This is a genomic window from Streptomyces sp. NPDC001514 (genome assembly GCF_053597075.1).
In genome coordinates this window covers 1-56,362 of the sequence record NZ_JBSFHO010000043.1, presented here as the reverse complement: position 1 = coordinate 56,362, position 56,362 = coordinate 1, and the positions used below count along the sequence as shown (strand labels likewise).

Below are 56,362 nucleotides of genomic sequence, written 5' to 3'. Positions count from 1 at the left end.
CGGAGGCGCACCAGCTCCCCGAAGAGGTACGCAACCCCGAGGGCTGGCACGTGGTCCATGTCCCCGCCGCCGCCAGGGGGCGCGCGGGCGTCGCGGTCTACTCGCGGCGCGAGCCGGATGCCGTGCGGACCGGATTCGGCAGCGAGGAGTTCGACGGCAGCGGGCGTTACGTCGAGGTCGACCTGCCCGGTGTCACGGTGGCCAGCCTGTATCTGCCCTCGGGTGAGGTGGGCACCGAGCGGCAGGACGAGAAGTTCCGCTTCATGGACGAGTTCCTGCCGTATCTCAGGGGGCTGAAGGAGCGGGCGGCGGCCGGGGGGCGTGACGTGCTGGTGTGCGGCGACTGGAACATCGCGCACCAGGAGGCCGACCTCAGGAACTGGAAGGGCAACAGGAAGAACTCCGGCTTCCTGCCGGAGGAGCGGGAGTGGCTCGGCCGGGTGTACGCCGACGGCGACGGCGACGGCGACGGTGAGAGTGAGGGCGGGGCGGGGTACGTGGACGTCGTGCGGGCGATGCACCCCGAGATGGAGGGGCCGTACTCGTGGTGGTCGTACCGAGGGCGCGCCTTCGACAACGACACCGGGTGGCGTATCGACCTGCTGGTGGGGACGCCGCGGCTGGCCGGGAAATGCGTGAAGGCGTATGTGGAGCGGGCGGCGAGTCACGGGGAACGGTGGAGCGACCATGCGCCGGTGACGGCGGTCTTCGAGGTCTAGGGCGGGCGGTCCGGTTCGCCCGGTTCGGCTCGGGCGTGCGTGGGCGCCTGCGGCGGGCCTTTCCCCTACCCGCCCCTTCCCGAACTGGGGCTGCGCCCCGGACCCCGTTCGGGTTTCGCCCCGGTCCCGGTACCGCGCGGTGGGCCCGGGAGTCCGTCCTCAAACGCCGGACGGGCTCGAACGTCCTTGATCGCCGGACGGGCTGGGTCCAGGGCGGAGGCGGCGGTCGAGGGCCATCGAGAGCTCCGCGTCCACCACGCTCTTCGCGAGGGGGCGGAGGCGTTCGATGTCGTCGTCGGCGGCGTAGGTGCGCAGGAGTTCGGTGAAGAGGGAGGCCAGGGCGTCCGCGTGTGCGCGGACCTCGCGGCCGGCGGTCAGGACGGCGGCGAGCGGGACACCTTCCTTCACCAGGGCCGCGGAGACGTCGAGCAGACGGCGGCTGATGTGGACGATTTCGTCGCCGTCGGTGGCGAGGTAGCCGAGGTCGAGCGCGGCGGCGAGGTTCTCGGGGGTGACCTCGCCCTCGAAGTAGTCGGCGAGCTCCTCGGGGGTCAAGCGGACCGGGGTCTCCTCGGTCGGTTCGCCGAGCCCGAGGACCTCGCCGACGTCGCGGCCGCTCTCGAAGGCGGCGGCGAGGTCGGCGATGCCGCTGAGGGTGTGGCCGCGCTCCAGCAGGGCGGCGATGGTGCGCAGGCGGGCCAGGTGGTGGTCGTCGTACCAGGCGATACGGCCCTCGCGGCGGGGCGGCTGGATCAGTCCGCGTTCGCGGTAGAAGCGCAGGGTGCGCACCGTGATGCCGGCCTCCTCGGCCAGTTCCTCCATGCGGTACTCGCGTACTTCTGCCACAGGCGAAGCCTATGTTGTCCGCCGGTACCCGTGGCCGGAGGCCGCTGATGCGAACAGCTTCGGTCCGCCCCCTACCGCTCGGTAGGGCGAGGCTCTACCCTCCCAACCATGCCAGTGATCGCTGGCAAGGTTCGGTCGTTCAGCGGGAGCCTGCGGGAGGCGGCGGCATGGGCAAGGGCCAGCACGAACATGTACGCGTGGCGGTGATCGGATCCGGATTCGGTGGCCTTGGCGCGGCCGTCCGACTGCGCCGGGAGGGGATCACCGACTTCGTCGTCCTCGAGCGGGCGGACTCGGTCGGCGGGACCTGGCGGGACAACCGCTATCCCGGGTGCGCCTGCGACGTGCCGTCCCACCTCTACTCGTTCTCGTTCGCGCCCAACCCCGACTGGCCGCGCACCTTCTCCGGCCAGGAGCACATCCGGGCGTACCTGGAACACGTCACCGACACCTTCCGGCTCCGCCCGCACATCCGCTTCCACCACGAAGTGACGATGATGCGCTGGGACGGCGACGAGCTGCGCTGGGTGATCGAGACCTCCGCCGGGACCCTGACCGCGGACGTCGTGGTGTCGGCGACCGGGCCGCTCTCCGACCCGAAGATGCCCGAAATCCCGGGCCTGGCCGAATTCCCCGGCAAGGTCTTCCACTCGGCCCGCTGGGACCACGACTACGACCTGCGCGGGAAGCGCGTCGCGATGATCGGGACCGGCGCGTCCGCGATCCAGATCGTGCCGTCGATCCAGCCCGAGGTCGGGAAGCTGACCCTGTTCCAGCGCACTCCGCCGTGGGTGATGCCGCGCATGGACCGGCGGGTCAGCGGGGTCGAGCGCTGGCTGCACCGGCAGCTGCCGTTCACCGGGACCGCGCGCCGCGGACTGCTCTGGGGCATCAGGGAGTTGCAGGTCAGCGCGTTCACCAAGAGGCCGAACCAGCTCGGCCTGATCGAGTCCCTCGCCAAGGCCAACATGGCCAAGGCCGTCAAGGACCCGGCGCTGCGGGCGAAGCTGACGCCCTCGTACCGCATCGGCTGCAAGCGGATCCTGCTGTCCAGCGACTACTACCCGGCGCTCGCCCAGCCCAATGTGGACGTGGTCGCCTCGGGGCTGACGGAGGTACGGGGCTCGACGGTCGTGGCCGCCGACGGTACGGAGACCGAGGTCGATGCGATCATCTTCGGCACCGGCTTCCATGTCACCGACTTGCCGATCGCCGAGCGGGTCGTGGGCGCCGACGGGATCACGCTCGCGGAGGCGTGGAAGGGCGGCATGGAGTCGCTGCGCGGCGCGACCGCCGCGGGATTCCCCAACTGGATGACGATCATCGGGCCCAACACCGGTCTCGGGAACAGCTCGATGATCCTGATGATCGAGTCCCAGCTGAACTACATGGCCGACTACATGCGGCAGTTGGGCGTGCTCGGGGGCCGGGTCGCGCTCGGCGCACGGCGCTCCGCCGTCGGCGCGTGGAACCGGCGCGTGCAGGAACGGATGAAGCGCACCGTGTGGAACACGGGCGGCTGCACCAGTTGGTACCTGGACGCGAGCGGCCGCAACACCACCATCTGGCCGGGCACGACAGGGGAGTTCCGGCGCGAGACGCGCGAGGTGGACCTCGCCGAGTACGAGGTGATCCGCCCGCCGCGTCCACGGAGAGCCACCGGGCCCGCCGAGGCAACTGAGACCATCGAGGCCACTGAGACCATCGAGGCCACCGAAACCGTCGCCGCGACGGTGGGGGAGGAGAGCGCATGAGCCGGCTCATGAAGCGGACCGCGGGAGCAGCCCCCGCCCCGCCCGTCGCCACCCGTGAACTGACCGCCGTCTCCGCCGACGGCTCCCGTATCCACGTGGAACTGCACGGCCCCGAGGACGCGCCCGCCGTCGTGCTCTCCCACGGCTGGACCTGCTCCACCCATTTCTGGGCGGCGCAGATACGGGACCTTGCCGCCGACCACCGCGTGATCGCGTACGACCAGCGGGGACACGGCCGTACACCCGCCGTCGCGAAGGGCGCACACAGCACCCGCGCACTCGCCGACGATCTCGAGGCCGTGCTCGCCACCGCGCTCGAACCGGGCACGAAGGCGGTGCTGGCCGGGCACTCCATGGGCGGGATGACGCTCATGGCGGCCGCCGGGCGGCCCAAGTTCGCGGAGCACGCCGCCGCCGTGCTGCTGTGCAGCACCGGCAGCTCCCAGCTGGTCGCCGAGTCGCTCGTGCTGCCGATGCGGCAGGGGCGGACCCGCACCCGGATGACCCGCGCGATCCTCGGCGCGCGCGCCCCGCTCGGCCCGGTCACTCCGCTCTCCAAGCGGATCCTGCGGTACGGGACGATGGGGCCCGGAGCGGCGCCGGAGAAGGTCGCCGAGTGCGCCCGCATCGTGCACGCCTGCCCGCGCTCGACCCGGGTGGCCTGGGCGCACGTACTCGCCGGGCTCGATCTCGACGCGGGCGTACGGGAGTTGACCGTGCCCACGGCTGTCGTCGCGGGCACCGCCGACCGCCTCACCCCGATCGTGCACGCCCGCGCGCTGGTGGCCTCGCTGCCCGAGTGTGTGGGCCTCGTCGAGCTCGCCGGCATGGGACACATGACGCCGGTGGAGGCCCCGGAGGCGGTCACCGCCCAGATCCGCACGCTGGTGGACGCATACGTGACGAAGGAAGTCGCGAACGAGAAGGGATCGGTATGAGCAGGGTCAGCCTCGAGGGACAGGTCGCCGTCGTCACGGGTGCGGCGCGCGGTATCGGTGAGCTGCTGGCGCGCAAGCTGTCCGCGCGGGGGGCGAAGGTCGCGCTCGTGGGCCTGGAGCCGGACGAGCTGAAGGCGGTCGCAGGGCGGCTGCACACCGACTGCGACCACTGGCATGCCGATGTCACCGACCACGAGGCGATGGCCCGGGTCGCGCAGGAGGTCAAGGAGCGCTTCGGCAAGGTCGACATCGTCGTCGCCAACGCCGGAGTGGCGGCGGGCGGGCCCCTCGCGGACTCCGATCCGCAGGCATGGCGGCGCGTCATCGAGGTCAACCTCGTCGGCGGCGCGGTCACCGCCCGCGCCTTCCTGCCCGTACTGATGGAGAGCCGGGGCTACTTCCTGCAGATCGCCTCGCTCGCCGCGATCACCCCCGCCCCGATGATGACGGCGTACTGCGCGTCCAAGTCGGGTGCGGAGGCCTTCGCGCACGCCCTGCGGGCCGAAGTCGCGTACAAGGGCGTCAAGGTGGGCGTCGGCTATCTGTCCTGGACCGACACGGACATGGTCCGCGGCGCCGACCAGGACCAGGTGATGCGGGAGTTGCGGCAGCGGCTGCCGTGGCCCGCGAACCGTACGTATCCGCTCGGGCCGGCCGTGGACCGCATCGTCGCCGGGATCGAGCGCCGCTCGGCCCATGTGTACGCGCAGTGGTGGCTGCGCGGGATGCAGTCGGTGCGCGGGTATCTGCCAGGGCTCGTCGCGACCGTAGGACAGCGCGAGATGCGGCGCTTCGAGCCGCGGCTGGCGGGGGTGAGCAAGGGGCTGGTGGGCGCCGGCGGCGCGGCTGACGAGCAGGAACGGGACGGGCATACGCAGCGTCATTGATCGAAATGCGCGCTATGTTCCTGCGTGCCAGGCTGGTCGAGGCCCGGGGGGCCTGCACAGGCCCCCCACCGATCACACCCTTCCAGGAGTGAACCAGATGGGTATCCAGGACCAGTTCAAGGACAAGGCTCAGCAGCTGGCGGAGCAGGGGAAGCAGAAGACGGGCAACCCGAAGGACGAAGGGTCGCAGCGCTCCCCGCAGCAGCGCGCCCAGAAGCAGCACGCGCAGCAGGGGCGGACCCCGCAGCGGTCGCCGCAGCCGCAGCGCTCCCAGCCGCAGGGTTCGAAGCAGCGCGAGATGAACGACGAGTCGCGCCGGCTCCAGCAGGAGGCCGAGGACCGCTTCGACCAGGACTACGACGCCTGACGTCCGAGGCTGAGTGAAGGGGCGCACCCTGTGCACGGGGTGCGCCCCTTCCGCGTGCCTGCAGCCAACTCACGTACAGCCCTCACGTCGTACAGTCGGCCAACTCACGTACGCGGCGGGAGCTTCGGGCGGCGGCGGTCCGGGACCTTGTCGTAGCCGGGAGGGATCGCCGCCGGGTGCTGCTCGAGTCGGTCGAGGGCGACCTGAACCGCGGTCTCCAGGTCCGTGCGCTTGCCCTCGGCCCAGTGCAGCGGAGGGCGCTCCGCGAAGATGTCCGGGTCCACGCCGTGGTTCTCGACGGACCAGCCGTACGCGTCGAACCACGCCGCGTTCATCGGCACCGTGATCACCGTGCCGTCCCCGAGCCGGTGCCGCCCGGTCATCCCGACGACCCCGCCCCAGGTGCGCTGGCCGACCACGGGACCCAGGCCCAGCAGCCGGAACGCCGCCGTGATCATGTCGCCGTCCGACGAGGTCGCCTCGTCGGCGAGCGCGACGATGGGGCCGCGCGGTGCGTTCGAGGTGTAGGAGACGGGCTGGGCGTTGCGCGTCAGGTCCCAGCCCAGGATCTTGCGGGTCAGCGCCTCGATGACCAGCTCGCTGATGTGGCCGCCCGCGTTGCCGCGTACGTCGACGATCAGCGCCGGCCGGGACATCTCCTTGCGCAGATCGCGGTTGAACTGTGCCCAGCCCGAGCCGCCCATGTCCGGGATGTGCAGATACCCGCACTTGCCGCCGCTGATCTCCCGTACGACCTCACGGCGCTTCGCGACCCAGTCCTGGTAGCGCAGCGGACGCTCGTCGACCAGCGGCACGATCGCGACCCGGCGAGGCGGCCCCTCGCTCTCGGCCGACAGGAAGGTCAGCTCCACGGTCGTGCCGCCCGCCGCCGACAGCAGCGGATACGGCCCGGCGACCGGATCCACGGGCCGCCCGTCCACATGCGTCAGTACGGCACCGTCGCGGATGCCCGTACCGGCCAGCGGGGAACGTGCCTTGGAGTCGGACGAGTCACCCGGCAGGATCCGCCTGACGACCCAACCCTCCTCCCGGTGCACCAGGTTGGCGCCCAGCAGCCCCATCGCCCGCTGGTAGTGCGGCGGTCCTTCGTTGCGGCGTGCGGGGGTGACGTACGCGTGCGACGTGCCCAGTTCGCCCAGCACTTCGCGCAGCAGGTCCGCGAACTCGTCGGGGGATGCGACCCGTTCGACCAGCGGACGGTACTGCTCCAGCACCCCGTCCCAGTCGATGCCGGACATGTCCGGGTCCCAGAAGTACGCGCGGATGAGGCGCCCCGCCTCCTCGTACGCACCCCGCCACTCCGCGGACGGATCCACCTCGTGCAGGATCCGGCGCAGGTCGATGTAGACGGTGGAGTCGCTGTCGCCCGACTCGGTCGTGGGCACCGCCCGCAGGTCGCCGTCGTCGACGACCACCAGCCGCGTACCGTCGCCGCTCACCGCGAACCAGTCGAGATGCTGGACGAGTTCGGTCTTGCGGGCCTTCGTGATGTCGAAGTACTCGAGGGTCGGCCGGGTCGAGGGATCGGCGGGGTTGGCAAACGTCTCGCCGAGCGCGCCCGAGATCGGCCAGCGCAGCCAGACCAGACCGCCGCCGTGGACCGGGTACAGCGCCGAGTACTTGGACGCGGACACGGGGAAGGGCGTGACCCGGTTCTCCAGGCCCTCCACCTCCACCATGGCTGCGCCCTCCGCGATCTCGGCCTCCACCGGATCCAGGCCGCCGGCCGCGGGACGCCCGTCGGGCAACAGCGCGAAGGGCGACGGTGTCGCGGACGACAGCGGCACCAGATAGGGGCGGCAGCCCAGCGGGAACGACAGGTCCCCGGTGTGCACGTCGTACACCGGGTCGAAGCCGCGCCACGACAGGAAGGCCAGGTAGCGGCCGTCGCGGGTGAAGACGGGGTTCTCGTCCTCGAAGCGGCCGTTGGTGACATCGACGATCGTGCGGGGGCCCGTCCCGTCGAGCCGCGCCATCTTGATCTTCCGCAGGGAGCGCCCGATACCGGGGTGCGACCAGGTCAGCCAGTTTCCCAGGGGGGAGAAGGCGAGGTCGCGCACCGGCCCGTTGTCGGACCGGATCAGCTCCGTCACCTCGCCGTCGGACTCCTCCGTCCCCTCCGTCCCCTCCGTCCCCTCCGTCCCCTCCGTCCCTGCGGCGGCTGCCGCCTCGTCGGACACGGTGATGAGCAGCAGCCGCCCGTCGTGCGAGGCGATCGCGAGGCGCTCGCCCGCCGGGTCGGACTTCAGCTCCAGCACCCGGCCGAGCTTCCCGGAGGCCAGCCGCCGCGGTTCCCGGTCGCCGCTCGCCCGCGGCAGATACGCGATCTCGATCGCGTCCTCGCCCTCGGCGTCGGTTACGTATGCGACCTGGCCGCCGCTGCCCAGCATCTCGGGGAGCCGCACCCGCACGCCCGGGGTGTCGGTTATCGTCCGGGCCGGGCCGTCGCGGTGGGTGAGCCAGTACAGGCTGCCGCGTACGGAGATGGCGCTGGCCCGGCCCGTCGTGTCGACGGACAGCCCGTCGACGTGGTTGGCGGCCGGGACCTGGTACCGCCGCCGGCCCGCGCGGGGACCCCCGAGCCGTACGTCCAGCTTCCGCGGCTCCGCAGCCGGCCCCAGGTCCTCGACGATCCACAGCTCGCCGGCGCACTGGTAGACGACCCGGCGCCCGTCGCTCGACGCGTGCCGGGCGTAGAAGGCGTCGTGGTCGGTGTGGCGGCGCAGGTCAGTGCCGTCGGGGAGGCAGGAGTAGAGGTTGCCGACGCCCTCGTGGTCGGAGAGGAAGGCGATGCGGCCGTCCACGAACATCGGGCAGTCCAGATGGCCGCAGATGTCCGGCAGCAGTCGTTCCCCGTGCAGATAGAGCCGCCCGGTCGCCCCGCCCCGGTAGCGCTTCCACGCCGCCGGCTCGTGCGGCGGCTTGCCGGTGAGCAGGAGGGTGCGGTGCACGCCGTCGTCGTCGTGGACCGCGATGTCCGCGACCGGGCCCCAGGGGAGCCGCTTGCCGGGGTCGCCGTCCGTGGACACCTTGTAGGCCCAGGAGAAGTACGAGAACGGCTGGCCGTGCGAGGAGACGGCCAGGATGTTGCCGTCGGGGTCCCAGCCGCACACCCGGGTGTCGGTCGAGCCCCAGTGGCTGAGCCGCCGCGCCGGGCCGCCGTCGACCGGCGCCAGATGGATCTCGGGGTCGAGGCTGCGCCAGGTCGTGTAGGCGATGTGGCGGCCGTCCGGCGAGAAGCGGGGGTGGCCGACCCGGGTCCGGTCGACGGTGACCCGCCAGGCGCGGCCCGGGGTCTGGCCCTCGGGGACGAGGGGCGCGATCCAGAGATCGTCCTCGGCCGCGAAGCACAGCAAGTCGTCGTGCAGATGCGGGAAGCGGAGATACGCGAGGTCTTCTCTCACCCCCCAATGCTTTCCGCGCAAGCAGGGCGCGGCAACTTGTGGGCGGGGTATTTGTGAGCCGGGACACGTACGAAACGGTTTCGTTTCGCTGTGCCTCGAGGGTGCAGCCGTAGTGTGCGAAACCGTTTCGTTCGGGAGCTGACCTGTCCCGGCCGCTCTCCGTGGACGTGGTGGCCGTGACCGTCACGACCTGGTGGCGGGCGCGGCCACCTCTGCGTACGTCTTGCGCAGGAAGCGCACGAGGGGGCCGGAGTCGAACTGGACCACCGCGACCCCCTCCGGCGAATGGAATTCGACGACCACCTGGGCGCGTCCGCACGGCCAGATGTTCACATCGCCGCGGCGGGCGGGGGAGCGCAGACCGGTCTCCAGCAGTTCGCGCGGGAACGTCCACTCGATGCCGCTGGGGAAGACGAAGCGGACGGCGGCGGGATCACGCCCGGGGTCGTAGCGGAGGGCCACCGGTATCCGACGGTAATGAGGGGCGTCGTTGACGATCCGGGCCTTGGCAAGCTCTTCGACAGAGGGGGGCTCGAACGCGTGTGACATCGGTCGGCTCCTCACCTTGGTGCTGTTTGTAATCCAATGTCGCATATTTTCCGCTTTAAGTCCTGGGCGAGGCGCTCGTACTTGTATGTGAGACGCTCTTGCAAGTCGTTCGCAACAGCGGGCATCATCGGACGGTTGACCAGCCCTGTCCGAAAGCGGAGACCGCACATGCATGTCCCTGACGGATTCATCGATCTGCCCGTCTCCGCCACGGCCGGGGTCGTCGCCGCCGGTGCCGTCGCCGTCAGCCTGCGCGGCGCCCGCCGTGAACTCGACGAACGGACCGCGCCGTTGGCCGGTCTCGTCGCCGCCTTCATCTTCGCCGTCCAGATGCTCAACTTCCCGGTCGCGGCCGGTACGAGCGGACATCTGCTCGGCGGCGCGCTGGCGGCGATCCTCGTCGGGCCCTTCACCGGCGTGTTGTGCATCTCCGTCGTCCTGCTGCTCCAGGGCGTCCTCTTCGCGGACGGCGGCCTCACCGCTCTCGGCGTGAACATCACCGTCATGGGCGTGGTCACGGTCGCCGTCGCGTACGGGCTCTTCCGCGCGCTGGTCAAGGTGCTGTCCCGCGGCCGGCGCTCGTTGGCCGTCGCATCCTTCGTCGCCGCGCTGGTCTCGGTCCCGGCCGCGGCCGCCGCGTTCACGCTCCTCTACGCGATCGGCGGCACGACCGACGTCCCGATCGGCACGGTGCTGAGCGCGATGGTCGGCGTGCATGTCCTGATCGGCGTCGGCGAGGCCGTGATCACGATGCTGACGGTCGGTGCCGTCGTCGCCGTACGCCCGGATCTCGTGTACGGAGCGCGCGGGCTGTCCGCCCCGCTCAAGCTGCGCGTCGGCGGCGAGCTGGTCGACGCCGAGCCCACGTCCGCCGCCGCGCCCGTGTCCACGGGCTCCACGCGCCCCGTCTGGATCGCGGGCCTCGCCGCCTCCCTCGTCCTGGCCGGTGTCGTCTCCTTCTACGCCTCCGCCAGCCCCGACGGACTGGAGAAGGTCGCCGCCGACAAGGGCATCGACAGGAAGGCCGAGGAGCACGCCGCCGCCGACTCGCCGCTGGCCGACTACGGCGTCAAGGACGTCGAGAACGGCAGGCTCTCCGGCGGGCTCGCGGGGGTGATCGGCGTCGGCGCCACGGCCGCGGCCGGCACCGGTGTGTTCTGGGTGGTACGCCGTCGCCGTACCGCCGAAACCCGCACGGTGGCGTCCTGAGATGGGTGTCGGCCACGCGCACAAGCTGTACCGGCACGGGCACTCGCCGGTCCACGAGCTGCCTCCGCACTGCAAGATCGCCGCGGCCCTCTGCTTCGTGATCGTGGTGGCCGCCACGCCGCGCGAGGCGGTCTGGGCCTTCGGTCTCTACGCGGTGCTGCTGGGCGTGGTCGCCGCCGCGGCCCGTGTCCCGGCGGCCTTCCTGCTGAAGCGGCTGCTGATCGAGATCCCCTTCGTCGCCTTCGCGCTGCTCATGCCCTTCGTGGTGCCGGGCGCGCGGACCGAGCTGCTCGGGATCTCCCTCTCCGTCCCCGGACTGTGGGGCGCCTGGAACATCCTCGCCAAGGGGACACTGGGCGTCGCCGCCTCCGTCCTGCTCGCGTCCACCACCGAGCTCCGCTCCCTGCTGCTGGGACTGCAGCGGCTCAAACTGCCGCCGCTGATGGTGCAGATCGCCTCCTTCATGATCCGCTACGGCGATGTGATCACCGACGAGATGCGGCGCATGTCCATCGCCCGCCGCTCGCGCGGCTTCGAGGCGCGCGGCGTGCGGCACTGGGGCGTGCTCGCCAAGTCCGCGGGCGCGCTCTTCATCCGCTCGTACGAGCGCGGCGAGCGGGTGCACCTGGCCATGGTCAGCCGTGGGTACACGGGCACGATGCCCATGATCGACGAAGTGACCGCGGGTCGCGCCGACTGGACGCGGGCCGCCGCCCTCCCGCTCACCGCTCTCGCGGTCTGTCTGCTTGGCTGGACGCTATGACGATGTCGCTGGAGGTCAAGGGCCTCGCATACGCCTACCCCGACGGCCACCAGGCCCTCTTCGGTGTCGACCTGAGCATCGCGCGCGGCGAGCGGGTCGCGCTGCTCGGCCCGAACGGCGCCGGCAAGACGACGCTCGTCCTCCACCTGAACGGCATCCACACCGGCGGCGCCGGCACCGTCACCGTCGCCGGACTGCCGGTCGGCAAGCAGCACATGGCCGAGATCCGCCGGAAGGTCGGCATCGTCTTCCAGGACCCCGACGACCAGCTCTTCATGCCGACGGTCAGGGAGGACGTCGCCTTCGGACCGGCGGCGGCCGGGTTGCGCGGTGCGGAGCTGGAGGAGCGGGTGACCACCGCGCTGCGGCGGGTCGGGATGGCGGAGTACGCGGAGCGTCCCCCGCACCATCTCTCCTTCGGCCAGCGCCGTCGGGTCGCCGTCGCGACCGTGCTCGCGATGGAGCCGGAGATCCTCGTCCTCGACGAGCCCTCGTCCAATCTCGACCCGGCGTCGCGCCGTGAACTCGCCGACATCCTGCGGTCGTTGGACGTCACCGTGCTGATGGTCACGCACGATCTGCCGTACGCCCTGGAGCTGTGCCCGCGCTCGGTGATCCTCAGCGAGGGCGTGATCGTGGCCGACGGGCGTACGCAGGACCTGCTCGGCGACGCCGCGCTGATGGGTGCGCACCGGCTGGAGCTGCCGTTCGGCTTCGACCCGCAGGCTGTGACAATGGGCGCGTGAACGAGGAACCTGCCGCCCCAGGTCCCGCGGCGTCGCTGCTGCTGGACGACCAGCTGTGCTTCGCGCTGTACGCGGCCCAGCGCGCGGTGACGGCGGCGTACCGTCCGCTCCTCGACGAGCTCGGCCTGACCTACCCGCAGTATCTGGCGCTGCTGGTGCTCTGGGAGCGGGGCGAGATCCCGGTGAAGGAGCTCGGGAGCGCCCTGCGCCTGGACTACGGCACGGTCTCGCCACTGCTGAAGCGGCTGGAGGCGGCGGGTCTGGTGCGGCGGGAGCGGTCGGCTGCCGACGAGCGTTCGGTGCGGGTGGTGCTCACCGAGCGCGGCGAGGCGCTGCGGGCGGCCGCGGCGCGCGTGCCGGAGTCGCTGCTGATGAGCACCGGCATGGGCGCGGAGGACATCGCACGGCTGCGGGCCGAGCTGCACGCACTCGCGGCGCGCGCGTCCGCGTCGGCCTCCGGCTGCGCGTCGGCCTCCGGCTCGGTGTCCTCCTTGGGTCCGGCGTCGGCCTCGGGACGTGCCTGACCGCCTGCTCGGCTACCCCTGGGTAATAAGGCGCTCGGCGACTTCGATACATTGCGCGCGATGTACTTGTGCACATGTCATGCATGCGGGGACGGAGGACGATGACCGACCAGGACACCCGGCCGACGAAGATCATGTACGTTGCGGAGGCCACCGCACACGGCGGCCGCGCCGGCTATGTCACCAGCCACGACGGCCGGATCGACCTGCGCCTCGCGATGCCTCCCGCGCTCGGCGGCGACGGTGCGGGCACCAACCCTGAGCAGCTCTTCGCGGCCGGATACAGCTCCTGCTTCCACAACGCGCTGGTCCTCGTCGGCCGCAGGGAGGGCTACGACCTCAGCCGCTCCACGGTCGCCGCGAAGGTCGGCATCGGTCCCAACAAGTCAAGCGGCTACGGACTCGCGGTCTCGCTCGCCGTCTCGCTGCCGCTCCTCGACCAGGAGCTGGCCTCGAAGCTCGTGGCCGCGGCCCACGAGGTCTGCCCGTACTCGAACGCGACGCGCGGCAACATCGACGTCTCCATCGTCCTGAGCTGAGTCCGTGACCGACCCGGAATCCGGACCCGCGCGCCCACGTTGCACCATGGGGCTGGGGGCAACCGATCGGGAAAGGGAGCGTGGGACGTGGACGTCCAGGGCACGGTGGCGGAAGGCTTCGAGCCGGTCCGGGACGCCTTCGTACGCAACTTCGAGCAGCGCGGGGAGCGCGGCGCGGCCGTCGCCGTCTACCGGGACGGCGTGAAGGTCGTCGACCTGTGGGCCGGGACGCGGGACGTCGACGGGACCGCTCCGTGGGCCGTGGACACCGCGCAGGTCGTCCGCTCGGCGACGAAGGGTGTCGCCGCCGCCGTACCGCTGCTGCTGCATCAGCGCGGGCAGCTGGACCTGGACGCGCCGGTGGGGACGTACTGGCCGGAGTTCAAGGCGGCGGGCAAGGAGCGGGTGCTCGTACGGCATCTGCTGGCGCACCGGGCCGGCGTGCCCGCGCTCGACCGCCCCCTCACCGTGGCGGAGGCCACCGACGGCTCGTCCGGGGCGCGGGCCGTGGCCGCGCAGGCCCCGGCCTGGGAGCCCGGCACCGACCACGGCTATCACGCGCAGACGTACAGCTGGCTGCTGTCGGAACTCGTCCGCCGGGTCACCGGCCGCACCATCGGCCGCTGGACGGCCGAGGAGATAGCCCGCCCGCTCGGCCTGGACTTCTGGGTCGGGCTGCCCGCCGAGGAAGCGCACCGCGTCGGCCGGCTGGGCCCGGTCGACGAGCCGCCCACGGCCGCCGGCGGCGGGCTGAAGCTGCGCCCCAAGCGGTCCGTCTCGGAGGCCTACCGCGATCCGGAGTCCCTGACCCGCCGCGCCTTCGGCGCGATCGACCCGCTGCCGGACGAGAACGACCCGCACTACCGCGCCGCCGAACTCCCCGCGTCCAACGGCATCTCCACGGCCCGCGCGCTGGCCCGCTTCTACGCGGCCACGATCGGCGAGGTCGACGGCCACCGCCTCTTCGCCCCGGCCACCGTCACCCTCGCCCGCACCGAGGAGTCGGCGGGCCCGGACCGCGTCCTCGTCGTCGGCACCCGCTTCGGCCTCGGCTACATGCTCCACGGGCCCGCCTCCCCGCTGCTCGGCCCCGGCTCCTTCGGCCACCCGGGCCGCGGCGGCTCGCTGGGCTTCGCCGACCCCGAGTCGGGCATCGCGCTCGGGTACGTCACGAACGGCATGCGCAAGGGGGTCACGGCGGATCCGCGTGCGCAGGCTCTGGTGCGGGCGATCCGCTCGGCGGCATGATCGGCGCATGCAGCGTTTCGAGGGCTACGGCGTACTGATCACCGGAGCAGGCCGCGGCATCGGCGAGGCGATCGCCCGCAGACTGGCGTCCGAAGGCGCCCGCGTCCTCGTCACCGACCTCGACGGCGAGCGTGCCGCGGCGACCGCACGGACGATCCCGCATGCCGCCTCGTTCCCCTGTGACGTCGCCGACCGCGACGCCGTCGAGGCGGCGGTCGCGTACGCCGTCGAGGAGTTCGGCACCCTCGACGTCCTCGTCAACAACGCCTTCACCTGCGCCCTCGACACCCCGCTCTTCGAGGACCAGCCCGACGACACCTGGCAGCAGGACCTCGACATCGTCCTCACCGGAGCCTTCCGGTGCGCCCGCGCCGCCCTGCCGCACCTCGCGAAGGCGGGCGGCCGCGGCGCCATCGTCAACATCGGCTCCGTCAACGCCGAACAGGACTTCGGCAACCACGCCTACAGCGCCGCCAAGGCCGGCCTCGCCTCGCTCACCCGTACCCTCGCGGGCGACGCCGCCCGCCGCGGCGTCCGCGTCAACCAGGTGAACCCCGGCACCGTCCGCACGGCCGCCTGGGACGGCCGCGAGCGCCAACTCGACGCCCTCGCCGGCGTCTACCCGCTGGGCCGCGTCGGCACCCCGGAGGACATCGCGGCCGCGGTCGCCTTCCTGGCCTCCTCCGACGCCTCCTGGATCACGGGCACGACGCTGCGCGTGGACGGCGGCCTCCTCGCGGTGAACACCGCTTTCGCGCAGGTCCTTTCGGCCGACTGAACGGAAAGTCCCGATTATGGACGCCCGTTGACACTCTCCGTGTGCGGACGCTAACTTCGCGGCGTCGTCGCCACACCAGGAGCACGAGGCTCCGATGGGACTAGCGACGCGAAGGACGCTTTCAGGTTGACCACTGCAACCGTCTTCGAGAGCCATTCACTCGTTCCGCCCGCGACCGAGGCGGACCTCTTCAGAATCCAGCCCTACACCCCGCACTGCCAGGTGATCCACGAGGCGGGCGACCATGCCGTGATCGGCGTCTCGCCGGGCAACAGCTACTTCTCGGCCCAGCGCGTCAACGATCTCGCCCGCTGGGGCCTCGCGCACTTCGACCAGGTCGACTTCGTCTATACCGACCTGCACGTGGCCGAGATGTACGAGGCCTCCGGCTACGACGCCGACGACGCCCGGCGCAAGGCCGTCAAGAACCTGCGCGGCGTGCGGGCCAAGGTGACCAACGCGGTCGAAGCCGTCGACCCCGGCGGCGGACGACTCCAGGCCCACGCCATGTCGGATCTCACGAGCAATCCGGCCTACCGAGGCATCCACGAGCATCTCCAGGAACTCCTTTGGACGGACCAGGAGTTCCGCTCCACCTGCGACCAGCTCGTGGACGCGTTCCTCTCCTCCAAGGTCCTCAACGGGAAGACCCCCACCGAGCGGCAGCGCGAGGTGTGCCTGCAGTACGTCTGCGCGGAGGCCCCGCTGTTCCTGGACACCCCCGCGATCCTCGGGGTTCCGTCCTCCCTCAACTGCTACCACCAGCTCCTGCCGATGGCAGAACTCCTCTACTCACGGGGCGCCGGACTGCGTGCCTCCCGCAACCAGGGCCATGCCGTCGTCACGCCCGCCGAAGGAGACCCCGATGTCCGTTGAGACGCTGCCGGCCAAGCCCGAGGAGAAGCTTCTCGACTTCCCGTTCTCCTGGTGCGGCGACCAACTCCCCGAAGAAATAGCCGACTTGCGTGCCGAGCCGGTCAAGCGGGTCCGCACCATCGCCGGCGACGAGGCGTGGCTCGTGTCCTCCCACAAGCTGTGCAAGCAGGTCCTGGAGGACCGCCGGTTCAGCCTGAAGGACACCTCGGCGCCCGGTGTGCCCCGGCAGTACGCGCTGACGATCCCGCCCGAGGTCGTCAACAACATGGGCAACATCACGGGGGCCGGTCTGCGCAAGGCGGTGCTCAAGGCACTGAACCCGAAGAGCGAGGGACTGGCCGACTGGATGCGCTCGTACGCGGCCGAGCTGGTCGACGGCTTCATGGCCGAGGGGGCGCCGGCGGATCTGCGCGGGCAGTTCGCCGACCCGTACTCGGCGGCCATGCACTGCCACATCCTCGGCATCCCGAAGGCCGACGCGCCCCGGCTGATGCGGAGCCTGGACATCGCGTTCATGAACTCCGCCTGCCCCGTCACGGGGGCGAAGCTCAACTGGGACCGCGACATCGCCCATATGACCGAACGGCTCGACGATCCCCTGACCACCGGGCTGATGGCGGAGCTCGCGGACCTGCGCAAGGATCCGGACTACGCCCATCTCACGGACGAGATGCTGGCCACGGTCGGCGTGACGATGTTCGGCGCGGGAGTCATCTCGACCTCGGGCTTCCTGACGATGGCCATGGTCTCCCTCATCCAGCACCCGGAGCTCAAGGCCGAACTGCTCGACGACCCGACGAGGATCCCCGCGGCGGTCGACGAGCTGCTGCGCATCAACCTGTCGATCGGCGACGGGCTGCCGCGCCTCGCCCTGGAGGACGTCACGCTCGGAGATGTGGAGGTGAAGAAGGGCGAGCTGGTCCTGGTCCTCGTGGAGGGCGCCAACTTCGACCCCGAGGTGTTCGCCGATCCGCACCGCGTGGATCTCGACCGCGAGAACAACACCGCCCATCTGTCGTTCGGCGGCGGACAGCACTACTGCCCCGCCACCGCGCTGGGCAAGAAGCACGCGGAGATCGCGCTGGAGGTGCTGCTCGACCGGATGCCGGGGCTGCAGCTCGCGGTCCCCGTCGAACAGCTCGTCTGGCGGACCGGGTTCATGAAGCGGATCCCCGAGAGGCTCCCGGTCATGTGGTAGCCGTCTGATGCTGTCCGGCCGGGCGGGGCGCCCGTGCCTGCCCGCGTGCGCGCCTCGCCCGGTCAGCCCGTCCGCAGCATCAGCCCGATGCCCACCACCATCAGCCCCGCCGCCGCGATGCGCGGTCCGCCGAACCGTTCCTTGAAGAAGAGGGCGCCTATGGCCGCGCCGACGATGATGCTCGATTCGCGCAGGGCGGCGATCGGGGCCAGCGGTGCGCGGGTCTGGGCCCACAGGACCAGGCCGTACGCCGTCATGGCGAGCACCGCGCCGAGCAGCCCGCGCGCCGCGTGCGGGCGCAGGGCCGGGAGCAGGGCGCCGCGGTAACGGTGGTAGGTGTAGGCCGGGACCAGGACGCCTTCCAGGAGCATCAGCCAGGCGATGTAGCTGATCGCCGAGCCGGAGGCGCGCACGCCGATGCCGTCGACGACCGTGTACGCGGCGATGGAGAGCCCCGTCGCGAGCGCGGCCAGCAGGGCGGGCCAGTGGGGGCGCGAGGCCCGGATGCCCCACAGGGCCACGCCGACCAGCCCCGACGAGGCGACCGCGACACCCGTCAACTGCCAGGCGCCCAGGGCCTCGTCGACGAGGACGGCGGCCAGGACGGTCACCACCAGCGGCGCCGTGCCACGCGCGATGGGGTACACCTGGCCGAAGTCGCCCAGGGTGAACGACCGCATCAGCAGCGCGTGGTAGCCGATGTGCAACAGCGCCGAGACGATCAGATACGGCCAGGCGGCAGCGTCGGGCAGTGGCGTGAAACAGGCGATCACCGCTCCGATCACCGCCGCGCCGCCCATGATCAGTGTGAACGCGATGAGCTTGTCGTCGATGTCGTGCGCGATCGCGTTCCAGCTCGCGTGGGTGACGGCGGCCACGAGCACCGCCACCGCGACGAGAAGGCTCACGCCGTGCGCTCGCGCACGTCCACCAGCGTGGCACCGGCGTGGGCGACCAGGGACTTCGGGTCCAGCGGGAACACCGTGTGCGGGGTGCCCGCGGCCGCCCACACCACGGCGTGCTCGAGCACGCCCCGGTCGGCCAGCACCCGGGTCCTCGTACGGTGCCCGAAGGGCGGCACACCACCGATCGCGTACCCGGTCGTCTCCCGGACCAGGTCCGCGTCCGCCCGCCTGACGGCCGACGCGTCCAGCTCGCGCCGTACGAGCTCCACGTCCACCCGCGACGCACCGTCCATCAGGACCAGCACCGGTTCCCCGTCCGCCTCGAAGATCAGCGACTTGACGATCTCGCTCACCTCGCAGCCGATGGCGGCGGCCGCCTGGGCGGCCGTGCGCGTGGCGTCGGGGAAGCGGCGTACCTCGACCTGGAGGCCCAGCTCGCGCAGGGCCTCGGAGAATCGGGGGTGGGCGTGGGTCTCAGGAGTCGTCATGGCCCGCACGCTAGTGGTAGCTGTACGGACCATGCGACCCCGTTCCGGTCGTCGCTCAGCGCGCGTTGAGCACCGCCGCGACGAGCGGTCCCGCCGCGTCGCCCCCGTGACCGCCGGAGTCGACGACCGCCGCCGCGGCGAGGTCGTCGGCGAATCCGGTGAACCAGCTGTTGGACGTGGCGTTTCCGTCGACCTCCGCCGAGCCGGTCTTCGCGCCCTTGTCGCCGCCGACCGGGGCCATCGCGTTCGCGCCGGTGCCCATCGTCGCCGTACGCCGCATCATGTTGCGCAGCTGCTGGGCGACGGAGGCGGGCAGGCTGCGAGCGGCGGTGGCGCGCTCACGGCCGTCGAGGTCGAGCGGGACGATGATGGGCTGCTTGAAGCTGCCGCTCTTGGCGGTGGCGGTGATGGACGCCATGTTGAGGGCGTTCATCTGGACGGTGCCCTGCCCGATGTACTGCGCGGCCGCCTCGCCGCCGGTCTCCTCAGGGATGCTGCCGTCCACGGACGGGATGCCGGTCTGCCATTCGAGGCCGATGCCGAAGACGTCCCGCGCCTCCTTGGGCAGCGCGGCGTCGTCCTTGGTGTCGTCGATCAGCTTGACGAACGCGGTGTTGCAGGACTGGGCGAAGCTGTCCTTGAAGGGTCGGCCGTTGAGCTTGAACTTCTTCAGGTTGTGGAAGGTCCGGCCCTGGTACATGGCGTACTCGGGGCACTCGGCCGTCCGGTCGGCCGCCACGAGACCCTTCTCCAGCAGCAGCGCCGCGGTCACGATCTTCATCGTGGAGCCGGGCGCCTGCTTGCCCAGGAAGGCGGCGTTCCAGTAGCCCTTGCGATTGTTGGCGACGGCCCGCACCTCGCCGGTGCTCGGCTTGATCGCGACGACCGACGACTCGCCGTACCGCTTCACCGCCTTCTCGGCGGCCGCCTGGACGCCCGCGTCCAACGTGGTCTGCAGCTTGCCCGGCTCGCCCTTGGCGAGCGTGAGCAGGGTCCGCGAGGGCACGTCGGCGCCCGCGCCCGCGATGGCCAGCTCGATCCCCGGCTTGCCGCCCGACTTGTCGCCGTACCGCTTGCGCAGCTCGTCCAGGATGGGCCCGAGCGAGGGGTACTTCTCCTTCGTCAGCTCCTTCCCGCTGCGGTCGACGGCCTTGATGGGCGGCGCGGAAGCGGGACCCGTGCTCAGCGTCTCGCCCTTGCGCAGCTCGGGGTGGACGACCGCCGGCTGCCAGTCGACGAGCGGCTTGCCGGTGGTCAGCCCGCGTACGACGGTGAGTTCGGAGCTGTACGTCAGGGGCTTGCTCTGCCCCTCGTACGAGACCACGGCGCTGACCGTGAACGGCACCTTCGCACCGACCGCCTGGCCCGGCGTCAGCTTCACCTCGCCGATGTGTGCTTCGGTCCCGTACGAGGCGAGCACGGGCTCCGCATCGGCCGCGTTGTTGGTCAGATCCGCTGCCGCCTGGGACTCGCCCCCCGCCCACGCCGTGAGGAAGTCCTTCGCGGTCGCCCGGATCTCCTCGGCGCTCGGCGGCCCGGTCCTCTTGGGCGCGGACAGCGACGTGGGGTCCGTTCCGCTGCCGCCCTCCCCGCTGGTCAGTACGTGGTACGCGCCGTAGGTCGCACCCCCGGCGAAGACGATGAATACGCCGCCGATGACGGCGACCTTTGCTCCACTGCGCATTGCTGCGGCCCCCTCCCCAGGAGTCCCCTTGGACTTGAACGCGTTCAAGGAGCTGACTCCAGGCACTTTACGGGCTTCGAGTGACAGGGGTGACGGTCGTTATAGGACTGTGCCGTCGACCGGGTACAGCAGGCGGCATGAACAGCACCCGGATCAACGAGACGTGGACGGCCGACGCCTCACCCTGCCGCATCTGGTACACGTCGTACGGATCCAACACGCGCCTGGACCGCCTGGCGTGCTACATCGAGGGCGGGCACCCGCCGGGAGCCTCCAGGGCCCACCCGGGCTGCCGGGACCGCCGTACGCCAACGGCCTCCGTCGCCCTGGAGCTGCGGGGCGCCGTGTACTTCGCCACACAGTCGCCGCTCTGGCTCGGCGGCAGGGCGTTCTACGACCCGCATGCACAGGGCCGGGTCCTCGCCCGCGCGTATCTGGTGACCGTCGGGCGACCAGGATCCGGTGCACCCTCGAGGCGGGCAGTCCGAGGATCGGCCCGATGCGGGCCGGACCGAGCTTGCGAGCCTGTCGCAGCTCGCAGGAGAGGCGGCGTCGTCTTATCGAGCGCCCGCACGAGGACCATTGCCCACGTCGCAGCCGAGATGGGGATCTCCCGGGCGTGCGCATCGAAGTGGGTCAACCGATGCCGGCCCCCGCTTCTCGGTGAGGGAGCAGCGGGGGACTGTTGGTGACGAGTTGGACAAGGTGTTCGGCGAGGCCGGTGTCGAGGGGGGAGCCGGTCATGAGTCGTCGGTAGAGGATGGTGCCGGCCCATATGTCCTGGACGAGGTCGGTGTCGAGGTCGTCGGGCAGGTCGCCGCGTTGGATTCCGCGGTGCAGCGCGGCGGCGATGTTCTCGCGCTTGCGGTGAAGAAATGCCTCCCGGAACCGGGTCATGAGTTCGGGGTGGGGGAGGAGGCCGCCGGCGAGTGCGGGCAGCGAGGTGGCCATGTCCTCGTTGGCGTAGTTGTCGATGGTCATGTCGACGGCGTGACGCAGTTCGGCGTGGGTGTCGCCCAGATCGGGGATCTCCTCGGCGCGGAAGATCTCGGCGAGCGCGTCGGCAACGAGTGCCTCCTTGCTGGGCCACCAGCGGTAGATGGTCGACTTGCCGACCCCCGCGGCCGCTGCGACGGCTTCGATGGTCAGCGCCGCGTATCCCTGTCCTGACAGGACATCCCGTGCCGCGTCAAGGATCTTTGAAGCAGAACGCGGCCCACCGGCCACCGAACCTGAGGAGAAGACGAGTGCCATGACTAGAACGATACGGATCGTTTCACTCGTGGGTCAAGGCGTGCTACTGTCGCGTTGCTGCGATTGAAACGCTACGTATCGTTTCGCTCTGGTCTCTTTCCGAAGGAGTTCGTGTCATGAAGGGTTACACCGTCCCTCTGTCTCCCCGCGGCATCGCGAACCTGGCGCCCGCTCCGCCGTGGCACTACGCCGGCACCGTGGTGGGTGTGGAGTTCTTCACCGACCCGGCCGCTGCCACGGCGACGCTGCCAGAGGGCCTGACGCCCGACCCGGACTCCGCCGGCCGCGGCGTCGCGATGTTCATCGACTGGCAGTACTCCTCCACCGGGCTGGAGTACCTGGACCCCGCACGCTCGCAGTACCGGGAGTTCTTGATCACCCTGGACGCCCACTACAACGGCACCCCGGTGGCCTGGTGCCCCTACATCTACGTCGACAACGACTCGCCATGGCCCGTGGCTGGATCCAGGGCTTCCCCAAGAAGCTCGGCGCCGTCCACCAGACCCGCGCCTACTCCGTCGGCGGCCCCGGCACCCCGGTCCTCGGCGAGGGCGGACAGTTCGCCGCCACCGCCTCCGCCGCCGGACAGCGCATCGCCGAAGCCAAGATCACCCTGGAACAGCCGGTTCCTGACCCCACCGCGCTGATGAACCGACCCGTGGTCAACCTTCGCCACTTCCCGCGCCTGGCTGCCGGACAACACGACAGGCCCGCCGTCCACGAACTGGTCATGTCCGTCCTGGACGACACCGCCATCAGTGACGCCTGGGTCGGCACCGCCGACCTCGCCTTCCTCCCTGCCCGCGGCGAAGAACTCGCCGACCTGCCCATCCAGCGCACCGGCAAGGGATTCCACTTCGACCTCGCCTACACCGTCACCGACCTCAAGACCCTCACCGGCCCCAGCAACTAACCACCCCACACACCACGAGGGCCCGCCACCAGCCCTCACCCCGCGGGGTTCCTCCTCCACCACGAACCATCCCCAACGCAGCCGTGCCCCCGATGCCTTGGGGGGCACGCCCACAGCTCTCACGTCTCAGGAGTCGACGTGCCCATCTACACCTGCACCACCGCCCAGGGAACGCTGCGGGCCGGCGCCAAGGGCGACCTGGCCGCCGAGATCACCCGGATCCACGCGGAGATCAATCACGTTCCGCCCGCCTACGTCAACGTGGTCTTCTCCGAGCTGCCCCAGGACAGCGTCTACGTCGGTGGAGAACCCGGGGCGCCGCTCCTGATCAGCGGCTGGGCGCGCCGCGGCCACCCGCAGGAGGAGACGACCCGCTTGGCACTCGAGCTATCGGCGGCCGCTTCCCGCATTGCTGGGATACCCGAGCACCGTGTCCTGGTGGTGATCCAGGACAGTCCCGCGCGTTCCGCTGTCGAAGCCGGCCAGGTCCTGCCCGACCCGGGTCAGGAGAAGGAATGGCTGAGGCAGCACGAGGCGTAAAGCGCTGCCGATCGCCGGTGACGGCATGGGCGGCGGGCTCTTCGCCGACCTGTGCAAGCCCGGAGAGCACCACGACGCAGGGGCGACCACCCTGTTCGACCAGCTGGAGGCCTGGTCGATGGCCATGAAGACGCTGCGCAGCGGAAGCCGGCCCGTGAGGTTTCCGGCCCGAAGGCGCGGCCTCGGTCAAGGACGGCCTTGGTCAATTGTCTTGGGCGGGGCACTGGCTCCAGCAGCCGCCCACCAAGCGGGAGCGCATGCCACGGCGGCGTCGACCAGGTTGTCCTTGGTGATGGACGGATCACTGAGCCAGGCCTTGATCGCTCCGGCGAAGCCGTGGCCGAGGAACTGGGCGATCACCTGATGGTCGGCGTCGGGGATGCCGGCGCCGGTGGCGCGGGCGAGGAAGGTGAGGGCGTAGTCGTTGAAGTGGCGGACCAGCGCGTCATAGACGCCGCGGTCCGCCGGGTCGTCGAGGGCGTGCCGGTAGACGCCCGCGAACCGGTCGACGTGGTCGGCCACCTCCGCAACGGCCAGCCGCAGCAGTTCCTGGCCCGGGTACCCCTCGGCGCGACGCCGGTCCTCCAGCCGGTGGCCGGTCTCCAGGTCTGCGTAGAGCGCCTCGACGAGTGGATCGAGGGGGGTGCTGTAGCGGTTGTAGAAGGTCGCCCGGGTGACCCCGGCGCGCCCGGCCAGCTCGGCGACGGTGATCCGGGAGACGGGTCGCTGCGAGGCGAGCTCCACGGCGGCCCGCTGCAGGGCGGTGATCGTCCGTGTAACGCGGGGATCGGTCCTCTCGCTCGCAGTACTCACAGAGCTGCCCTCCAGTCCATACCGCCCGGTTGCGGCCGCCCGCGACCAGTGCTCTTATACACATGTCAAATAGTTTGTATGACGGGAGTCGATATGTCCTCCCACGCTGCGCTCTCACCCCAGGAAGCCGCCGACCGGCCGGCCATCCGCGAGCTGATCGACGCCTACGCGCACTGCGGGGACCGTGGGGACGCCAAGGGTCAGATGGCCCGTCAGTTCGTCAAGCAGGGCGGCGACTGGTTCTTCGCCGAGCGCCGACTGCTCGTCGACTGGACCGAGACCCGCCCCTGCGCCCCCTGAGTACCTGGGAGGCGGACCTGTCGTGACCGCCGAGCCGACGTTCTGGGGGCGGCTGCGGCGTCAGCTGAGGAAGGCGCCCGGGCCTTCACGGAGCAGCCCCCACGGGCAGTGCCGGTGACCCGGCGCCCAGTTCCAGCACGAAAGTCGGTAGTAACCATGACTGAGGAATCCACCGTCCGTAGCGTGACCTACGACCTGCTGCGGACCCTGAAACTCACCACGGTCTTCGGTAATCCTGGCTCCACCGAACAGCCCTTCCTGCAGGAATTCCCCGAGGACTTCACCTACGTCCTGGCGCTGCAGGAGGCGTCCGTCATCGCGATGGCCGACACGTTTGCCCAAGTGACCGGCCGCCCCGCACTGGTCAACGTGCACTCCTCGGCGGGGCTGGGCAACGCGGTGGGCAACCTGGTGGCGGCCTACCACGGAAGCACGCCTCTGATCATCACCTCGGGACAGCAGCATCGGGACCTGTTGATCGGGGAGCCGTATCTCGGCAACCGCGAGGCCATCACACTGCCGAAGCCGTGGGTGAAGTGGTCCTATGAGCCGGCCCGCGCCGAAGACGTCCCGGAAGCCTTCATGCGGGCCTACGCGGAGGCGTTGCAGCCGCCGACGGGGCCGGTCTACCTGTCGATTCCCATGGGCGACTGGAAGGAGCCCCTGTCCGGTTTCGCCCGGGTGCGGACGGTGAGCGACCGCGTCGCCCCGGACACGGAGCGGCTGCGCGGATTCGCCGATCGCATCTCCGCCAGCCGTCGTCCCGCACTGGTCTTCGGGCCGGAGGTGGACCGCGCCGGCGGCTGGGACGGGGCCGTCGCCCTGGCGGAGAAGCTGCGCGCGGCCGTCTACGGCGCCCCACTGCTGGACCGCGCCTCCTTCCCGGAGGACCACCCCCTCTTCGGCGGCCCGCTCGGCATGTCGGTGAAGACCATCAGCGACCGGCTGACCGGGCACGACCTGGTGGTCGTGATCGGCGCGGAGGTGTTCCGGTACTACCCCTACGTGCCCGGCGACTACCTTCCCGACGGCACGGAGCTCCTGCAGATCACCGGCAATCCCGGGGTTGCCGCGGCGGCGCGTATGGGCGACAGCCTCCTGGGCGATCCCGCGATGGCGATCGAGCTGCTCCTGGACATGGTCGCTGAGGGATCGACGCGAACCCCTCCGGAGCCGATGGCGCGGTCCCGCGAGCTGCCGCAGGTGCCGAACAGTCCGCTCACCCCGCCGGAGGTCTATGCCACCCTGAGCAAGGTTCGGCCACCCGACGCGGTCATCGTCAACGAATCGACGTCCACGATGGCCCAGCAGGTCGAGTGGCTTCCCACGGTCAGGACCGGATCGTTCTTCGCCACGGCCAGCGGCGGGATCGGCTGGGGTACCCCGGCTGCGGTGGGCGTCGCGCTCGGCGACCGGGACAGGGGCGTCGAACGTCCGGTCGTCGGCCTGATCGGCGACGGCTCCTTCCAGTACTCCGTGCAGGCCATCTGGACGGCGGCCCAGCACAACCTCCCGATCGTGTACGTGGTCATGCACAACCACGAGTACTCCATCCTCAAGTCGTTCGCGGTGCTGGAGGAGACTCCCGGCGTTCCGGGACTCGACCTGCCAGGGCTCGACATCGCCTCCGTGGCCCATGGCTTCGGATGCCGCGCGGTCGACGTAGAGACCACTCAGGACCTGGAGCGGGAGTTCAAGGCGGCCCTGGCCGCCGGCACCACCACTGTCATCGTGGTGCCCACGCAACCCCAGAAGGCGATGTTGTAGGCCTTGCGGCCCGCAGGAACGGAGAGGGGACAGCAGTCATGGACCTCGGCCTGAAGGACCCGGTCTACATCGTCACCGGTGGCACCCGCGGGCTGGGCAGGGCCGCCGCGCGCGAGCTGGTGGCGGACGGTGCGAGGGTGGTCGTCAGCGGCCGCAGCGAGGAGTCGGTGGCTGCGGCCGAGGAGGAACTCGGCGGCGCGGGGCGGGTAGTCGGTGTCGTGGCCGACAACGCCGACACCGGGACTCCGGCCCGGCTGATCGCTGCGGCCCGCGATGCCTTCAAGCGGCTGGACGGGGTGCTCATCAGCGTCGGCGGACCGCCGACAGGTACGTCGGACACCATCGACGACGACCAGTGGCGCGCCGCCTTCGAGTCGGTCTTCCTCGGTGCGGTGCGGCTGTCCCGCGCCGTCGCGGCGGAGCTGGGCGAGGGAAGTGTCATCGGCTTCGTCCTTTCCACCTCCGTGTACGAGCCGATTCCTGACCTTGCGATCTCCAATGCCTTGCGGCCGGGCCTGGCCGGCTACGCGAAGAATCTCGCGAACGAGCTGGGCCCAAGGGGCATCCGTGTCGTCGGCCTCGTGCCCGCCCACATCGAAACCGACCGGGTACGCGAACTCTACGAACGGGGTGGAGACGCCGACGCCGCCCGCGAGAGTGCGACCGCCGACGTCCCCCTGCGCCGCTACGGAACGCCGGACGAGTTCGGCCGGAGCGCCGCCTTCCTGCTGTCGCCCGCCGCGTCGTATCTGACAGGAGTGATGCTGTCGATCGACGGGGGCGTGCGCAGAGGCTTCTAGTGCCTTGTCTCCTCGATCACGAAGCCCTGTCGGCAGGAGAAGAGCCCTGCAACGACCAACAACGCCTGTGAGGGCGCGGCCGGCCGCCGCGCACTCAGAGGCGTTCGTGCAGCTACACCCAGGTGTCCAGCCACATCCTGTTGCGCCAGTCGTCCAGCGGGATCGCCTGCCCCGTGTAGATCGGCCAGAAGTAGATGAAGTTCCAGATGATCAGCAGCACCAGCACCCCGGCAGCCACGGCGCCGATCGTCCTGCGCCGTTCGTCCGACCCGGGCGGGCCCACGATCGCGCCGATCATCATCGCGACCGCGAGACACAGGAACGGCACGAAGACGACGGCGTAGAAGAGGAAGATCGTGCGTTCCTGGTAGAAGAACCACGGCACCCACCCCGCCGCAACGCCGCAGGCGATCGCGCCGGCCCGCCAGTCGCGGCGGAAGAGCCAGCGCCACAGGACGTACGCGAGGGCGAAGCACGCGGCCCACCACAGCAGCGGGGTGCCGATCGCCAGGACCTCGCGGGCGCACTTGCCCGCCGTCGTCACGGGGCAGCCGTCCCGGCCGGCGGCCGGGTCCTCGTAGAAGTAGGAGACGGGGCGGCCCAGGACGATCCAGCTCCACGGGTTGGACTGGTACGTGTGGCCCGAGGTGAGGTTGACGTGGAAGTTGTAGACCTCGGTCTCGTAGTGCCAGAGGCTGCGCAGCCAGTCGGGCAGCCAGGACCAGGTCCCGCCCGGCGACTCCTTCTCGGCCCAGTCCCGGAAGTACCCCTTGTCGGTGACGATCCAGCCCGTCCAGGAGACGACGTACGTGACGATCGCCACCGGCACGGTCGAGACGAACGCCGGGACGAGGTCGCGCCGCAGGACCGCCGTGTACGGATGCACCGCGCCCGCCGTGCGCCGGGTACCGACGTCCCACAGCACCGTCATCAGGCCGAAGGCGGCCAGGATGTAGAGGCCGTTCCACTTGGTCGCGAAGGCCAGGCCCAGCATCAGCCCGGCCGCGATCCGCCACGGCCGCAGGCCCAGCCGCAGGTTCTCGGCGACCTCCGTGTCGGGCCGCAGCACGCCCTCCTCGTCCACCGGCAGTGCGGCGGCCAGCCGTCCGCGTGACCGGTCGCGGTCGACGAGCAGGCAGCCGAAGGCCGCGAGCACGAAGAACATCAGCACCTGGTCGAGCAGCGCCGTGCGGCTCATCACGAAGTGCAGCCCGTCCACGGCGAGCAGCGCGCCCGCCAGACAGCCCAGGAATGTCGAGCGGAACAGCCGCCGCCCGATCCGGCAGAGCATGAGCACGGACAGCGTGCCGAGCACGGCCACCATGAAGCGCCAGCCGAAGGGCGTGAAGCCGAAGAGCTGCTCGCCGAGCCCGATGACCCATTTCCCGACCGGGGGGTGGACGACATAGCCGGGGTCCGCGGGCACGGGGACCGCGTCCGGATTCGCCAGGATCGACTTGTCGACATCCTTCGGCCAGGAGCCCTCGTAGCCCTGGTTGATCAGCGCCCAGGCGTCCTTCGCGTAGTACGTCTCGTCGAATATCACCGCCTTGGGGCTGCCCAGATGCCAGAACCGCAGCACCCCGGCCACCAGCGCCACCAGCAGCGGCCCGCCCCACGCCACCGCCCGCTCGGCCGTGCGGTGCGCCGACGGCGGCACGCCGAGCAGCGACCACAGCCGGGCGGACGGCCGCGTGTAAGGAGGCACGAGCCGGTCGCGCAGCCCGATCCCGGGCCGCGGCGCATGGCCGAATCTGCGCAGGCGCTGCTGCCAGGAGAGTGGCTGTTCCACGGTGTCCGTCCCGTGCAGGGCCTGGGGGGCAGTACTGGTCACCGCGCCATCGTAGGGAACGCGTCTGTGCGATTGGTGTGTCCCGCCCTGCGAGGATGGCTCTGTGACTGGATCGGTGACTGGAACGCTCGTACTCGCAGGGACGCCCATCGGCGATGTGGCGGACGCGCCGCCGCGGCTGGCGGCGGAGCTGGAGACCGCAGATGTGGTCGCCGCGGAGGACACCCGGCGGCTGCGCCGGCTCACCCAGGCGCTCGGCGTGCAGACCCGCGGCCGGGTCGTGTCCTACTTCGAGGGCAACGAGTCCGCCCGTACGCCCGAACTGGTCGAGGCGCTGGAGGGCGGGGCCCGGGTGCTGCTCGTGACCGACGCCGGGATGCCGTCCGTCTCCGACCCCGGCTACCGGCTGGTCGCCGCGGCCGTCGAGAAGGACATCAAGGTCACGGCCGTGCCGGGCCCCTCCGCCGTGCTCACCGCGCTCGCACTGTCCGGACTCCCCGTCGACCGCTTCTGCTTCGAGGGCTTCCTGCCCCGCAAGGCGGGCGAGCGGCTCGGCCGGCTGCGCGAGGTCGCCGACGAGCGCCGCACCCTTGTCTACTTCGAGGCCCCGCACCGCCTCGACGACACCCTGGCCGCCATGGCCGAGGTCTTCGGCGCCGACCGCAGGGCAGCCGTCTGCCGCGAGCTGACCAAGACGTACGAGGAAGTGAAGCGCGGCGGCCTCGGCGAGCTGGCGGCGTGGGCGGCCGAGGGCGTACGCGGCGAGATCACGGTCGTCGTGGAGGGTGCCCCGGCAGCCGGGCCCGCCGAGCTGGACGCGGACGAGCTGGTGCGCCGGGTGCGCGTGCGCGAGGAGGCGGGGGAGCGACGCAAGGAGGCGATCGCCGCCGTCGCCGCGGAGGCGGGGCTACCCAAACGCGAGGTGTTCGATGCCGTGGTGGCGGCAAAGAACGCGGATCGAAACGTTCCGGCCAACGGTAAAGGGCTAACCTGAAAGGCAAAGCACAGACCGTGTGGCGAGCCTTTCGGGCATGGGAAGGCCCAAGTCCCTTCCATTAATCGACAGGCGCTGATGCGCTCCCGCCGGAAAAGGCGTCCACTGGATCAGTGGAGAGGAGCTCACATGAGCGAGATCGCAGGTATTCGCGTCGCCCACGAGGCCTATGCCTTCGCCTGCATGCGATGCGGATACGGCTGGGAGCAGGCGTACGAGATAGAGCACCACACGGACGCCGCCGGACACGACTTCATCATCTACAAGGCGGACGGAATACACGTTCCGTCGCCGCTGTCCCGGCCGACGTGCCTGAACTGCGGCGAGCACAAGGTGCGGATCATGAGGGCCGGCCAGGTCTCCTCGGTGCGTAACAGGCTCGACGCGCATTACCACTACCCGGTCGCACCTGGCATCGCCGGACCCGTCCCGGCGACTCACTCACCCGCCAAGAAGGCACCGGCTGCGACGGAAGCGCCGGCTGCGACGGAAGAAGCAGCCGGATCCGCGGCGGCGAAGCCCGCGGACGCCCCCGACGACGCCTCCGCGCCGGCACGCCGCAGGCGTCTGTCCGACCTGTTCCGCTCCTCCCACCACAAGCGGTAGCCGTACGGAAGCGACACGGCCGGGGCTCGTAGGATCGCGTTCATGAGCCCCAAGTCCAACGACGCCCCTCCACCGCTGCCGGCACCGCTGAGTGTGCCGGTCGCCGATTCGCACACCCACCTGGACATGCAGAGCGGCACCGTCGAGGAGGGCCTGGCGAAGGCCGCCTCGGTCGGTGTGACGACCGTCGTCCAGGTGGGCTGCGACATCAAGGGCTCCCGCTGGGCCGCGGAGACGGCCGCCGCGCACGAGAACGTGCACGCCGCCGTGGCACTGCACCCGAACGAGGCGCCCCGCATCGTGCACGGGGACCCCGACGGCTGGTCGCGGCAGGGGGCCAGGGAGGCGGGCGGCGACGCCGCCCTCGACGACGCGCTCGCCGAGATCGACCGGCTCGCCGGGCTCGAGCAGGTCAGGGCCGTCGGCGAGACCGGTCTCGACTTCTTCCGTACGGGCCCCGAAGGTGTCGCGGCCCAGGAGGCGTCTTTCCGCGCCCATATCGAGATCGCCAAACGCCACGGAAAGGCCCTCGTCATTCACGACCGGGACGCGCACGCCGATGTGCTGCGCATTCTGGCGGAGGAAGGGGCCCCCGAGCGGACCGTGTTCCACTGCTATTCAGGGGACGCCGATATGGCCCCTATCTGCGCGAACGCCGGGTACTACATGTCGTTCGCCGGCAATGTCACCTTCAAGAACGCCCAGCCGCTGCGCGACGCGCTCGCCGTCGCACCGCTGGAACTCGTCCTGGTGGAGACCGACGCACCCTTTCTGACGCCCGCGCCGTACCGCGGACGGCCCAACGCGCCGTATCTCATTCCGGTCACGGTCCGGGCGATGGCCGCGGTGCGCGGGATCGACGAGGACGCGATGGCGGGGGCGATCGCGGCGAACACTGCACGGGCGTTCGGTTATTGATCGTTAACGGCGAGAAGGGCCACGACACCGCGTAGTCGCGTCGCTTTGGAGAGTGACCACTGCTCGGCTAGGGTCCCGGCCTCGTGAGCACTTCACAGGGCAGTCACCGTGCCGCACGCGGCGGGCGCCGCGCCGCCTCGCTCATGGAGCCTGCGCCGCCGCCCGTGCCGCCGGCTCCGGTGGCGGTCCCGGGTCCGGTCGTGGTCCCGGCTGCGGTGGCGGTCCCGGGTCCGGTCGTGGTCCCGGCTGCGGTGGCCGTCCCGGGTCCGGTCGTGGTTCCGGCTCCGGTCGCCGTACCGGCTCCGGTCCTGGTCCCGGCTGCGGTCGTGGTCCCGGGTCCGGCCGTGTCGCCGTACGAGCCGACCGTCCCGGCGCTGGTCCACGGCGACGCGGACACCGCCACCTCCGTCGGCCCTGTCGCCCCCTGCGGCCGCGCCGAAACCCGCCGCGCCGCCCGCCGTCGCAGAACGGGCCAGGGCGGACCCCCCGAAGCCCTGCGCCGCATCGTCCCGCAGGCCGTCGTCGTCGCCTTCCTCGCCGGCGGCACCACCGCCTTCGTCGCCGCCGACAAGGCCGTCCGGCTCAGCGTCGACGGCGTACCCCGCAGCCTGCACACCTTCGCCGACGATGTGCACGAGCTGCTCGCCGACGAGGGCGTGACCGTAGGCGCGCACGACATCGTCGCCCCGGCCCCCGGAGCCCCCCTCTCCAGCGGCGACGAGGTCGTCGTCCGCTACGGGCGCCCCGTCACCCTCACCCTCGACGGCCGCCGCCGCCAGGTGTGGACCACCGCCCGCACCGTCGACGACGCGCTGCGCCGGCTCGGGGTACGGGCCGACGGCGCGTCCCTGTCCGCGTCCCGCTCCCTGCCGATCTCCCGCAGGGGCCTCGCGCTCGACGTACTCACCGAGCGGACCGTCACCGTCATGGCCGACGGCCGTGAGCGCACCATCCGTACGAACGCGGCGACCGTGCGCGAAGCGGTCGAGCAGACCGGGGTCACCCTGCGCGGCCAGGACACCACGTCCGTGCCGCCCGGCAGCTTCCCGCGTGACGGCCAGACCGTCACCGTCATGCGGATCACCGCCACCCAGCAGGTCCGCGAGGAGCCCATCCCGTACGAGACCGTCAGGATCCAGGACCCGGCCCTGCACTCCGGCACCGAGGACGTCGAGCGGCAGGGACGGCACGGCGCCCGACGCGTGACGTACTCCCTCCGCACGGTCAACGGCGTCCGGCAGAAGCCGAAGAAGATCTCCGAAGAGGTCCTACGGGAGCCGGTCGCCCAGCGGATCAAGGTCGGCACCAAGCCGCTGCCGGACTCGGTCGAGGGCACCGACGGCCTCAACTGGAAGGCCCTCGCCCGGTGCGAGTCGGGCGGGCGCCCCCATGCCGTCGACCCGTCGGGGACCTACGGCGGGCTGTACCAGTTCGACGGCGCCACCTGGCGCGCACTGGGCGGCAAGGGCCGCCCGCAGGACGCGACCGCCGCCGAGCAGACGTACCGAGCGAAGAAGCTCTACGTGCAAAGGGGGGCGAGTCCGTGGCCGCACTGCGGCCGTAGGCTGTACCGGTGAGCACCAGCACCGATCCCGACGGCTCGTCCGGCCCCGACGGGCCCACGGGTCCGACCGGCCCCACCGGTCCCTCCAGCCTCTCCAGCCCCTCCGGCCCCGATGCCCTCCTCGGCCCCGCCGACATCCGTGAACTGGCCGCAGCGCTCGGGGTGCGTCCCACCAAGCAGCGGGGCCAGAACTTCGTCATCGACGCCAACACGGTCCGCCGGATCGTCCGCACCGCAGAGGTGCGCCCCGACGACGTCGTGGTGGAGGTCGGACCAGGGCTCGGCTCGCTCACCCTCGCCCTGCTCGAAGCCGCGGACCGCGTGACGGCCGTCGAGATCGACGACGTCCTGGCCGCCGCGCTGCCGAACACGATCGCCGCACGGATGCCCGAGCGGAAGGACCGCTTCGCGCTCGTGCACTCCGACGCCATGCACATCCAGGAGCTGCCGGGTCCTGCGCCGACCGCGCTCGTCGCGAACCTGCCGTACAACGTGGCCGTGCCCGTGCTGCTGCACATGCTGGAGCGCTTCCCCACCATCGAGCGCACGCTCGTCATGGTCCAGTCGGAGGTCGCCGACCGGCTCGCCGCCCGGCCCGGCAACAAGGTCTACGGCGTCCCGTCCGTGAAGGCCAACTGGTACGCGGAGGTCAAGCGGGCCGGCGCGATCGGCCGCAATGTCTTCTGGCCCGCGCCCAACGTCGACTCCGGGCTCGTGTCCCTGGTCCGGCGGACCGAGCCGCTGAGGACGACCGCCTCCAGGGCCGAGGTCTTCGCCGTCGTCGACGCGGCCTTCGCCCAGCGCCGCAAGACCCTGCGCGCCGCCCTCGCCGGCTGGGCGGGCTCCCCCGCGGCGGCGGAGGCCGCGCTGGTCGCGGCCGGCGTCTCGCCGCAGGCGCGGGGCGAATCCCTGACGGTGGAAGAGTTCGCGCGCATCGCGGAGGCCAAGAAGTGAGCGTCACGGCACGAGTGCCCGCCAAGGTCAACGTCCAGCTGGCGGTGGGCGCCGCGCGGGAGGACGGCTACCACGACCTGGCCAACGTCTTCCTCGCCGTCGGCCTGTACGACGAGGTCACGGTGAGCCCGGCCGACGAGCTGACGATCACCTGCTCCGGCCCCGACGCGGACCAGGTGCCCCTGGACCGTACGAACCTCGCCGCGCGCGCCGCCGAACTGCTCGCCGCCCGTCACGGCATCGACCCGGCCGTCCACATCCACATCGCCAAGGACATCCCGGTCGCGGGCGGCATGGCCGGCGGCAGCGCCGACGGCGCGGGCGCGCTGCTGGCGTGCGACGCGCTGTGGTCCACCGGGGCGTCGAAGGCCGAGCTCCTCGATATCTGCGCCGAGCTCGGCAGCGATGTGCCGTTCAGCCTGGTCGGCGGCGCGGCGCTGGGCACGGGCCGGGGCGAGCGGCTCACGGAACTGCCCGTCGGGGGCGCCTTCCACTGGGTGTTCGCGGTCGCCGACGGCGGGCTGTCCACCCCTGCCGTGTACCGGGAGTTCGACCGCCTGAACGCCGGCGTGGACGTCCCCGCCCCGGTGGCCGCCCCGATGCTCCTCGACGCCCTGCGCACGGGCGACGCGGCCGCGCTCGCGGGCGCGCTCGTGAACGACCTGCAGCCGGCGGCGCTGTCGCTGCGGCCGTCCCTCGCGGACACCCTCCGCGCCGGCACCGATGCCGGCGCCCTCGCGAGCCTCGTCTCGGGGTCCGGCCCGACGACGGCCTTCCTCGCGAAGGACGCGGACGCGGCGGGAACGATCGCCGAGGCCTTGCTGGCCTCGGGCACCTGCCGCACGGCGCGGGTGGCCCAGGCCCCGGCCCCGGGCGCGACGCTCGTGTAGCCGGGGGCCGTGGCCGCACCGGCCGGTCACGGCCGCGTACTCACGCGGGAATTGAGTACGCGAGCGCTGACGCTCGCACCGCCGCACGCGCCACCGTGTCCGTATGCCAACACGCGTACGTGAGCTCGCCGAAGCCACCCCGGACACCCGGGACCGTTACGTCGATCTGCTGCGGGTCGCCTCGCTCGGGACCGTCGTCCTCGGCCACTGGCTGATGGCGGCCGTCACCGCCGACGGCGTCGGCAATCTGCTCGCCGTCGTGCCGGAGCTCCAACTCCTCACCTGGGCCCTGCAGATCATGCCGGTGTTCTTCTTCGTCGGCGGCTTCTCGCACGCGCTCTCCTACCGCTCGCTGCGCCGCAAGCAGCCGGACGGATCCGTGTACGCGGCGTTCCTGCGGGCCCGGCTGCGCCGGCTGCTGCGTCCCACCATGGTCTTCGTCCTGGTCTGGGGAGCGGCTGCGCTGATCATCCAGTTGCTCGGCGGGGGCGGCGGACTGACCGGGGTCACGCTGCGGCTGGTGACCCAGCCGCTCTGGTTCATCGGCATCTATCTGGCGATGGTCGCCTTCACCCCGGCGCTGCTGAGGTTGCACGAGCGGTACGGCTGGGGCGCGTTCGGGGCGCTCGCGGGCGGGGCGGCCGCGGTGGACGTGCTCCGGTTCGCGCTCGGCGTCCCCTTCGTGGAGTTCCTGAACTTCGCGTTCGTCTGGCTGGCCGTCCACCAGCTCGGCTTCCTGCGTGCCGACGGCCGGCTGCGGCTGCCGTCCGTGCTCGCGGCGACCGGTCTGGCCGGGGCCGCCGCGCTCGTCGCCTTCGGCCCGTATCCGCTTTCGATGGTCGGGATGCCGGGGGAGCGGGTCTCGAACATGGCCCCGCCCACCCTCGCCCTCCTCTGCCACGGCCTGTGGCTGGTCGGCGCGGTCGAGCTGCTCCGCGGGCCCGGGGCCCGGCTGGTCGCGCGGCCCCGGGTGTGGCGGACGGTCGTCGCGGCGAACGGCATCGCCATGACCGCCTTCCTGTGGCACCTCACCGCGATGCTCGGCGTCTACGGCGCCGTCCTCACCCTCGGCCTCCCGCTCCCCGAACCGGCCTCGGCGGCCTGGTGGGCCCAGACTCCGTTCCGCATCGCCGCGGCGGCGGTGCTCACCACGCTGCTGGTCGCCGCGTTCCGCTCCTTCGAGCGCCCTTCGCCGACGCCCGCGGGCCCCGGCTCGGGCCCGCTCGCCGCGCTCGGCATCACCCTGTGCCTGCTCGGCGTGCTCGGCCTGTCGATGGTCGGCTTCGGCGGGCTGCTGGAGGGCCACTCGGCGACGCTGATCGCGTTCCCCGTCACCGCCCCGGCCGCCGTCGCGATGTCGCTGGCGGGCTGGCTGCTGGTGGAGCGCTCGGGCGGGCTCAGGCCGCGTGGTCGCCGTTGACGAACGGGGAGATGAACGCCGACCAGGCGGCGGCAGGAAGGGCGAGCTGGGGGCCGTCGGGGACCTTGGAGTCGCGGACGTGGACGGTGTCGGTTGAACCAGGCGAGTTCGGTGGTGCTCCGCCTCGGCGACGATGAAGCCGAACGGAACGTTCGGCCGCTCGCCCAGCAGCCGTTGACGCTCCATCCGTGCGGCGATCCGGCTCTCCACCTGCTCGTCCGACAGCGGGGGCACCTCGTTCTCGTACAGGGCCCGCAGGTACGCCTCCGACTGCAACAACCCCGGCACCATCCGGCACTCGTACGTACACAGACTCACCGCCGTCCTCTACCGCCGCGCCCCCCGTATCCCCCAGCGCCGCCTCCGCCGGCTCCACGAACTCCCTGTCCGGCATCCGCCGTCCGAGCTCGATCGAGGCCTGTCCACCCTCCGGGGCGGTACGGTCGCGCAGCGTACGCGCCCCCTTCGCCCGGCCGCGACGATTACGCTGGGAGGTCGATCGATCCCCGCGTCAGGAGAGAAATGGCAGTCAACCTCGTCAATGTCGAGGCAGTCAGCAAGGTGTACGGCACCCGTGCCCTGCTCGACGGAGTCTCCCTCGGCGTGTCCGAGGGAGACCGCATCGGTGTCGTGGGGCGCAACGGAGACGGCAAGACGACCCTCATCCGGATGCTCGCCAGGCTGGAGGAGCCCGACACCGGCCGGGTCACGCACAGCGGCGGGCTGCGTCTCGGGGTGCTCACGCAGCACGATTCGCTCGACCCGTCCGCCACCATCCGGCACGAGGTCATCGGCGACCTCGCCGACCACGAGTGGGCCGGAAACGCCAAGATCCGTGACGTCCTCACCGGGCTCTTCGACGGTCTCGACCTCTCCGGATTCCCGCAGGGCCTGGACACCGTCATCGCGCCGCTCTCCGGTGGCGAGCGGCGCCGTATCGCCCTCGCCAAGCTGCTCATCGGTGAGCCGGACCTGATCGTCCTCGACGAGCCGACCAACCACCTCGACGTCGAGGGCATCGCCTGGCTCGCCCGCCACCTGCGGGAGCGCCGCTCGGCGCTCGTCTGCGTCACGCACGACCGCTGGTTCCTCGACCAGGTCTGCACGCGCATGTGGGACGTCCAGCGCGGCACGGTGTACGAGTACGAGGGCGGGTACTCCGACTACGTCTTCGCGCGCGCCGAGCGCGAGCGCATCGCCGCCACCGAGGAGGTCAAGCGGCAGAACCTGGTCCGCAAGGAGCTGGCCTGGCTGCGGCGCGGCGCCCCCGCCCGTACGTCGAAGCCGCGCTTCCGCGTCGAGGCCGCCAATGAGCTGATCAAGGACGTGCCGCCGCCGCGCGACACCTCCGAGCTGATGAAGTTCGCCTCGTCGCGGCTCGGCAAGACGGTCTTCGACCTGGAGAACGTGACCGTCCAGGCCGGGCCGAAGGTGCTGCTCAAGCATCTGACCTGGCAGCTCGGCCCCGGCGACCGGTTCGGCCTGGTGGGGGTGAACGGCGCCGGCAAGACCTCGCTGCTGCGGGCGATGGCCGAGGCGGCCCGCAGTGACGGCGAGAAGCAGCCCAGCGCCGGGCGGATCGTCACCGGCAGGACCGTGAAGCTCGCCTATCTCTCCCAGGAGGTCGCCGAACTCGACCCGAACCTGCGGGTGCTGGAGGCCGTCCAGCAGGTCCGCGACCGCGTCGACCTCGGCAAGGGCCGGGAGATGACGGCTGGTCAGCTGTGTGAGCAGTTCGGCTTCTCCAAGGAGAAGCAGTGGACTCCGGTCGGCGATCTGTCCGGTGGTGAGCGCCGCCGGCTCCAGCTGCTGCGGCTGCTGATGGACGAGCCGAACGTCCTCTTCCTCGACGAGCCCACCAACGACCTCGACATCGAGACCCTCAACCAGCTGGAGGACGTCCTCGACGGCTGGCCCGGCTCGATGGTCGTCATCTCCCACGACCGGTTCTTCGTCGAGCGGACCACCGACCGGGTGTACGCGCTGCTCGGCGACGCCGCGCTGCGGATGCTGCCGCGCGGTATCGACGAGTACCTGGAGCGGCGCGCGAGGATGATCGAGGCCGCGGCCCCGGCACCGGCTGCCGCGCCGGCGAAGTCCGGAGCTCCGGAGAAGTCCGCCGCGGACGTGCGCGCCGCGAAGAAGGAACTCCAGAAGATCGAGCGGCAACTGGACAAGATCTCCGAGAAGGAGACCAAGCTGCACTCGCAAATCGCCGAAAACGCCACCGACTTCGAGAAGGTGGCGAAGCTCGACGCGGAACTGCGTGAACTGGCAGGGGAGCGCGAGGAGTTGGAGCTGCGCTGGCTCGAACTCGCCGAGGACGCGTAACGGCGGCATCACGGGCCGGTCCGCCCTTGGGTACAGGGGCGGGCCGGCCCGTACTTTCCGGCCAACCGGGTGATAAAAAGAAGCCCCGCTCGACTGACGTGACGCTGCGCCATCCATGTCCGATTCGCTCCTTTCCGTAAGGCAACTGCCGGACGGAATCGCGGGGGAGGCCGGTCGGGCCGTGGACCGCACGAAGGGGGAAGTGCTGCCATGACTCAGCCGCCCAGCCAGCAACCGCCGCAGGGAGGCTTCGGGTCTCCGCAGGACCCTCCCCCAGGCTCTTCGAGCTGGGGGGACCCCCAGCAGCAGGTCCCCCAGCAGCCCCAACAGCCCGTGCAGCAGCCTCAACAGCCCGCGCCGCCGCCCCAGATGCCGCCGGTCCCACCGCAGGCGCCGCCGCAGGCCACCGCGCCGGGGGTCCCGCCCCAGGCCGGTCAGCCGCAGCCCGGTTACGGCTATCCCCAGACTCCTCAGCCCGGTTACGGCTACCCGCAGCAGGCGCCCGGCCAGCCCGGCTCGTACAACCAGCCGGGTCCGTACGGCCAGCAGCCCGGACCGTACAACCAGCAGCCGGGCCCCTACGGTCAGCCCCAGGGCGGCTACGGCTACCCCACCCAGCCGCAGTACCCCGGTGTTCCCACCCCGCCGCCCGGTGGCGGCAGCGGCAACCCCTTCAAGGGCAAGCCCGGTGTCATCATCGGTGCGGCCGTGGCGGCGCTCCTCGTGATCGGCACCGGCACCTGGTTCGCGCTGAGCGGCGATGACGACGACAACAAGCCCACCGCCAAGCAGACCGCGCTCCCGCAGCCGAACGGCTCGGAGTCCGTCGACCAGGGCGACGGCACGGGCGGTGGCCGCGACGGCGTGGACGACCTCAACGCCGGGCGCAAGCCGGGCGAGGCGAAGGTCCTGTGGCTGGCGAAGAACGATGTCGACCTGCCGCGCGACGGTGCGGACGTGTCCGGTCCGTGGGTCGTCGGCGACACCGTCGTCAAGGGCATGTACAAGGAGCTCACGGGCTACTCGGCCACCACCGGCCAGAAGAAGTGGAGCCTCCCCTTCCCCGCCGAGCTGTGCGCGGCCAGCACGCAGCCGACGGCCAACGGCAAGCTCGTCGTCGCGTACAAGGACGGGACGAGCGACAAGGCCAACTGCACCCAGCTCCAGCAGGTCGACGTCACCACCGGCAAGGCCGGCTGGAAGCAGTCCATCCAGAAGAAGGGCACCTGGGACCTGCTCTCCGACATCAGCCTCACCATCAGCGGCAACACCGTGACCGCCGCGCGCCTCGGCAACTCGGACGCGTTCCGGGTCAGCGACGGCAAGGCGCTGTTCGGCAAGCTCCCGGGCAACTGCCAGCCGGAGGCCTTCGCCGGCGGCCCCAAGCTGATCGCCTCCGAGACCTGCCCCAGGGTCAACGGCAAGGCGCAGAACCAGGTCCAGGAGCTCGATTCGGCGACCGGCAAGGCGCTGTGGACGTACAAGCTCCCGGCCAACTGGGAGGTCGACAAGGTCTACTCGGTCTCCCCGCTCGTGCTTTCGCTGGAGGAGCCGGACCAGAAGAAGTGGAGCGTCATCGCGCTCAACCCGAACGGCACCCTGCGCTCCCAGATCGACGGAGGCACGGACAAGTACCAGCCGCGCTGCGGCGGCGGGTTCATCATTTTCGGCGCCCATCTGGAGGGCTGCGTCGGTGTCGCCGCCGATGCCAACACCTTCTACATGGCGACCGATCCCGCCGCCTCCGGCAAGTCCCGCTCCAACGCGGTCGTCGCTTTCGACCTCAACACGGGCAAGCGGAAGTGGCGTGCCGAAGCCCCGGCCGACCGCACGCTGGTGCCGCTGCGCATGGAGGGTTCCGACGTCCTCCTGTACATGGAGGGCACCTTCCTGGAGGGCGGCGCGGTGGCGACCCTGGCGCCGACGGGCGGTAAGCCGAAGGTGATCCTGCAGCACCCGAAGTCCACCGCCGAGATCGAGAGCGACTTCTACTCGCCGAAGATGATCTACCAGGACGGGCGGTTCTACATCGCCAGCAGCCGGGTGAGCGCGTCCAACGACGCGGAGGAGAAGGAGACCAAGACGATGATGGCGTTCGGGAAGTGACGGTCACGGCACCGCGATGACCCAGCCCACTCACTCTTCACCCCCTTCGGAGCAGCCCGGTCCGTACGGGCCGCCCCAGGCGGGGCCGTACGGCCGACTGAACCCGTACGGAGGCGACGACCGGGTTCCTCCTGCCGGTCAGGGGGGCGTACCGCCCGGTCGCCGGTTCACCGGACGGCCCGCGGCGCTGATCGCCGCGGGCCTGGCCGCGCTGCTGGCGATCGGCGGCGGCACCTGGTTCGCACTGTCCGGGGACGGCAAGGACAGCGGCGGCGGCAACAAGCCGACGGCCGGGGCGAGTCCCGGCGGCCCCTCCGCTTCGACGGACGGCGGCAAGCGGGGGAAGGCCGGCCTGCCCGGTGCGTCCGCCCCGGACACCGCCAAGGCCACCCGCCTCAACGCCGAGCGCAAACCCGGCGACGCCAAGGTCCTCTGGCTCCGCAAGAACGACGTCGATCTGCCCAGCACGGGCGGCGACGTGTTCGGTCCCTGGCTGGTCGGGGACACCGTCGTCACCGCCATGCACCGCTCGGTCACGGCCCATTCGGTGGTCGACGGCACCCTGAAGTGGAGCCTGCCGCTGGGCACCGGCATCTGCCGGGCCCCGCAGAACCCGTCGGCCGACGACAAGATCGTCCTCGCGGTGCAGGAGCGCCCGGGGGCGAAGGCGGACGAGTGCCGGCAGCTCCGGATGATCGACCTGCGCACGGGCAAGCAGGGCTGGCGGCAGGAGATCAAGAAGGACGGCAACTTCGACTTCGACTGGGACTACTCGATCACTCTCACCGGAAACACCGTCACCGCGGGCCGCTACGGGCACTCGAGCGCGTACCGGCTCAGCGACGGCAAGCCGCTGTGGGGCAAGTGGGACGGTGGCGAGGACGTCTGCCAGCCGCACGAGTACGCCAACGAAGGCTCCACGCTCGTCGCCTCCGTCATGTGCCCGGTCGACGACGCCGACAACCCGCAGGAGGAGGTCCACGGAATCGATCCGGCAACCGGTGCCTCCCGGTGGAAGTACCGTCTCCCGCGCGGCTACGTCGTCGAGCACGTGTACTCCGTCGATCCGCTGGTCGTCTACGCCCTCGACCGGGCGAAGGACCGGCAGGGCATCCTCGTACTCAACGACGACGGAACCAAGCGGTCCTCGCTCCGGGGCGATGACCAGTACGCGAACTGGTGCAGCGAAGACGTCGCCGACAAGGGCAATCTGCAGACCTGTCAGGTCGTCGCGGACGACAACACGCTCTACATGGCCACCGCCGGGCCGGACGGCCTGGACAAGCCCAACAGCATCGTCGCCTTCGACCTGGACACGGGCGTCGAGGTGCGGCGCATCAAGGCCCCCGGCGGACACATGATCATGCCGCTGCGGATGGAGGGGCGCGAGCTGCTCGTCAGGGTCCTGCCCACCATCGGCAGCGACGAGCCCGGGGCGCTGGCCTCCGTCGCACCCGGGGCGACCGACCTCCGTGTGCTGCTTCAGCTCCCCGCGTCGACCGCCAAGACCGAGCGGATGCTCATGGCGACCAGGGGCGTGTACGCCGACGGGCGCTATTTCCTCGTCGCCGACACCGTCGTCGCCTCGAACGACACCGAGGAGAAGGAGAGGGAGACGATGATGGCCATCGGCGAGTGACCCCGTCCCCAGGGACGACCCGGACCCGGCCCCCGACCGACTCCCTCCGCTTCACACCCTCAGAGGTACCCACGCATGACGCAGCCACCACAGCCGCCCAACCAGCCACCACAGCAGCCGAACCAGCCGAACCAGCCGCCGCAGCCGCAGCCCCCGCAGGGCGGCTTCGGCGCCCCGCAGGATCCCCCGCCCGGAGGCTTCGGTGCGCCGCAGGATCCCCCGCCCGGAGGCTTCGGCGCGCCGACCCCGCCGCCGCAGGGCCCGGGTTACGGATACCCGCAGACGCCCCCCGGCCAGCCCGCCGGGTACGGCTATCCGCAGGCCCCGGCCCCGGCCCCGGGCCCGGGCCAGCCGCCGACCCAGCCCATGGGCCAGCAGCCGTACGGCTACGGTTACCCGGCCCAGCCGACCCAGCCGATGCAGCCCCACTACGGACCGCCGCAGCCGCCGCGGAAGAAGCTGAACACCCAGATGCAGATCATCATCGCCGCGGTCGTCGCGGTGGTCCTGATCGTCGCCGGCGGTGTCTGGTTCGCGGCGGGCGACGACGACGCCAAGAAGACCCAGTCGAAGGGCTCGACCGAGGGCGCCAACGGAGAGAAGGACCTCGGGGGCGGCGGCAAGGAGCAGGCCCCCGACAACACCAAGTCCAAGGTGGCCTTCCAGCTGCCGCAGCCCAAGGTCGACGACGTCACCGTCGTGGACGGTTCCTGGCTCACCGACAAGGCGTACGTCAAGACGGGCAGCCGCTCCATCGTCGGCTACGACGCGGCCAAGGGCACCGTCCTGTGGACGATCCCACTGCCCGGCCAGCTGTGCGCGGCGTCCCGGCACATGACCGAGGACAACAAGACCGCGATCGCCTTCGAGCCCGGCAAGCGCACCACGGAGAAGTTCCAGCGGTGCAGCCAGGTCGGTGCCATCGACCTCAACGCCGGCAAGCTGCTGTGGACCAAGACGGCCAAGGGCGAGGGCGACGAGCCTGTCGCGTTCAACGAGATCACGCTGAGCGGCAACACCGTCGCGGCGGGCGGCACCGACGGCGGCGCCGCCTTCGACCTCAACACCGGCGCGGTCCGCTGGCAGCCGCAGGCCAACGCCGAGGAGTGCTACGACATGGGCTACGGCGGCGGCCCGGCCCTCGTCGCGGCGCGCAAGTGCGGTCCGTACGACAGCCAGTACGTCGTCATCCAGTCGCTGAACCCGACGACGGGCGCGCCCCTGTCCCAGTTCAAGATGCCGCCCGGTGTCGAGTACGCGAGCATCATCTCCACCAAGCCGCTGGTCGTCGCGGCCGACGTCGGCGACACCGCGGGTGACGGCAGCGGCATCTCGGACTTCTTCTCCATCGACGAGAAGACCGGCAAGCTCAAGGTCAAGATCGCGGCCGACGCCGACCGGTACGCCGCGCGCTGCCGCTCCACCGAGGTCGAGTCCTGCAGCAAGGCCGTGGTCGGAAACGGCCGGCTGTACCTGCCGACCGAGGACCACGAGGGAACCGGCGACTACGGCGACACCAACGAGATCGTCTCGTTCGACCTCACCACAGGGAAGCCGACCACGGACAAGGCCGAGGCGGGCGACCGCTACACGATGTTCCCGCTGCGCATGGACGGGGGCAACGTCATCGCCTACAAGTGGCCGCCGTACGACGGGGGCGGACAGATCGTCAGCATCGACGGCGGCACGTTCAAGCAGACCGTGCTGATGGAGAACCCGGCGGACGAGTCGATCCGGGACGCGGAGACCAGCTTCTCCTCCGACTATGCCGAGATCCTCTTCTCGGCCGGCCGGCTCTACCTCTCGGAGACGCTGCTGAGCAAGCCGAGCCCGGGCTCGAGCACGGACGAGAAGGAATATCTGGCGGTCTCGTTCTCCACCAACTGACACAGCCGACACGGCCCACACAGCCGACACGGATGGCGCGGTTGACACAACTGGCGTGGCACGACAGCTGCGTTGCGGCCCGGTGCCCCGATCGACGGATCGGGGCGCCGGGCCGTTTTGCCGAAGAATTCGGCATTCTGGGCGGCTTCTGGCACGTAAGGGGCGCGCGACGTCGAACAAGCGTGTAGCTTGCCGGGGCAATAGGCTGGGGGGCCGGGGGGCCGACTCCAGGGGTATGGGGGGTTGCTCGATGGGTGTGCGGCTCATGGTGGTCGATGACCACCGACTGCTCGCCGAGGCGCTCGCCTCGGCTCTGAAGCTGCGCGGGCACCGGGTGCTCGCGGCTGCGGCGCCGACGGCGGGGGTGGCGGAGCTCGTGGTGAGCAGGGCGCCCGAGGTGTGCCTGCTGGGTACGGCGACTCCGGCTGAACCGGGGGTCTTCGACCCGATCGTCCGGATCAAGCGGGAACGCCCGCAGGTGGCGGTGGTCGTGCTGGGTCCGGTGCCGTCCCCGCGGGGGATCGCGGCGGCGTTCGCGGCCGGCGCGTCCGGTTACGTACGTCATGACGAGCGCATCGAGGGTGTCGAGCGCGCCATGATCAAGGCGCGGTCGGGCGAGGCGGCGGTCGCGCCGCAGCTGCTGCAGGGCGCCTTCACCGAGCTCCTGAACCCGGCGGCCCAGCCGGACGACGAGGGCCAGCGGCTGCTCCAGATGCTCACTCCGCGAGAGGTCGAGGTGCTGGTGCGGGTGGCCGAGGGCGAGGACACCCGGCTGATCGCGGCAGGCATGGGGATCGCCCCCAGCACGGCCCGCACCCATGTGCAGCGCGTCCTGATGAAGCTCGGCGTGGGCTCCCGTCTCGAGGCCGCGGCCCTGGCGGCCCGCACCGGCCTCCTGGACCGCGCCCCGATCGCGTTGCCCGGACCGGCCGAGGCTCCCGACCAGGAGTCCTGACCGCGCCGCGACGCCTACTGCGCCGCACCGCGCCTACAGCACCGCACCGCGCCGCGCTACCGCACCGCACCGCGCTCACTCAAGAGCGGTGCGGCGCGCAAGCCTGCGCTCAACACGCCGGGGCATTGACGTCACATGTTCGCTCATGGTTCTTTGTGTGAGGTTCTGTTTGATGACGTTCATGAGGAGCGCCGGTGTGAAGAAGACGGTGTCCAGGCTCGCCGACGGCCGTGAGCTGCTGTACTACGACCGCCGCGACGACATCGTTCGCGAGGCCGTGGACCGGCGGCCCCTCGACGCCGTCTCCACCGCCTCGGAGATCCGCCACGACCCGCTGCTCGGGGACGCGGTCGCCATCGCCTCCCACCGCCAGGGCCGCATCTACCACCCGCCCGCCGACGAGTGCCCCCTGTGTCCGTCCCGCGACGGCCGGCTCAGCGAGATCCCGGACAGCGACTACGACGTCGTGGTCTTCGAGAACCGCTTCCCCTCCCTCGCCGGGGGTTCCGGCCGCTGCGAGGTCGTCTGCTTCACCCCCGACCACGACACCTCCTTCGCAGGGCTCAGTGAGGAGCAAGCCGCCCTCGTCCTGGAGGTCTGGACCGACCGCACCGCCGAGCTCGCCGAACTACCGCAGGTCAAGCAGGTGTTCTGCTTCGAGAACCGGGGCGCCGAGATCGGCGTCACCCTCGGCCATCCGCACGGGCAGATCTACGGCTACCCCTTCGTCACCCCCCGCACCGCCCTCATGCAGCGCTCGGTCGCCGAGCACCGGGCCGCCACCGGCCGCAACCTCTTCGACGACACCGTCGCGCGCGAGCTCGCCGACCCCGTTCGAGTGGTCCTGGAGGGCACCCACTGGGTGGCCTTCGTGCCGTACGCGGCGCACTGGCCGTACGAGGTGCACCTCTATCCGCGCCGCCGGGTTCCGGACCTGAGGGAGCTGGACGACGCGGCGCGCACAGAGTTCCCACAGGTCTATCTGGAACTCTTGAAGCGCTTCGACCGGATCTTCGGCACGGATGACCCGCCGACCCCGTACATCGCCGCCTGGCACCAGGCGCCGTTCGGTGACGGCGGTGGCTTCCGGCGCGCGGACTTCGCGCTCCACCTCGAGCTCTTCACCATCCGCCGCACGTCCGGAAAGCTGAAGTTTCTCGCGGGTTCCGAGTCCGGCATGAGTGTGTTCATCAACGATGTGCCGCCGGAGGCCGCGGCCGAGCGACTGCGAGAGGTAGCGAGCAGCAGATGAGCAAGTACCTGGTGACGGGCGGCGCCGGCTATGTCGGCAGTGTGGTGGCCGCGCATCTGCTGGAGGCCGGGCACGAGGTGACCGTGCTCGACGATCTGTCCACGGGCTTCCGCGAGGGGGTGCCGGACGGTGCCACGTTCATCGAGGGCCGTATCCAGACCGTGTTCGATGAAAAGCACGGTGCGCACTGGTTCGACTCCTCGTACGACGGCGTCCTCCACTTCGCCGCGTTCTCGCAGGTCGGCGAGTCGGTCGCGGACCCCGAGAAGTACTGGGTGAACAACGTCGGCGGTACGATCGCGCTGCTCGCGGCGATGCGCTCCGCCGGGGTGCGCAAGCTCGTCTTCTCCTCCACCGCGGCGACGTACGGGGAGCCGGTCTCCACCCCGATCACCGAGACCGACCCGACCGCCCCGACCAGCCCGTACGGCGCGTCCAAGCTGGCCGTCGACCACATGATCAGCGGCGAGTGCGCCGCGCACGGCCTTGCTGCCGCCTCGCTGCGCTACTTCAACGTGGCGGGCGCGTACGGCAGTTGCGGCGAGCGCCACGACCCCGAGTCGCACCTCATCCCGCTCGTCCTCCAGGTCGCCCTCGGCCGGCGCCGGGCGATCTCGGTCTTCGGCGACGACTACCCCACCCCCGACGGCACCTGCGTACGCGACTACATCCACGTCGCCGACCTGGCCGAGGCGCATCTGCTCGCCATGGACAAGGTCACCGCGGGCGAGCATCTGATCTGCAATCTCGGCAACGGCAACGGCTTCTCGGTCCGCGAGGTCATCGAGACCGTCCGCAAGGTCACCGGGCACCCCGTGCCCGAGGTCGCCGCGGCCCGCCGCCCCGGCGACCCGGCCGTGCTCGTCGCCTCCGCCGCCACCGCCCACCAGCGCCTCGGCTGGAGCCCGTCCCGGGCGGACCTCGCGGGCATCGTCGCGGACGCGTGGGCCTTCGCGCGGGAGAGGGCGGCCGAGGGATGAACGTCGTCGCCGAGCAGTTCGCGGAGCTCTACGGGTACGCCCCCGAGGGCGTCTGGGCCGCGCCGGGCCGGGTCAATCTGATCGGCGAGTACACCGACTTCAACGACGGCTTCGTGATGCCGCTCGCCCTGCCGCACCGGGCGGTCGCCGCGGTGGCGCGGCGCACCGACGGGCTGCTGCGGGTGCACTCGGCGGACATGGACGAGGGCGTGGTCGAGCTGGCGGTCGCGGACCTCGCGCCGGGGTCCGGCTCCGGCTGGGCCGCGTACCCGGCGGGTGTGGTGTGGGCGCTGCGGGAAGCCGGGCATCCGGTCACCGGCGCGGATGTGCAGATAGCGTCGAACGTGCCCACGGGCGCGGGACTCTCCTCCTCGGCGGCCCTGGAGGTCGTCACGGCGCTGGCGCTCAGCGAGCTGTACGGACTCGGCCTCGAGCCCGCACAGCTGGCAGTGCTCGCCCAGCGCGCCGAGAACGCCTTCGTCGGTGTCCCGTGCGGGGTCATGGACCAGATGGCGTCCGCCTGCTGCACCGAGGGCCACGCCCTGTTCCTCGACACCCGTGACCTCACCCGGCGCCAGGTCCCCTTCGACCTCGCCATCCATGGCCTGCGGCTCCTGGTCGTCGACACCCGTGTGAAGCACGCGCTCGGGGACGGCGCGTACGCGCAGCGGCGCGCGGGCTGCGAGGCGGGTGCGCGAGCGCTCGGCGTGCGCGCGCTGCGCGAGGTTCCGTACGTGCAACTGTCCGATGCCCTCGCGCGTTTGAACGACGCCGCGCTTTCCCGGGGAACGTCCCCCGGACCCCCGGCCGAAGAGATCCGCCGCTACGTGCGCCATGTCGTCAGCGACAACCACCGCGTCGAGCGGACGATCGCCCTCCTCGACGCGGGTGACCTCCGTGGCGTCGGCCCGGTGCTCACCGAGGGGCATGCCTCGCTGCGGGACGATCTCCAGGTCTCCTGCCGGGAGTTGGACCTGGTGGTCTCCGTGGCCAATGCGGCGGGCGCGCTCGGCGCCCGGATGACCGGCGGCGGCTTCGGCGGCTCGGCGGTCGTCCTGGTCGAGGAGGCCGCCGCGGACGTGGTGACCAAGGAGGTCACGTCGGCCTTCGCGGCGGCGGGACACACCGCGCCGAGGGTCTTCCCCGCGATCCCGTCGGGCGGCGCGCGCCGCGTTCAGTAGGCGACCCGAAGGGGATCCGAGGGCGGTCCGAGCGGGACCCGAGGGCGACCCGAAGGGGGAACCGGAGGCGACAACGATCGGTCAGCGCGCCGATCTCTGTCGACTTCTGTCCTGTTCCGAAACAACAGACACACGCAGAACAGCCTGGCCAACCAGTTCTGCAAATATCCTTCCCCTCCTGTCGCCCGGCCCTACTCTGATGAACAGCACCGGTGGGGGCCGGTGCTGTTCAGGGGGCGAGACAGTCGGGTACGACGCCCGGGGCGGGGTAGCAGTCAAGAGCGCGGCGGCGGCCGTGGACTGCGTACCACTCCATCCTCGGGCGCCGTACCCGCGCTTCCGGTCCTCCGCCGGAAAAGCGCAGCTTGGGGGTGTCTGTGGTTCGTATCCGGGTCCTGGTGGTGGATGACCACCGAATCTTCGCCGAGTCCCTCGCCGCGGCGCTCGCGGCCGAGCCGGACGTCGACGTGGCCGCGGCCGGCAGCGGCCCTGCCGCGCTGCGCTGCCTGGAGCGCGCTGCGGCCGACGGCCGCAGATTCGACGTGATGCTCGTGGATGCCGATCTGGGCGTGGCCCCCGCGCCGGCCGCCCCGATCGTCGCACGGGCCGTCCCCGACAACGGGGAGGGCGGCTTCGTGGACGGCATCTCCCTGGTGGCCGCGGTCCGTTCGGCCAGGCCGGCGGTCCGCTCGGTCGTGCTCGCCGAGAAGGACGACCCGCGCCGGGCGGCCCTCGCGCTGCAGGCGGGCGCCTCCGGCTGGGTGGCCAAGGACTGTTCGCTGCAGCGGCTGCTCACGGTGATCCGCGGTGTGCTCCGCGAGGAGACGCATCTGCCGCCCGCGCTGCTCACCGGCGTACTGCGGGAGCTCACCGCCGCGCGCAAGCACCGCACCGAGAGCGAGCGGCTCGTCGAGTCCCTCACCCCGCGCGAACGCGAGGTGCTGCGCTGCATGGTGGCCGGCCTCGGCCGCAAGGCGGTCGCGGAGCGCCTCTACCTCTCCCCGCACACGGTCCGCACCCATATGCAGAACGTGCTGGGGAAGCTGGGTGTGCACTCCACGCTCGCGGCGGTGGCGCTGGCCCGGCGGGCCGGCGTCGGACCGGCGGAGCTGGACCTGTCGGCAGTGGGGAGCGCGGGTTAGTCCGGTGGATCGGGCTGGAGCCCAGAAAGATCCGCCGGACACCCCTAAGGAGCCGGGCGAGGAGCAAGCACGGCAAGGCGCGCGAGGAGAGCGCAGCGGCGCTGCGCGCGACGTGGGCCCCTCCAGCCGCGAAGGCGGCGACAGGAGGGAGCACAAGCAGCCAGGCGCAGCTCATCGGCACGCGACGCCGCGAGCCCGCTGTCGGCAGGTCCTCAGCCGGGGATGTTGTCGAACGGGGCGGTCAGCTGGCGTAGCAGCGCGGCCAGTTCGCCGCGCTGGGCGCGCGAGAGCTCGCCGAGGATCGCGCGCTCCTGGGCGAGCAGCCCGGCGAGTGCCTGGTCGGCGCGGTCGCGCCCCTCGGGGGTGAGCCGCACCAGCACACCCCGCCGGTCGCTCGGGTCGGGCAGCCGCTCGACCAGGCCCTTCTTGGCGAGCCGGTCGATGCGGTTCGTCATCGTGCCGGAGGTCACCAGGGTCTGCGTCAGCAGCTGGCCGGGGGAGAGCTGATACGGCGCGCCCGCGCGCCGCAGCGACGTCAGTACGTCGAACTCCCAGGGCTCCAGGCTGTGCTCGGAGAACGCGAGCCGGCGGGCGCGGTCGAGATGCCGGGCCAGCCTGGAGACACGGCTGAGCACCTCGAGCGGTTCCACGTCGAGGTCGGGGCGCTCGCGGCGCCATGCAGCGACCAGTCGGTCGACCTCGTCCTCCATGACGATCAGTGTAGATGGTCTGTCGACATGAAGTCTCTTGACGTCAAGATATATTTCGATGGACTATTGGGCATGGTCGGGCCGGAACCTCGTTCCGCTTGGTTGCACCGTTCCAGTAAGGGGGCTCGAACATGAATTCCGCACCAACCTGGGATCCACAGCAGTACCTCCGCCATTCAGGCCACCGAACACGCCCGTTTCTCGACCTGCTCGCCCGGATACCCGAACTGCCGCACGGCGCCCGTTCCCCTCGCATCGCCGACCTCGGCTGCGGGCCGGGCAATGTGACCGTCCTCCTCGCCGACCGCTGGCCCGACGCCCGCATCACCGGCCTCGACCTCTCCCCGGAGATGCTCGCCCGGGCCGAGAAGGAGTACGCGGGCACCACCCACGGCGGCGGCTGGCTCGACTTCCGCGCCGCCGACGCGGCGCACTGGACTCCCGACGAGCCGTACGACCTGATCGTCTCCAACGCAGCACTGCAGTGGGTGCCCAACCACCCCGAATCGCTCCCCGCCTGGATCGAGGGCCTCGCCCCCGGCGGCACCTTCGCCTTCCAGGTCCCGGGGAACTTCACCTCACCCAGCCACGCCCTGCTCGGCGAGCTCTGCGACACGCCCCAGTGGCGCGACCGCCTCGCCGACCAGGGCCGCCGCTTCGTCCATGTCCTCGAACCCGCCGACTACCTCATGCGGCTCGCCGACCTCGGCTGCGCGACGGACGTCTGGGAGACCACCTACTCCCAGCTCCTCACCGGCGAAGACCCCGTCCTCGACTGGGTGAAGGGGACAGCGCTGCGGCCGGTCCTCACCGCCCTGGAGGGCGACGACCCCGCGATCGAGGAGTTCCTCGGCCAGTACCGCGATCTGCTCCGCAAGGCCTATCCGCCCGGGCCGCACGGAACGGTCTTCCCGTTCCGCCGGATCTTCGCCGTGGCCCGCAAACCGCAGTAGCGCAGGAGAGAGGGAGCCGATGCTGACCGCAGTCGACCACGTCCAGCTCGCCGCGCCGCCGGGCACCGAGGACGCCCTGCGCGCCTATTACACCGATGCCCTCGGCATGACCGAGATCCCCAAGCCCCCGGCCCTCGCCGCCAACGGCGGCTGCTGGTTCCAGGCCGGGGCCGTCCAGCTCCACATCGGCATCCAGAGCGACTTCCACCCCGCGAGGAAGGCCCACCCCGGCCTGCGCGTCAGCGATATCGAGGCGTATGCCGGCCGCCTCGCGTCCCACGGCGCGGAAGTCGTCTGGGACCACGACCTCCCGGGCCACCGGCGCTTCTTCTCCGAGGACCCGGTCGGCAACCGGCTGGAGTTCCTGGAGCCGGACACCGAGCCGCCACCATGAACGATGCACCCGCCCGGTCGGCGACCGGTCCGCCGTCCCACACGCACCGGACCGACCGCCGACCGGGTCTTGCCATGAAACGTGTCAGTGCAGGGTGGTGTACGTGTTCCGGCCGGGACCGTGCTCACCCGGACCCCTGAACGGCGCGGCCGGCCCGCGGGCTCAGCTCTTGCGGTGCCCTATCAGCCGCGGCTTCTGCTCCAGACCGTCAAGACCGTGCCACGCCAGATTCACCAGATGCGCCGCGACCTCCGCCTTCTTCGGCTTACGGGCGTCCAGCCACCACTGGCCGGTCAGGGCGACCATCCCCACCAGCGCCTGTGCATACAGTGGCGCCAGCTTCGGGTCGAAGCCGCGGGCCTTGAACTCCAGGCCCAGAATGTCCTCGACCTGCGTGGCGATGTCGCTGATCAGCGAGGCGAAGGTGCCCGTCGACTGGGCCACCGGCGAGTCGCGGACCAGGATGCGGAAACCGTCCGTGTACGTCTCGATGTAGTCGAGCAGCGCGAACGCAGCCTGCTCCAGCAGCTCACGCGGGTGGCCCGCGGTGAGCGCACCGGTCACCATGTCGAGGAGCTGCCGCATCTCGCGGTCCACCACGACCGCGTACAGGCCTTCCTTGCCGCCGAAGTGCTCGTACACCACCGGCTTGGAGACCCCGGCCTTCGCCGCGATCTCCTCGACCGACGTGCCCTCGAACCCCTTCTCGGCGAAAAGCGTGCGGCCGATGTCGAGCAGTTGCTGGCGGCGCTCCGCCCCGGTCATCCGGACTCTGCGCCCGCGCCGGGGCCTGTCGCTGCTGCTGGTACTGCCGTCGATCGCCACGTCCTCAATCATGCCGCCTCCGCGGCCTCCGTCCTGCGCCGGGAGTCGATCCGGTCCGCGCTCGGCCAGCGCACGTCGTACGCCCAGCCCAGCAGCTCGAACCAGCGGATCAGCCGGGCGCTGGAGTCGATCTGCCCGCGCATCACACCGTGCCGCGCGCTGGTCGGGTCGGCGTGGTGCAGGTTGTGCCACGACTCGCCGCACGACAGCACCGCGAGCCACCACACATTGCCCGAGCGGTCACGCGACTTGAAGGGACGCTTGCCCACCGCGTGACAGATCGAGTTGATCGACCACGTGACGTGGTGCAGCAGCGCCACCCGGACCAGCGAACCCCAGAAGAACGCGGTGAAGGCGCCCCACCACGACATCGTCACCAGGCCGCCGACCAGCGGCGGGATCGCGAGCGAGACGATCGTCCAGTACACGAACTGGCGGGAGACCGCCCGGATCGCCGGGTCCTTGATCAGATCCGGCGCGTACTTGTGCTGCGGGGTCTGCTCCTCGTCGAACAGCCAGCCGATATGCGCCCACCACAGGCCCTTCATCAGCGCCGGCACTGTCTCACCGAAACGCCACGGCGAATGCGGGTCACCCTCGGCGTCCGAGAACTTGTGGTGCTTGCGGTGATCCGCAACCCAGCGGACCAGCGGGCCCTCCACGGCCAGCGACCCCATCACCGCGAGCGCGATCCGCAGCGGGCGCTTCGCCTTGAAGGAGCCGTGCGTGAAATAGCGGTGGAAGCCGATCGTGATGCCGTGGCAGCCGATGAAGTACATCGCCACCATCAGGCCGAGGTCGAGCCAGCTGACGCCCCAGCCCCAGGCCAGCGGCACCGCGGCGAGCAGGGCGAGGAAGGGCACCGTGATGAACAGCAGCAGGGCGATCTGCTCGATCGAACGCTTCTTGTCTCCGCCGAGCGTGGCGAAAGGGAGGTCGGATTCCGATGGCTTCCGGGCGTCGTCGATCACATCGGGGCTTGTGGTCATGGGGTGTCCCCTGTGGGGTGAGAAGTGCGAGTGATCCGTTGCTACGGATCCGTAACCTACGGCGTCGTAAGTATGGCAGCGCGACGCCTCGCGGCAAGAGGGCTGTGGACAACGGCGCGTGAACGGACACCTATCCTTGGTGGCGTCGGACAGCGCGGTCCGCAAGCCTCCGGAAAACCTCCAGACGTGCTCAAACACTGCAAGGAGCCGCACCTGTGAGCAGTGCCGACCAGACCTCATCCGCCAGCGCGGAGCTGCGCTCCGACATCCGCCGACTGGGCGATCTGCTGGGCGAAACCCTCGTACGGCAGGAAGGGCCCGAGCTCCTGGAGCTCGTCGAACGCGTACGAGCCCTCACCCGGACGGACGGCGAGGCCGCCGCCGAGCTGCTCGGTGACACCGACCTGGAGACCGCCACGAAGCTGGTCCGGGCGTTCTCCACCTATTTCCATCTTGCCAACGTCAGCGAGCAGGTGCATCGCGGACGCGAGATGCGCGAGCGGCGCGCGGCCGAGGGCGGACTGCTCTCCCGCACCGCCGACATGCTCAAGGAAGCGGACCCCGAGCACCTGCACGAGACCGTACGGAACCTGAACGTACGGCCCGTGTTCACGGCGCACCCCACCGAAGCGGCGCGCCGGTCCGTACTGAACAAGCTCCGGCGCATCGCCGAGCTCCTCGAGACCCCGGTCATCGCCGCCGACCGGCGCCGGCACGACCTGCGGCTCGCCGAGAACATCGACCTCATCTGGCAGACCGACGAGCTCCGCGTCGTCCGGCCCGAGCCCGCCGACGAGGCCCGCAACGCCATCTACTACCTGGACGAGCTGCACGCGGGCGCCGTCGGCGACGTCCTCGAGGACCTCGCCGCCGAACTGGAGCGCGTCGGCGTCGAGCTGCCGCCCGGCACCCGCCCGCTCACCTTCGGCACCTGGATCGGCGGCGACCGCGACGGCAACCCGAACGTCACCCCCGCCGTCACCCGCGAGGTGCTGATCCTCCAGCACGAGCACGGCATCACCGACGCGCTGGAGGCCATCGACTCCCTGCGCGGACTGCTGTCCAACTCGATCCGGTACGCCGGAGCCACCGAGGAGCTCCTCGCCTCCCTCCAGAACGACCTGGAACGCCTCCCCGAGATCAGCCCCCGCTACAAGCGGCTCAACGCCGAGGAGCCGTACCGCCTCAAGGCCACCTGCATCCGCCAGAAGCTCGTCAACACGCGCAAGCGCCTCGCCAAGGGCACCGCCCACGAGGAAGGCCGCGACTACCTCGGCACCGCCGAGCTGCTCCACGACCTGACCCTCATCCAGACGTCGCTGCGCGAGCACCGCGGCGGGCTGTTCGCCGACGGCCGCCTCGACCGCACGATCCGCACACTCGCCGCCTTCGGACTCCAGCTCGCCACGATGGACGTGCGCGAGCACGCGGACGCCCACCACCACGCGCTAGGCCAGCTCTTCGACCGCCTCGGCGAGGAATCCTGGCGGTACGCGGACATGCCGCGCGACTACCGGCAGAAGCTGCTCGCCAAGGAGCTCCGCTCGCGCAGGCCGCTGGCGCCCACTCCTGCCCCGCTCGACGCGGCCGGAGCCAGGACCCTCGGCGTCTTCGCCACCGTCAAGGAAGCCTTCGAGCGGTTCGGACCCGAGGTCATCGAGTCGTACATCATCTCGATGTGCCAGGGCGCCGACGACGTCTTCGCGGCCGCCGTGCTCGCGCGCGAGGCCGGGCTCATCGATCTGCACGCCGGCTGGGCGAAGATCGGCATCGTGCCGCTGCTGGAGACGACCGACGAGCTGAAGGCCGCGGACGTCATCCTCGACGGGATGCTCGCCGACCCCTCCTACCGGCGGCTCGTCTCGCTGCGCGGCGACGTCCAGGAGGTCATGCTCGGCTACTCCGACTCGTCGAAGTTCGGCGGCATCACCACCTCGCAGTGGGAGATCCACCGGGCCCAGCGGCGGCTGCGCGACGTCGCCCACCGGTACGGGGTCAGGCTGCGCCTCTTCCACGGCCGCGGCGGCACGGTCGGCCGCGGCGGAGGCCCCACGCACGAGGCCATCCTCGCGCAGCCGTGGGGCACGCTGGAGGGCGAGATCAAGGTGACCGAGCAGGGCGAGGTCATCTCCGACAAGTATCTGATCCCTTCCCTGGCCAGGGAGAACCTGGAACTCACCGTCGCGGCCACCCTGCAGGCGTCCGCGCTGCACACGTCGCCGCGGCAGAGCGACGAGTCGCTGGCACGCTGGGACGCGGCGATGGACACGGTCTCCGACGCGGCCCACGCCGCCTACCGGCGGCTCGTGGAGGACCAGGACCTGCCCGCGTACTTCTTCGCCTCGACGCCCGTCGACCAGCTCGCCGAGCTGCACCTGGGCTCGCGGCCCTCGCGCCGCCCGGACAGCGGGGCGGGCCTGGACGGGCTGCGGGCCATCCCGTGGGTCTTCGGGTGGACCCAGTCGCGGCAGATCGTGCCGGGCTGGTTCGGCGTCGGCTCCGGGCTGCGGGCCCTGCGGGACGCGGGCCTCGACCCGGTCCTGGAGGAGATGTACGGACAGTGGCACTTCTTCCGTAACTTCATCTCGAACGTGGAGATGACCCTCGCCAAGACGGACCTGCGCATCGCCCGGCACTACGTGGACACGCTGGTGCCGGACCACCTGAAGCACGTCTTCGCCACGATCGAGGAGGAGCACGAGCTGACGGTGCAGCAGGTCCTGCGGGTGACGGGCGGGAAGCGGCTGCTCGACTCCAATCCGGTGCTCCAGCAGACCTTCGCGATCCGCGACGCCTATCTGGACCCGATCTCCTACCTCCAGGTGACGCTGCTGTCCCGCCAGCGCGAGGCGGCGGAGCGCGGCGAGCCGGCGGACCCGCTGCTGGCGCGGGCCCTGCTCCTGACGGTGAACGGTGTAGCGGCGGGCCTCCGCAACACGGGCTGACGCCCGGGCCTGCTCGCTCACACAACGCCGCTGCCCGGCACCGCAAGGTGCCGGGCAGCGGGGGTGTGTGTAGGAGCTTCCGTGGGAGCGCCCCGGCCCCCTGCG

At 71.1% G+C, this 56,362-nt stretch carries 49 protein-coding genes and 4 pseudogenes (1 of these 53 cut by a window edge); 39 read left to right on the top strand and 14 right to left on the bottom strand.

Annotated features, from left to right (window positions below; all coding sequences use genetic code 11):
* Positions 1-719, top strand: the 3' portion of a protein-coding gene (locus ACWCXB_RS32915; RefSeq protein WP_450727514.1) for an exodeoxyribonuclease III. The gene continues 115 nt to the left of window position 1, outside the view; the window shows 719 of its 834 coding nt (coding positions 116-834); its start codon lies off the left edge, out of view; its stop codon occupies positions 717-719.
* 159 nt (positions 720-878) lie between these two features.
* Here ACWCXB_RS32915 and ACWCXB_RS32910 read toward each other — a convergent pair whose 3' ends face one another.
* Positions 879-1,541, bottom strand: a complete 663-nt coding sequence (locus tag ACWCXB_RS32910; protein ID WP_450727536.1) for a MerR family transcriptional regulator — start codon at positions 1,539-1,541, stop codon at positions 879-881.
* A 191-nt stretch (positions 1,542-1,732) separates the two neighbouring features.
* Between ACWCXB_RS32910 and ACWCXB_RS32905 the strand changes: the two genes are divergently transcribed.
* The 4 genes from ACWCXB_RS32905 to ACWCXB_RS32890 all read left to right on the top strand — a co-directional run bounded on the left by ACWCXB_RS32905 (position 1,733) and on the right by ACWCXB_RS32890 (position 5,511).
* Positions 1,733-3,319, top strand: a complete 1,587-nt coding sequence (locus tag ACWCXB_RS32905; protein ID WP_450727512.1) for a flavin-containing monooxygenase — start codon at positions 1,733-1,735, stop codon at positions 3,317-3,319.
* Complete coding sequence (locus ACWCXB_RS32900; RefSeq protein ID WP_450727510.1) at positions 3,316-4,257, top strand: alpha/beta fold hydrolase; 942 nt, start codon at positions 3,316-3,318, stop codon at positions 4,255-4,257. The genes ACWCXB_RS32905 and ACWCXB_RS32900 overlap by 4 nt, the downstream gene beginning before the upstream one ends.
* Positions 4,254-5,144 (top strand): SDR family oxidoreductase, encoded by an 891-nt coding sequence (locus tag ACWCXB_RS32895; protein WP_450727508.1) that lies wholly within the window; start codon positions 4,254-4,256, stop codon positions 5,142-5,144. The genes ACWCXB_RS32900 and ACWCXB_RS32895 overlap by 4 nt, the downstream gene beginning before the upstream one ends.
* Positions 5,145-5,241: 97 nt before the next feature.
* On the top strand, positions 5,242-5,511 hold the full coding sequence (locus ACWCXB_RS32890) for a hypothetical protein (protein ID WP_450727506.1): 270 nt from the start codon (positions 5,242-5,244) through the stop codon (positions 5,509-5,511).
* 104 nt (positions 5,512-5,615) lie between these two features.
* Here the strand turns inward: ACWCXB_RS32890 and ACWCXB_RS32885 are convergent, their stop codons facing one another.
* Positions 5,616-8,936: a S41 family peptidase gene (locus ACWCXB_RS32885; RefSeq protein ID WP_450727504.1), complete on the bottom strand. Its 3,321-nt coding sequence runs from the start codon at positions 8,934-8,936 to the stop codon at positions 5,616-5,618.
* Between the two features lie 183 nt (positions 8,937-9,119).
* On the bottom strand, positions 9,120-9,485 hold the full coding sequence (locus ACWCXB_RS32880; RefSeq protein ID WP_450727502.1) for an SsgA family sporulation/cell division regulator: 366 nt from the start codon (positions 9,483-9,485) through the stop codon (positions 9,120-9,122).
* 168 nt (positions 9,486-9,653) lie between these two features.
* On the opposite strand from ACWCXB_RS32880, the gene ACWCXB_RS32875 reads away from it, so the two are divergent.
* From ACWCXB_RS32875 to ACWCXB_RS32835, 9 genes are all read left to right on the top strand, one after another.
* Positions 9,654-10,694 (top strand): energy-coupling factor ABC transporter permease, encoded by a 1,041-nt coding sequence (locus tag ACWCXB_RS32875; protein ID WP_450727500.1) that lies wholly within the window; start codon positions 9,654-9,656, stop codon positions 10,692-10,694.
* A gap of 1 nt (position 10,695) precedes the next feature.
* Entirely contained in the window at positions 10,696-11,457 is a 762-nt protein-coding gene (cbiQ, locus tag ACWCXB_RS32870) for a cobalt ECF transporter T component CbiQ (protein ID WP_450727498.1), read from the top strand.
* Entirely contained in the window at positions 11,454-12,203 is a 750-nt protein-coding gene (locus tag ACWCXB_RS32865; RefSeq protein WP_450727496.1) for an energy-coupling factor ABC transporter ATP-binding protein, read from the top strand. Before cbiQ ends, ACWCXB_RS32865 begins: the two co-directional genes overlap by 4 nt.
* Positions 12,200-12,727 carry a MarR family winged helix-turn-helix transcriptional regulator gene (locus ACWCXB_RS32860; RefSeq protein ID WP_450727494.1) on the top strand — a complete coding sequence of 176 codons (528 nt, stop codon included), beginning with the start codon at positions 12,200-12,202 and terminating at the stop codon, positions 12,725-12,727. The genes ACWCXB_RS32865 and ACWCXB_RS32860 overlap by 4 nt, the downstream gene beginning before the upstream one ends.
* A 101-nt stretch (positions 12,728-12,828) precedes the next feature.
* On the top strand, positions 12,829-13,266 hold the full coding sequence (locus ACWCXB_RS32855) for an organic hydroperoxide resistance protein (RefSeq protein ID WP_450727492.1): 438 nt from the start codon (positions 12,829-12,831) through the stop codon (positions 13,264-13,266).
* An 87-nt stretch (positions 13,267-13,353) separates the two neighbouring features.
* Positions 13,354-14,514: a serine hydrolase domain-containing protein gene (locus ACWCXB_RS32850; protein ID WP_450727490.1), complete on the top strand. Its 1,161-nt coding sequence runs from the start codon at positions 13,354-13,356 to the stop codon at positions 14,512-14,514.
* A gap of 7 nt (positions 14,515-14,521) precedes the next feature.
* Entirely contained in the window at positions 14,522-15,292 is a 771-nt protein-coding gene (locus ACWCXB_RS32845; RefSeq protein WP_450727488.1) for an SDR family NAD(P)-dependent oxidoreductase, read from the top strand.
* A gap of 126 nt (positions 15,293-15,418) precedes the next feature.
* A complete protein-coding gene (locus ACWCXB_RS32840; protein ID WP_450727486.1) occupies positions 15,419-16,168 on the top strand; it encodes a tRNA-dependent cyclodipeptide synthase in 750 nt (249 codons plus the stop codon).
* On the top strand, positions 16,158-17,366 hold the full coding sequence (locus ACWCXB_RS32835; protein ID WP_450727484.1) for a cytochrome P450: 1,209 nt from the start codon (positions 16,158-16,160) through the stop codon (positions 17,364-17,366). Before ACWCXB_RS32840 ends, ACWCXB_RS32835 begins: the two co-directional genes overlap by 11 nt.
* A 62-nt stretch (positions 17,367-17,428) precedes the next feature.
* Here ACWCXB_RS32835 and ACWCXB_RS32830 read toward each other — a convergent pair whose 3' ends face one another.
* From ACWCXB_RS32830 to ACWCXB_RS32820, 3 genes are read right to left on the bottom strand one after another with little or no spacing between them, the layout of a single operon-like run.
* Positions 17,429-18,274, bottom strand: a complete 846-nt coding sequence (locus tag ACWCXB_RS32830; RefSeq protein WP_450727482.1) for an EamA family transporter — start codon at positions 18,272-18,274, stop codon at positions 17,429-17,431.
* Complete coding sequence (locus tag ACWCXB_RS32825; protein WP_450727480.1) at positions 18,271-18,792, bottom strand: YbaK/EbsC family protein; 522 nt, start codon at positions 18,790-18,792, stop codon at positions 18,271-18,273. The genes ACWCXB_RS32830 and ACWCXB_RS32825 overlap by 4 nt, the downstream gene beginning before the upstream one ends.
* Positions 18,793-18,814: 22 nt before the next feature.
* Positions 18,815-20,443, bottom strand: a complete 1,629-nt coding sequence (locus tag ACWCXB_RS32820; RefSeq protein ID WP_450727478.1) for a penicillin-binding transpeptidase domain-containing protein — start codon at positions 20,441-20,443, stop codon at positions 18,815-18,817.
* Positions 20,444-20,942: 499 nt separating this feature from the next.
* On the opposite strand from ACWCXB_RS32820, the pseudogene ACWCXB_RS32815 reads away from it, so the two are divergent.
* Positions 20,943-21,093: pseudogene (locus ACWCXB_RS32815) on the top strand (IS481 family transposase); the annotation flags it as partial.
* On the opposite strand, the gene ACWCXB_RS32810 reads toward ACWCXB_RS32815, so the two are convergent.
* Entirely contained in the window at positions 21,080-21,697 is a 618-nt protein-coding gene (locus ACWCXB_RS32810; RefSeq protein WP_450727476.1) for a TetR/AcrR family transcriptional regulator, read from the bottom strand. The pseudogene ACWCXB_RS32815 and the gene ACWCXB_RS32810 overlap by 14 nt on opposite strands.
* Before the next feature lie 116 nt (positions 21,698-21,813).
* Here ACWCXB_RS32810 and ACWCXB_RS32805 point away from each other — a divergent pair.
* Positions 21,814-22,610 (top strand): annotated as a pseudogene (locus ACWCXB_RS32805) (acetoacetate decarboxylase family protein).
* A gap of 138 nt (positions 22,611-22,748) precedes the next feature.
* Positions 22,749-23,150, top strand: coding sequence for a tautomerase family protein (locus ACWCXB_RS32800; RefSeq protein ID WP_450727474.1), 402 nt, complete (start codon positions 22,749-22,751; stop codon positions 23,148-23,150).
* Positions 23,151-23,336: 186 nt separating this feature from the next.
* On the opposite strand, the gene ACWCXB_RS32795 is transcribed toward ACWCXB_RS32800, so the two are convergent.
* The gene (locus ACWCXB_RS32795) at positions 23,337-23,963 is read right to left on the bottom strand and encodes a TetR/AcrR family transcriptional regulator (RefSeq protein ID WP_450727472.1); all 627 of its coding nucleotides are present in this window, start codon (positions 23,961-23,963) and stop codon (positions 23,337-23,339) included.
* A 93-nt stretch (positions 23,964-24,056) separates the two neighbouring features.
* Here ACWCXB_RS32795 and ACWCXB_RS32790 point away from each other — a divergent pair, with 93 nt between their 5' ends.
* From ACWCXB_RS32790 to ACWCXB_RS32780, 3 genes are all read left to right on the top strand, one after another.
* Positions 24,057-24,263, top strand: coding sequence for a hypothetical protein (locus ACWCXB_RS32790; protein ID WP_450727470.1), 207 nt, complete (start codon positions 24,057-24,059; stop codon positions 24,261-24,263).
* Positions 24,264-24,419: 156 nt separating this feature from the next.
* Entirely contained in the window at positions 24,420-26,030 is a 1,611-nt protein-coding gene (gene mdlC, locus ACWCXB_RS32785) for a benzoylformate decarboxylase (protein ID WP_450727468.1), read from the top strand.
* 38 nt (positions 26,031-26,068) lie between these two features.
* A complete protein-coding gene (locus ACWCXB_RS32780) occupies positions 26,069-26,830 on the top strand; it encodes an SDR family oxidoreductase (RefSeq protein ID WP_450727466.1) in 762 nt (253 codons plus the stop codon).
* 112 nt (positions 26,831-26,942) lie between these two features.
* Here the strand turns inward: ACWCXB_RS32780 and ACWCXB_RS32775 are convergent, their stop codons facing one another.
* Positions 26,943-28,664 (bottom strand): dolichyl-phosphate-mannose--protein mannosyltransferase, encoded by a 1,722-nt coding sequence (locus tag ACWCXB_RS32775; RefSeq protein ID WP_450727464.1) that lies wholly within the window; start codon positions 28,662-28,664, stop codon positions 26,943-26,945.
* A gap of 73 nt (positions 28,665-28,737) precedes the next feature.
* On the opposite strand from ACWCXB_RS32775, the gene rsmI reads away from it, so the two are divergent.
* From rsmI to ACWCXB_RS32740, 7 genes are all read left to right on the top strand, one after another.
* Positions 28,738-29,616: a 16S rRNA (cytidine(1402)-2'-O)-methyltransferase gene (gene rsmI / locus ACWCXB_RS32770; RefSeq protein ID WP_450727534.1), complete on the top strand. Its 879-nt coding sequence runs from the start codon at positions 28,738-28,740 to the stop codon at positions 29,614-29,616.
* A 129-nt stretch (positions 29,617-29,745) separates the two neighbouring features.
* A complete protein-coding gene (locus ACWCXB_RS32765; protein WP_450727462.1) occupies positions 29,746-30,222 on the top strand; it encodes a hypothetical protein in 477 nt (158 codons plus the stop codon).
* A 42-nt stretch (positions 30,223-30,264) separates the two neighbouring features.
* Positions 30,265-31,140 (top strand): TatD family hydrolase, encoded by an 876-nt coding sequence (locus tag ACWCXB_RS32760; protein WP_450727460.1) that lies wholly within the window; start codon positions 30,265-30,267, stop codon positions 31,138-31,140.
* A gap of 143 nt (positions 31,141-31,283) precedes the next feature.
* On the top strand, positions 31,284-32,717 hold the full coding sequence (locus ACWCXB_RS32755; RefSeq protein ID WP_450727532.1) for a ubiquitin-like domain-containing protein: 1,434 nt from the start codon (positions 31,284-31,286) through the stop codon (positions 32,715-32,717).
* Positions 32,718-32,839: 122 nt separating this feature from the next.
* Positions 32,840-33,658: a 16S rRNA (adenine(1518)-N(6)/adenine(1519)-N(6))-dimethyltransferase RsmA gene (gene rsmA, locus ACWCXB_RS32750; protein WP_450727530.1), complete on the top strand. Its 819-nt coding sequence runs from the start codon at positions 32,840-32,842 to the stop codon at positions 33,656-33,658.
* The gene (locus tag ACWCXB_RS32745) at positions 33,655-34,548 is read left to right on the top strand and encodes a 4-(cytidine 5'-diphospho)-2-C-methyl-D-erythritol kinase (protein WP_450727458.1); all 894 of its coding nucleotides are present in this window, start codon (positions 33,655-33,657) and stop codon (positions 34,546-34,548) included. Before rsmA ends, ACWCXB_RS32745 begins: the two co-directional genes overlap by 4 nt.
* Before the next feature lie 103 nt (positions 34,549-34,651).
* The gene (locus ACWCXB_RS32740; RefSeq protein WP_450727456.1) at positions 34,652-35,968 is read left to right on the top strand and encodes an acyltransferase family protein; all 1,317 of its coding nucleotides are present in this window, start codon (positions 34,652-34,654) and stop codon (positions 35,966-35,968) included.
* Here ACWCXB_RS32740 and ACWCXB_RS32735 read toward each other — a convergent pair.
* Positions 35,946-36,062 (bottom strand): annotated as a pseudogene (locus ACWCXB_RS32735) (DUF397 domain-containing protein); the annotation flags it as partial. The gene ACWCXB_RS32740 and the pseudogene ACWCXB_RS32735 overlap by 23 nt on opposite strands.
* Before the next feature lie 14 nt (positions 36,063-36,076).
* Positions 36,077-36,383: pseudogene (locus ACWCXB_RS32730) on the bottom strand (Scr1 family TA system antitoxin-like transcriptional regulator); the annotation flags it as partial.
* A 107-nt stretch (positions 36,384-36,490) separates the two neighbouring features.
* Here ACWCXB_RS32730 and ACWCXB_RS32725 point away from each other — a divergent pair.
* From ACWCXB_RS32725 to ACWCXB_RS32685, 9 genes are all read left to right on the top strand, one after another.
* Entirely contained in the window at positions 36,491-38,299 is a 1,809-nt protein-coding gene (locus ACWCXB_RS32725) for an ABC-F family ATP-binding cassette domain-containing protein (protein WP_450727454.1), read from the top strand.
* Between the two features lie 210 nt (positions 38,300-38,509).
* Complete coding sequence (locus tag ACWCXB_RS32720; protein ID WP_450727452.1) at positions 38,510-40,405, top strand: outer membrane protein assembly factor BamB family protein; 1,896 nt, start codon at positions 38,510-38,512, stop codon at positions 40,403-40,405.
* Positions 40,406-40,421: 16 nt separating this feature from the next.
* On the top strand, positions 40,422-42,044 hold the full coding sequence (locus ACWCXB_RS32715) for an outer membrane protein assembly factor BamB family protein (RefSeq protein ID WP_450727450.1): 1,623 nt from the start codon (positions 40,422-40,424) through the stop codon (positions 42,042-42,044).
* Positions 42,045-42,119: 75 nt separating this feature from the next.
* The gene (locus tag ACWCXB_RS32710; protein ID WP_450727448.1) at positions 42,120-43,931 is read left to right on the top strand and encodes an outer membrane protein assembly factor BamB family protein; all 1,812 of its coding nucleotides are present in this window, start codon (positions 42,120-42,122) and stop codon (positions 43,929-43,931) included.
* Between the two features lie 250 nt (positions 43,932-44,181).
* Positions 44,182-44,886: a helix-turn-helix transcriptional regulator gene (locus tag ACWCXB_RS32705; RefSeq protein ID WP_450727446.1), complete on the top strand. Its 705-nt coding sequence runs from the start codon at positions 44,182-44,184 to the stop codon at positions 44,884-44,886.
* A gap of 196 nt (positions 44,887-45,082) precedes the next feature.
* Positions 45,083-46,138 (top strand): galactose-1-phosphate uridylyltransferase, encoded by a 1,056-nt coding sequence (galT, locus tag ACWCXB_RS32700; protein ID WP_450727444.1) that lies wholly within the window; start codon positions 45,083-45,085, stop codon positions 46,136-46,138.
* Positions 46,135-47,118, top strand: a complete 984-nt coding sequence (gene galE, locus ACWCXB_RS32695) for a UDP-glucose 4-epimerase GalE (protein WP_450727442.1) — start codon at positions 46,135-46,137, stop codon at positions 47,116-47,118. Before galT ends, galE begins: the two co-directional genes overlap by 4 nt.
* Positions 47,115-48,299, top strand: coding sequence for a galactokinase (gene galK / locus ACWCXB_RS32690; protein WP_450727440.1), 1,185 nt, complete (start codon positions 47,115-47,117; stop codon positions 48,297-48,299). The genes galE and galK overlap by 4 nt, the downstream gene beginning before the upstream one ends.
* Before the next feature lie 377 nt (positions 48,300-48,676).
* The gene (locus ACWCXB_RS32685) at positions 48,677-49,441 is read left to right on the top strand and encodes a LuxR C-terminal-related transcriptional regulator (protein WP_450727438.1); all 765 of its coding nucleotides are present in this window, start codon (positions 48,677-48,679) and stop codon (positions 49,439-49,441) included.
* A gap of 212 nt (positions 49,442-49,653) precedes the next feature.
* On the opposite strand, the gene tamR is transcribed toward ACWCXB_RS32685, so the two are convergent.
* Complete coding sequence (gene tamR / locus ACWCXB_RS32680; protein WP_450727436.1) at positions 49,654-50,151, bottom strand: MarR family transcriptional regulator TamR; 498 nt, start codon at positions 50,149-50,151, stop codon at positions 49,654-49,656.
* Between the two features lie 131 nt (positions 50,152-50,282).
* Between tamR and ACWCXB_RS32675 the strand changes: the two genes are divergently transcribed.
* Positions 50,283-51,104 carry a trans-aconitate 2-methyltransferase gene (locus tag ACWCXB_RS32675; RefSeq protein WP_450727434.1) on the top strand — a complete coding sequence of 274 codons (822 nt, stop codon included), beginning with the start codon at positions 50,283-50,285 and terminating at the stop codon, positions 51,102-51,104.
* A gap of 19 nt (positions 51,105-51,123) precedes the next feature.
* Positions 51,124-51,498 carry a VOC family protein gene (locus tag ACWCXB_RS32670; RefSeq protein WP_450727432.1) on the top strand — a complete coding sequence of 125 codons (375 nt, stop codon included), beginning with the start codon at positions 51,124-51,126 and terminating at the stop codon, positions 51,496-51,498.
* A 162-nt stretch (positions 51,499-51,660) separates the two neighbouring features.
* On the opposite strand, the gene ACWCXB_RS32665 is transcribed toward ACWCXB_RS32670, so the two are convergent.
* Both ACWCXB_RS32665 and ACWCXB_RS32660 read right to left on the bottom strand, forming a co-directional pair.
* Positions 51,661-52,335 carry a TetR family transcriptional regulator gene (locus ACWCXB_RS32665; RefSeq protein ID WP_450727430.1) on the bottom strand — a complete coding sequence of 225 codons (675 nt, stop codon included), beginning with the start codon at positions 52,333-52,335 and terminating at the stop codon, positions 51,661-51,663.
* Complete coding sequence (locus ACWCXB_RS32660; protein ID WP_450727428.1) at positions 52,332-53,312, bottom strand: acyl-CoA desaturase; 981 nt, start codon at positions 53,310-53,312, stop codon at positions 52,332-52,334. The genes ACWCXB_RS32665 and ACWCXB_RS32660 overlap by 4 nt, the downstream gene beginning before the upstream one ends.
* Before the next feature lie 215 nt (positions 53,313-53,527).
* Here ACWCXB_RS32660 and ppc point away from each other — a divergent pair, with 215 nt between their 5' ends.
* Positions 53,528-56,257, top strand: a complete 2,730-nt coding sequence (gene ppc / locus ACWCXB_RS32655) for a phosphoenolpyruvate carboxylase (protein ID WP_450727426.1) — start codon at positions 53,528-53,530, stop codon at positions 56,255-56,257.
* Positions 56,258-56,362: the final 105 nt, after the last annotated feature.

Coding starts and splice junctions, on each gene's coding strand:
- ACWCXB_RS32910 (WP_450727536.1), bottom strand. CDS start 1,541: ATGGAGGAACTGGCCGAGGAGGCCGGCATCACGGTGCGCACCCTGCGC.
- ACWCXB_RS32905 (WP_450727512.1), top strand. CDS start 1,733: ATGGGCAAGGGCCAGCACGAACATGTACGCGTGGCGGTGATCGGATCC.
- ACWCXB_RS32900 (WP_450727510.1), top strand. CDS start 3,316: ATGAGCCGGCTCATGAAGCGGACCGCGGGAGCAGCCCCCGCCCCGCCC.
- ACWCXB_RS32895 (WP_450727508.1), top strand. CDS start 4,254: ATGAGCAGGGTCAGCCTCGAGGGACAGGTCGCCGTCGTCACGGGTGCG.
- ACWCXB_RS32890 (WP_450727506.1), top strand. CDS start 5,242: ATGGGTATCCAGGACCAGTTCAAGGACAAGGCTCAGCAGCTGGCGGAG.
- ACWCXB_RS32880 (WP_450727502.1), bottom strand. CDS start 9,485: ATGTCACACGCGTTCGAGCCCCCCTCTGTCGAAGAGCTTGCCAAGGCC.
- ACWCXB_RS32875 (WP_450727500.1), top strand. CDS start 9,654: ATGCATGTCCCTGACGGATTCATCGATCTGCCCGTCTCCGCCACGGCC.
- cbiQ (WP_450727498.1), top strand. CDS start 10,696: ATGGGTGTCGGCCACGCGCACAAGCTGTACCGGCACGGGCACTCGCCG.
- ACWCXB_RS32865 (WP_450727496.1), top strand. CDS start 11,454: ATGACGATGTCGCTGGAGGTCAAGGGCCTCGCATACGCCTACCCCGAC.
- ACWCXB_RS32855 (WP_450727492.1), top strand. CDS start 12,829: ATGACCGACCAGGACACCCGGCCGACGAAGATCATGTACGTTGCGGAG.
- ACWCXB_RS32845 (WP_450727488.1), top strand. CDS start 14,522: ATGCAGCGTTTCGAGGGCTACGGCGTACTGATCACCGGAGCAGGCCGC.
- ACWCXB_RS32835 (WP_450727484.1), top strand. CDS start 16,158: ATGTCCGTTGAGACGCTGCCGGCCAAGCCCGAGGAGAAGCTTCTCGAC.
- ACWCXB_RS32825 (WP_450727480.1), bottom strand. CDS start 18,792: ATGGTCCGTACAGCTACCACTAGCGTGCGGGCCATGACGACTCCTGAG.
- ACWCXB_RS32820 (WP_450727478.1), bottom strand. CDS start 20,443: ATGCGCAGTGGAGCAAAGGTCGCCGTCATCGGCGGCGTATTCATCGTC.
- ACWCXB_RS32810 (WP_450727476.1), bottom strand. CDS start 21,697: ATGGCACTCGTCTTCTCCTCAGGTTCGGTGGCCGGTGGGCCGCGTTCT.
- ACWCXB_RS32790 (WP_450727470.1), top strand. CDS start 24,057: ATGTCCTCCCACGCTGCGCTCTCACCCCAGGAAGCCGCCGACCGGCCG.
- mdlC (WP_450727468.1), top strand. CDS start 24,420: ATGACTGAGGAATCCACCGTCCGTAGCGTGACCTACGACCTGCTGCGG.
- ACWCXB_RS32780 (WP_450727466.1), top strand. CDS start 26,069: ATGGACCTCGGCCTGAAGGACCCGGTCTACATCGTCACCGGTGGCACC.
- ACWCXB_RS32765 (WP_450727462.1), top strand. CDS start 29,746: ATGAGCGAGATCGCAGGTATTCGCGTCGCCCACGAGGCCTATGCCTTC.
- ACWCXB_RS32760 (WP_450727460.1), top strand. CDS start 30,265: ATGAGCCCCAAGTCCAACGACGCCCCTCCACCGCTGCCGGCACCGCTG.
- ACWCXB_RS32755 (WP_450727532.1), top strand. CDS start 31,284: ATGGAGCCTGCGCCGCCGCCCGTGCCGCCGGCTCCGGTGGCGGTCCCG.
- ACWCXB_RS32740 (WP_450727456.1), top strand. CDS start 34,652: ATGCCAACACGCGTACGTGAGCTCGCCGAAGCCACCCCGGACACCCGG.
- ACWCXB_RS32725 (WP_450727454.1), top strand. CDS start 36,491: ATGGCAGTCAACCTCGTCAATGTCGAGGCAGTCAGCAAGGTGTACGGC.
- ACWCXB_RS32720 (WP_450727452.1), top strand. CDS start 38,510: ATGACTCAGCCGCCCAGCCAGCAACCGCCGCAGGGAGGCTTCGGGTCT.
- ACWCXB_RS32715 (WP_450727450.1), top strand. CDS start 40,422: ATGACCCAGCCCACTCACTCTTCACCCCCTTCGGAGCAGCCCGGTCCG.
- ACWCXB_RS32710 (WP_450727448.1), top strand. CDS start 42,120: ATGACGCAGCCACCACAGCCGCCCAACCAGCCACCACAGCAGCCGAAC.
- ACWCXB_RS32705 (WP_450727446.1), top strand. CDS start 44,182: ATGGGTGTGCGGCTCATGGTGGTCGATGACCACCGACTGCTCGCCGAG.
- galE (WP_450727442.1), top strand. CDS start 46,135: ATGAGCAAGTACCTGGTGACGGGCGGCGCCGGCTATGTCGGCAGTGTG.
- galK (WP_450727440.1), top strand. CDS start 47,115: ATGAACGTCGTCGCCGAGCAGTTCGCGGAGCTCTACGGGTACGCCCCC.
- tamR (WP_450727436.1), bottom strand. CDS start 50,151: ATGGAGGACGAGGTCGACCGACTGGTCGCTGCATGGCGCCGCGAGCGC.
- ACWCXB_RS32675 (WP_450727434.1), top strand. CDS start 50,283: ATGAATTCCGCACCAACCTGGGATCCACAGCAGTACCTCCGCCATTCA.
- ACWCXB_RS32670 (WP_450727432.1), top strand. CDS start 51,124: ATGCTGACCGCAGTCGACCACGTCCAGCTCGCCGCGCCGCCGGGCACC.
- ACWCXB_RS32665 (WP_450727430.1), bottom strand. CDS start 52,335: ATGATTGAGGACGTGGCGATCGACGGCAGTACCAGCAGCAGCGACAGG.
- ACWCXB_RS32660 (WP_450727428.1), bottom strand. CDS start 53,312: ATGACCACAAGCCCCGATGTGATCGACGACGCCCGGAAGCCATCGGAA.